The organism is Actinomadura chokoriensis (assembly GCF_041463665.1).
GTDB classification, from domain to species: Bacteria; Actinomycetota; Actinomycetes; order Streptosporangiales; family Streptosporangiaceae; genus Spirillospora; species Spirillospora chokoriensis_A.
The window spans coordinates 1-52618 of sequence record NZ_JAXCEJ010000033.1 but is presented as its reverse complement, the minus strand read 5'-3'; the positions used below and the strand labels follow the sequence as shown (position 1 = coordinate 52618).

The window sequence follows — 52618 nt, the reverse complement described above, 5'->3', positions numbered from 1 at the left end:
GGAGGCCACGACCTGCTCCTCGCCGAGGACGCGTTCGGCGGGCTCGGGCTTGTCGTCGTCCGCGAGGGCGGCGTTCTTGACCTTCGCCATCGTGTGCATGGAGTGGACGAGCGGCACGCCCCACCGCTGCTTGACCGCCCATCCGGCCTGCCCGGAGAGCCAGTAGTGCGTGTGCAGGAGGTCGTAGTGGCCGGGGTCGTGGGCGGCCTCGACGCGCAGGACCCCGGACGTGAAGCCGCACAGATGCCGGGGCAGTTCGGTCTTGTCCAGTTCCTCGAACGGCCCGGCGACGACGTTCCGGACGAGGACGCCCGGGGCGAGTTCGACGACCGGAGGCAGGGCCCGCGAGGTCGCGCGGGTGAAGATGTCTACTTCCACGCCCCTCGCGGCCAGCCGCCGGGCGACTTCGACGATGTAGACGTTCATGCCGCCCGCGTCGCCCGTACCAGGTTGGTCAAGGGGGGATGTATGAACACTGACCGTCGCAACCCGGTTGATACGACGCGACACTGCACACCACCTCCGGTTGTGCAACCTATCGACCGCGCGAGGTGTTCCCTCAACAAGGGCGGCAATCGTCATGTATCGCGACAGTGACGGACTTCACCGACATCCCGCCCGCCGGCGCCGCCGACCCACGGTCCCCCACCTGCGATCCTGGACGCATGCGTAAGACCGCGATAGTGACCGGGGCCAGCAGCGGGATCGGGGCCGCCACGGCGAAGCGCCTGGCGGCGGAGGGGTTCAACGTCGTGCTCGCCGCGCGGCGGCGCGACCGCCTCGACGCCCTCGCCGAGGAGATCGCCGAGGCCGTGCCGGGCGCCGGGAAGGTGGCGCCCGTGACGCTGGACGTGACGTCGCAGGAGTCGGTGGACGCGCTCGCGGCGGCGGTGGACACCTGCCATGTCCTGGTCAACAACGCGGGCGGAGCCGTCGGCCTGGACAGCGTCGCGACCGCCGACCTCGCCGACTGGCAGACCATGTACGACACGAACGTCCTCGGGCTCGTCCGGGTCACGAAGGCCCTGCTGCCGAAGCTGATCGGGAGCGGCGCGGGTCACGTGGTGAACATCACCTCGCTCGCCGCGCACGTCCCGTACGAGGGCGGCGGCGGGTACAACGCGGCCAAGCACGCCGCGTACGCGGTCAACGACGTGATGCGTCTCGAACTGGTCGCCGAGCCGGTCCGCATCACCGAGATCGCGCCGGGGATGGTGCACACGGAGGAGTTCTCGCTGGTCCGGTTCCGCGGGGACGCGGAGCAGGCCGCCAAGCCGTACGAGGGCGTCGCGGAGCCGCTGGTCGCCGAGGACGTCGCCGACTGCGTCGCGTGGGCCGTGACCCGTCCGCCGCACGTGAACATCGACCGGATCGACGTCCAGCCGCGCGTGCAGGCCGCTCCCTACAAGCTTCACCGGGAGTAGCACTCACCCGTGGGCGGGCGCGACTGCCGTCCAGGGGAGAGTGACCTCACCGAGACGCCACCGGTTTCGTCCCCCATAGGGAGGACGTGTCAGGACCGGATGGGTCTGCGCCAACAGCGACACCGCCTCGACCCAGCGGGCGCGGGGGCCGAACGCGGACAGCGGCGCGGCCGTCGCCCAGCAGCGGTCGAACGCGGTCAGCAAAGCGTGGACGGGCTCGCCCGGCACGTTCCGGTGGATCAGCGTCTTCGGGAGCCGTTCGGCAAGCACGGACGGACGTTCGAGCGAGCGCAGATGGGCCGCGAACGTGATGGACTGGGGCCCGTCTTTGGTCAGGGTCACCCATACTGCGCGCCGTCCGATCTCGTCGCACGTGCCTTCCACGAGGACGCCCGAGGGCGCCAGACGCGCGCGCAGATCGTCCCATGCGTGCCAGGCCGCCTGCTCGTCGTACTGCCGCAGGACGTTGAACGCCCTGACCAGCGCGGGCGGGCGCGGAACCGGCAACTCGAACCCGCCGCGCCGGAACGACAGCCCCTCGTACCCCCGGCCGGGTTCGTTCAGTGCCGCGAGGAGGGCGTGCCCGGCGGCGACCCGTTCCGGCTCTATCTCGATGCCGACGACCTCCAGGCGCGGCGCGACGGCGCGCAGCCGGGTGTAGAGCTCGAACGTGGTGACCGGGGAGGCGCCGTAGCCGAGGTCGACGGCGAGCGGGCGTCCGCCGGTGCGCAGCGGGCCGGTCTGGGTGGCGGTGATCCAGCGGTCGACGCGGCGCAGCCGGTTGGGGGCGGTGGTGCCGCGAGTCACCTCGCCTCGCGGCTTCATGGCTGGGGGCACTCGGCAATTGTTCCTTGTGACCTCCTATGCCCTGTACGTCCAGCGCCCTGTACGTCCAGCTGGGCCGGTCCGTCCGCTGCGGCACCTGGCGGCCGACCCGCCGAACGTGATTCGGTAAGTTATCGGTTACGGTGCTGCCGACGCCGTCCCCCCGAGGAGAGTGCCGATGCTCGACCTGGCGACCCTGCACGAGGCCATCGCCGCCGCGATCCCCGACCGCGAGTGCCTGGTGTGGCGCGACCACCGGGTCACCTGGCGGGAGACCGCCGACCGGACGCGGCGGCTGGCGAACGTCCTGCACGGGCACGGCCTCGGCCTGCGCGGCACGGCGGCCGAGCCGTGGGAGTCGCCGCACGACCATCTCGCGCTCTACCTGCACAACGGCCCGGAGTACCTGGAGGGCCTGGTCGCCGCCCACAAGGCGCGGGTCGCGCCGTTCAACGTCAACTACCGGTACGTGGACGACGAGCTCGCCCACCTGTTCGGCGACGCCCGCCCCGCGGCCGTGATCTACCACGCGCGGTTCGCCGGCGCCATCGGACGGGTCGTCGAGCGGCTCGGCGAGCGCCCGCTGCTCCTCCAGGTCGCCGACGAGTCCGCCGCCCCGCTCCTGCCCGGCGCGCTCGACTACGAGGAAGCCCTCGTCAAGGCGTCCTCGGACCCGCTGCCCGTGCGGCCCGACGCGCACGACCTGCACATCCTCTACACCGGCGGCACGACGGGCATGCCGAAGGGCGTCCTGTGGCGGATCGGCGACCTGATGCTCGGCCCGCTCGGCCTGCGGCGCCGCGACGGGGCGCCGGTCACCGATCTCGACGAGGCCGTCGCGCGGGCCGTCCGCAGCGACGTGCGGGTACTGGTCGGCCCGCCGCTGATGCACGGCGCGGGCACGTGGTCCTCGCTCGGCGCGTGGTGCGGCGGCGGGTGCGTGGTGTTCCCCGACCGGGTCGACGGCCTGGACGCCGCCGACCTGATGGCGACCGCCGAGCGCGAGCGCGTCACCCGGATGCCGCTGGTCGGGGACGCCTTCGCCCGCCCGATCGTCGAGGCGCTGGAGGCCCGCCCGCACGACCTCGGCGCCCTGCGCTCGTTCGTGAACTCGGCCGCCGCGATCAGCCCCGGCGTGAAGGCGCGGATGCTCGAACTCCTCCCCCACTCCCGGATCGTGGACGTCCTCGGGTCGTCGGAGTCCGGTTTCCAGGTGACCCGGAGCGGCTCGTCGGCGCGGTCCTTCGCGGCGCAGCCGGGGACGGCCGTGCTGTCGGCCGACCGGTCCCGGCGCCTCGCGCCCGGCGAGGACGAGACGGGCTGGCTGGCCAAGGGCGGGGACTCGATCCCGCTCGGCTACCTCGGCGACCCGGTGAAGACCGCGTCCACGTTCCTCACCCTGGACGGCGAGCGGCTGGTCGTCGCGGGCGACCGGGCGCGGCTGCTCGCGGACGGCACCGTGGAGGTCCACGGGCGGGAGGCCACGACGATCAACACCGGCGGCGAGAAGGTGTTCGCGGAGGAGGTCGAGGCCGTGCTGCGCGGGCTCCCCGGCGTCGCGGACGCGCTGGTCGTCGGCCGGCCGAGCGAGCGCTGGGGGACGGAGATCGTCGCGGTGCTCGCCCCCGCCGGCGCCCCGTCCGACGAGGAGCTGCGCGAGGGCTGCGCCGCCCACCTGGCCCGCTACAAGATCCCGAAGGCGTTCGTCCGCACGGACGGGAGCCTGCGCCTGCCGAACGGCAAGGCCGACTACGCCGCCGCCCGAGCCCTCCTCCACTAAAGAATCCCGTTCGGCTTGTAGGTCCCCGTCCTGTACCGGCGGCGCCGCGGCGGGCGATCCTGGCGGAATGCCGGATCTGCACTCCCTGCTCGCCGACCTCACCACCGAGGGCGACACCGTGGACGCCCTGGTCGCGCCGCTGCCGGCCGCCCGCTGGGCGGACCCGACCCCGGCCGAGGGCTGGACGGTCGCGCACCAGATCGCCCACCTCGCCTGGACGGACGACCAGGCGATCGTCGCCGCCACCGACGCCGGCGCGTTCGCCGAACTCGTCCGGCAGGCTTCCGCCGACCCCGGCTACGTGGAATCGGGCGCGCGGGAGGGCGCGAAGGAGGACCCCGCCGACCTGCTCGCCCGCTGGCGCGACGGGCGCCGCCGGGTCGTGGACGCGCTCGCCGCCGTCCCGTCCGGCGCGCGCCTCCCCTGGTTCGGCCCGCCGATGGGCGCCGCGACGCTCGCCACCGCGCGGCTGATGGAGACGTGGGCGCACGGCGAGGACGTCGCCGACGCGCTCGGCGTCCGGCGCGAGCCGACCCGCCGGCTCCGGCACGTCGCCCACATCGGCGTCCGGACCCGCGACTTCGCCTACCGCAACCGGGGCCTGGAGCCGCCCGCCGAGGAGTTCCGCGTCGTCCTCGAAGGGCCGGGCGGCGAGGAGTGGACGTGGGGCCCGCCGGACGCCCGCCAGTCCGTGACCGGCCCCGCGCTCGACTTCTGCCACGCCGTCACCCAGCGCCGCCACCCCGCCGACCTGGCCCTCGTCGCGACCGGCCCGGACGCCGGCCGCTGGCTGGACGTCGCGCAGGCGTTCGCCGGTCCGCCCGGCTCCGGCCGCGCCCCGGCGTCCGGCTGAGAGATCGGCCACTGACCGGCGGAAACGGGTTCGGCTGCAAGTGATCTTGGACATGCTTGTCCTATGACAGTTCTGATTGCATTTGACGGTTCTGACGACGCACAGGCCGCGGTCGAGTACGCCGCGCGCCACCTCAAGGACGAGCCGACCGTGATCATGACGGTGTGGGAGCCGCTGCTGACGCAGGTCGTCTGGGCGCCGATCGCCGCCGTGGCGCCGGTCGCCCCCGAGGCCCCGGGTGACAAGTACGAGGAGGAGAAGCAGGCCGAGCAGCTCGCCGAGAAGGGCGCCGAGCTCGCCCGGTCCGGCGGGCTGACCAAGGTCACGACGCGCGCCGAGCGCGGCGGCGGGCCGGTGTGGGCCGCCATCGTGGACGTCGCGGACGAGCTGAACGCGTCCCTGATCATCACGGGCTCGCGCGGCCTCGCGGGCGCCCGGTCGGTGATCCTCGGCAGCGTCTCGACCCGCGTCCTGCACCACGCGCACCGCCCGGTCCTGGTGGTGCCGCCGCCGAAGAAGGACTGACCGGCGCCCGAGCCGGAAGGCGACGGCATGCCGTCCTGCCGGGGGACGTGGGGGGCGCCCCCCCGGCAACGAGCGCGGCTAGGGCAGGCCGGCCACGCGTTCGAAGGCCGCGTAGGCGTCGTCCGCGAAGAGGACGAAGCGGGCTTCGACGACCTGGGTCGAGGTGGCGCGGACGGTGCCGACGGCGATGCGGGCGGCGTCGTCCATGGGCCACCCGTAGATGCCCGCCGACACGGCCGGGAAGGCGATCGTGCCGACGCCCAGCTCGTCGGCGACGCGGAGGGACTCGCGGTAGCAGGAGATCAGCTGGCCGGAGCGGTCCTCGGACGGGGAGTACACGGGGCCGACGGTGTGGATCACCCAGCGGGCGGGCAGCCGCCCGGCCGTCGTCGCGACCGCCTGGCCGGTCGGCAGGCCGCCGCCGTAGTGGGACGCGCGCAGCTTGCGGCACTCGTCCAGGATCTCCGGGCCGCCTCTGCGGTGGATCGCGCCGTCCACCCCGCCGCCCCCGAGCAGCGACGAGTTGGCCGCGTTCACGACCGCGTCGACCGCCTGCTCGGTGATGTCTCCCCGGACGAGACTGATCTTCATGTGTACTTCCTCCGCTTTGGCCGGACCCGTCAGATGACATGAATTCTCATCCGCGCCGCACGTGAAACGCGGTCGGGCGGTTCCCGGCGGTACGCTCATGGCGGACGATGCTCCGGGGTGGTGCGGCTCGTCCGAGTTCGTCCGGCCGGACGCAGGGGATCCCATGCCGAACGCCAGGCGCGATACAGAAGACGATCTTTCAAAAGACGATCTCACAAAGGCGTGACAGTCGCGGAGGTACCCCCTTGAAGATTCTCCTCGCCGGAGCGACCGGAGTGGTCGGTCGCCGGCTGATCCCGCTGCTCGTCCAGGCGGGCCACGAGGTGACCGGCACGACCCGCCGGTCCGAACGGGCCGGCCTGCTCCGCGATCTCGGCGCCGCGCCGGTCGTCGTGGACGTGCTCGACGGCCCGGCGGTGCGCGACGCCGTCGCGGCCGAGCGCCCGGACGCCGTGATCCACCAGCTCACCGATCTCAGCGCGGAGGACTTCCCAGCCAACTCGCAGCTGCGGATCACCGGCACCCGCAACCTGGTCGACGCCGCGAAGGACGCCGGCGTCGAGACGATGATCGCGCAGAGCATCGCGTGGCTGTACGTCCCGGGCGACGCGCCGGCCGTCGAGACCGACCCGCTCGACCCGTCGCTGCCCCCGTACGGGGGCGTCGCGGCGCTGGAGGAGGCGGTCGGCGAGATGCCGCGCGGCGTGGTGCTGCGGTACGGCGCGCTCTACGGGCCGGGGACGTGGTACGCCCCCGACGGCGCGATCGCCGAGCGGGTGCGGGCGGGCACGCTGCGTCCGGCGCCGTCGTGGACGTCGTTCGTGCACGCCGATGACGCGGCGTCGGCGGCGCTCACGGCCCTCGACTGGCCGGCCGGGGCCGTCAACGTCGTGGACGACGAGCCCGCGACCACCGCGGACTGGCTGCCCGTCTACGGCGCGGCCATCGGCGCCCCGCAGCCGGGCAGCGCCGGGAAGCACGCCGCGACGACGGGCCGCCCGGTGTCCAACGCGAAGGCGCTGAGCCTCGGCTGGAAGCCGCGGATCACGTCGTGGCGCACGGGTTTCGCCCAGATGGACGCCCCGGCCGACTAACCGGGCGGAACGTGACAATTCACCCGAACTGGAACGAGCGCTTCGCCAGCCCGAGCCAGTAGCCGTCGATCACGGACCGGCGGTCCGACGCGTCGTCCGCGTCCGCGCCGAGGGCCATGAACAGCGGCGCGAAATGCTCTGTCCGCGGATGCGCGATGCGGGCCGCGGGGGCCTTGGCACGGAAGTCGAGCAGTGCGTCGACGTCGCCCGCCTTGACGGCGCGGTCCGTCCACTCGTCGAACTCCGCCGACCAGGCGGGCGGCGCGGCGCCCGGCTCCGGACGCAGCTCCCGCAGGTTGTGCGTGGTGAAACCGCTTCCGACGATCAGGACGCCCTGGTCGCGCAGGGGCGCGAGGCTCCGGCCGATCTCGAACAGCCGTACCGGCTCCAGGGTGGGCATCGACATCTGCAGCACGGGGACGTCGGCGTCCGGGTACATCTCCACGAGCGGGACGTACGCGCCCGTGGTCGAGGCCGCGCTCCTCGTCCTGGCGCACGCCGGCGATCAGTTTCCGCACGTCGGCGGCCAGCTCGGGGGCGCCGGGCGCGTCGTAGCGGACGCGGTAGTAGGTGATTGAACATTCAAGGCTTGAAGGTTCAACCTTCGGGTACACTCGGGGCATGACCGAGACGCAGTGGCTGGACGACGAGGAGCAGCGGACCTGGCGCGCCTTCCTGTGGACGTCGCGGCTGCTCAACGAGGCCCTCGACCGGCAGTTGCAGCACGACTCCGGCCTGCCGCACGCCTACTACATGATCCTGGCGATGCTGTCGGAGGCGCCCGGCCGCGCGCTGACGATGACCGAGCTCGCCGAGATCGTCCACTCGTCCCCGAGCCGCCTCTCGCACGCCGTGAACCGGCTGGAGGAGGCCGGCTGGGTGAGCCGCTGCAAGCACGAGACCGACCGCCGCACCACCATCGCGCGGCTGACCGACGAGGGTCACACCGTCCTCGTGAAGGCGGCCCCCGGCCACGTCGCCGAGGTCAGGCGCCACCTGTTCGACCCGCTGACCCGCGACCAGATGCTCGAATTCCGGGAGATCCTCCACACCCTCCTGAACTCCCTGGACCCGGCGCACGAGGCCCCCTGCGCACGCGGCCGCGGCTAGCCGAACTCGACCGCGTGCGCCCCGGCCTCGGGGTGGGCGGCGGCGAGAAGGCGCAGGCCCTCCTCTTCGAGGGCGGCGCGCTCCCGTCGCGGCACCGGGTCGAACGGGGCGATGAGCAGCCTCGCCTCGCCCCGCTTCTTCTCGATCTTCCACATGCCGTGCACGAAGCCGTCCACGAGGAACGTCGCGCGGATGATGCCGTTGACGGTGAAGACGCGCTTGCGGTGCTCCTCGCTGATGATCCGGGCACGGTCGGCGTGGGAGAGCAGCAGGTTGTCGAAGTCGGGGACGAACCGGACGGGCGCCGGGGCGCCCGCGTCGGGACGCGGCGCGTCCGGGACGTCGTAGAGCGTGCGGCCGTTCTCGTCCCGGAACTCCAGCAGCCCGGGCCGCAGCCGCCGGACGACCTCGCCGAGGCCCGCCAGGCCCGACCAGTGCCGGACGTCCTGGACGCTCGCCGGCCCGAACGCGGCCAGGTAGCGCAGCACCACGTCGTCCAGCGTGGTCTCCACCGCCGGCCGCCCGTCCAGCCACGTGTCGAGCGTCGTGTGCCGCGCCGTCCCCGACGCGCCCCAGATGCCGCGCGGCGGGACCTGGACCAGCGGCAACCGCAGGCGGACGGCCCAGCCGAGCAGCGCGACGTCGTGTTCCGGCCACCGCTCGGCCAGCAGCGTCCGGAGTTCCTTGTCGGTGCGCGGCTCCTGTTCCAGCAGCGCGCGGGCGTGGGCGGTGATCGCGTCGAGATCGATGCCGTCGAGGTCGGCGGCGCGCGTCTTCAGGTGGTTGTCGAGGATCACCTGGGTGAACGGCCGCAGCGCGCGGGCGTCGCGGGCGCTGACCAGGTGGAGCGTCCCGCGCATCAGCACGATCCGCAGCGCGCGGCGGTCGGTCATCAGCGCGCCGACCTCGTCGAACGCGAAGTCCGCGAGCCGGCTCCACAGCCCGACGTGCGGCGGGTTCGGCGCCTGCGACTGCATGCCGACCAGATGCTCGATGGCGTCCAGCACCGGCAGGTCGTGCCGCTCCAGCAGCATCTGCCGTGCCAGCAGCGCCCGGTTCAGCGCCCTCCGGCTCAGGACGGCGGGCTGACCGCCGGCGCTCCGCTCCGCTCGCGGGTCAGTCGTCACAGCGTCTCCCCGGCTTCCGCCGAGTGGGAGGAGTGTCCGAGATAGCGGTGTCGCAGCCGGTTCATCCGCTCATCTTCCCCGATCTCGGCACCGTGCAGGTATTCGAGCGGCACCTTGACGGGACCGAGGCATGAACGTATGTTCATGAACGAATGTTCATAGCGAAGGAGGAACCATGGCCGACGTCGTCAACACCCACCAGGCCGAGGCGTGGAACGGGTACGAGGGCGAGCACTGGGCCGGGCACCACGGCCGGTACGACGCGGTCAACGGCGGCTTCAACGACGCCCTGCTGGACGCGGCGGCGATCGGGCCGCGCGACCGCGTCCTCGACATCGGCTGCGGGAACGGGCAGGTCACCCGGCTCGCGGCGCGGCGGGCGCGGCTCGGCGGCGCGACCGGCGTGGACCTGTCCGGGCCGATGCTCGACCGCGCCCGCTCGCTCGCGAAGGAGGAGGACGTCGCGAACGTGACGTTCGAGCAGGGCGACGCGCAGATCCACCCGTTCCCGGACGGCGCCTTCGACGTGGCGATGAGCCGGTTCGGGGCCATGTTCTTCGCCGATCCGGTCGCCGCGTTCGGCAACGTCCGGCGGGCGCTGCGCGAGGGCGGACGGCTGGCGCTCCTCGTGATGACGCCGCCGGGGCAGTCCGACCTCGGGACGGTGTTCGAGGCGCTGCCGAAGCTGGCGGAGCCGCCGATCGGGCATCGGGGCCCGCTGTCGCTGGCCGACCCCGACCGCGTCCGCGAGGTCCTGGAGGGCGCCGGTTTCCGGGACGTCAACACGCACCTGGTGGACGCCGAGCAGATCTGGGGACGGGACGGCCGCGACGCCGCGGAGTTCTTCGCCGGCTGGGGCCCGATCCGCTTCAACTACGGCGCGAGCGGCGAACTGGTCGACACGCTCACCGAGGCCCTGGGCCGGTTCGAGCGGGACGGCGCCGTCCGGCTGCGCAGCACCGCCCGGCTGGTGCGGGCCCGGCGATGAACCGGGCCGCGATCCCCGGCCCGCTCCCCGGCTTCCCGCCGCACGGATTCGATCTCGACCAATACGATTCGGCGTGATGTCACCTCGAAAAGCAGCCGCGCTGCGCGCCGGGGACCGGAGCCTGCGCGAGCACCTGATCGCCACCGCGGAGCGGATGATGGCCGAGCGCGGAGCGGCGGGGCTGACCGTCCGGGCGATCGCGCGGGAGGCCGGGGTCGCCGACGGCGTCCTCTACAACCACTTCGCCGACAAGGAGGAACTGCTCGCGCACGCGCTGCGCGCACGCGCGGAGTCGGTGGCGAGCGGCCTCGGCCCGCTCCCCGAGCCGGGCACGGCGACGATCGAGGAGAACCTGCGGGCGTACGTCGCGCACGGCCTGGCCGCGCACAACGCCCTCCTCCCCGCGCTGGCCGGGCTGGTCGCGCAACCGGAGGTCCTCGCCCGGTTCTCGGCGATGAGCGGCGGGGCGGAGGACTGGCGGTCGCGGCTCGCCCGGTACCTGCGCGCGGAGCGCGACCTCGGCCGGCTCGCTCCGGGCGCGCCGGTCGACGCCGCCACCTCCATGATCGTCGGCGCGTGCCACGAACCGGTGCTGTCGGTGCTGTTCCAGGGCGGGGAACTCGCGCACCGCGTTCCCTCGGACGCCGTGGACGGCCTGGTCGCCGTCGTCCTACGGGGCATCGCTCGCCACGAGCCCCACCAGGAGACCCGCCAGGAGTCCCGCCAGGAGCCCGGCTAGGAGTCCATCGCCTCCCTGACCTCCTCCAGGGTGCCGTCGGCGACGGCGTTGGCGCGGGCGTTGCCCTCGGCCAGGACGCGGCGCAGGTACGCCCGGTCGGCGATGAGCTCGGCGCGGCGGGTGCGGATCGGGCGGAGGAACTCGTTGACCGAGTCCGTGACGACCTTCTTCAGTGCCGCCGCCCCGCCGGACCCGATCTCGGCGGCGACGGCGTGCGGGTCGCGGTCCTGGCACAGCGCGGCGATGAGCACGAGATTCGACACTTGGGGACGGGTCTGCGGCTCGTAGGTGATGTGCCGCTTGGTATCGGTGACGGCGCGCCTGATCAGCCGGGCGGTCTCGTCCGGCCCGGCGGACAGGGCGAGGGCGTTCCCGCGGCTCTTGCTCATCTTCTGGCCGTCCGTTCCGAGGAGGCTCGGCGCGGCGGACAGCAGGGCGTCCGGCACCGGGAAGACCGGCGCGTAGCGTTCGTTGAAGCGGCGCGCGATCGTCCGGGTGATCTCCTGGTGCGGAAGCTGGTCCTTGCCGACGGGTACGAGGTTGGCCTTGCAGAAGAGGATGTCGGCCGCCTGGTGCACGGGATAGGTGAACATCAGCCCGCTGACCGACGCCTGCCTCGACGCCGCGATCTCGTCCTTCACGGTCGGGTTCCGGTTCAGCTCGGCGACCGACACCAGCGACAGGAACGGCAGCATGAGCTGGTTCAGGGCGGGGACGGCGCTGTGCCGGAAGACCGTCGCCTCGGAAGGGTCGATCCCGGCGGCCAGGTAGTCGGCGACCAGCCCTTCGACGTGCTCGGACAGCTGTTCGGCGATGTCCCGGTCGGTGAGCACCTGGTAGTCGGCGACGATGACGAACAGTTCGACGCCCGCCCGTTGCAGCCTCACGCGGTTGGCGAGCGTGCCGAAGTAGTGGCCGAGGTGCAGCGGCCCGGTGGGCCGGTCGCCGGTCAGGATCCGGAACGCACCGGGCTCGGTCTCGATGCGTTCTTCGAGTTCACGGCTTCGTGCTTCGGGGGTGGCGGTCTCCATGCTTCCCTCTCCTCGATTCGATCCGGGCGGCCCCCGCCGGACGGGCCGCGTCATCGGGAAAGAGAAAGGGCCGTCCGAGGGGACGGCCCGATGGCGTGCGCGAGTCGGCCGTCCTAGGACGGCCACCAGTTCGGGCACGTGGTGCGATGCATGCCCCCAGCATAGACGAGGGGAAGCAGGTGCTCGCAGATAATCTCGAACGGAACCGGTTGGGTAGGCTGGACGCATGACCTCGATGGCCCCGGTCCGGACGACACCGGACCTGTCGTTCCTGCTGGACCGCACCAGCCACGCCCTGCGCACCCGGATGACGGCGGCGCTCGCCGAGATCGGGCTGACACCGCGCATGCACTGCGTCCTCGTGCACGCCCTGGAGGAGGAGCGCACCCAGATCCAGCTCGCCGAGATCGGCGACATGGACAAGACGACGATGGTCGTCACGGTGGACGCCTTGGAGAAGGCCGGGCTCGCCGAGCGCAGGCCGTCGTCAACGGACCGGCGGGCCCGGATCATCGCGGTCACCGAGGAGGGCGCGCGGGTCGCCGCCCGGAGCCAGGAGCTCGTGGACGGCGTCCACGAGGCCGCTCTCGGCTCACTCCCCTCCGACGAGCGCGAGGTACTGCTGCGCGCCCTGAACACGCTGGTCAACGGGCACCTGAGCACCCCGGTCGAGTGCCCGCAGCCGGCCCGCCGCGCCCGGCAGCGCACGAAGTAAGTCCGTTAAGCATCGTCTCTAACAAAACTATCTGCTACGGTCTCTCTCATGAACGAAGAGACGACCCTTCCCTCCCTGCTCCGCTCCCGCTGGGCGGCGCTCGGCGTGCTGTCCGCGACGATGCTGATGACGATCCTGGACGGCAGCATCGTGACCGTCGCGGCCCCCGCCATCCAGGACGACCTCGGCTTCTCCCCCGCCGGGCTCAGCTGGATCATGAACGCCTACCTGATCCCGCTCGGCGGCCTGCTGCTCCTCGCCGGACGGCTCGGCGACCTCGTCGGCCGCAAGGCGCTGTTCCTCGCCGGCAACGCGGTCTTCACGGCGGCGTCGCTGCTGGCGGGCGCGGCCACCACGTCCAGCGTGCTGATCGCGGCCCGCTTCCTGCAGGGCGTCGGCAGCGCGCTGGCCTCGGCCGTCGTGCTCGGCATCCTCGTGACGCTGTTCACCGACGCCCGCGAGCGCACCAAGGCCATCGGGATCTTCAGCTTCACCGGCGCGGCGGGCGCGACCATCGGGCAGGTGCTCGGCGGCGTCCTCACCGACGCGCTGAGCTGGCACTGGATCTTCCTGATCAACCTGCCGATCGGCCTCGCCACCATCCTGCTGGCCCTCCCGGCGCTGCCGCGCGACCGCGGCATCGGCCTCGCGGCCGGAGCGGACGTCGCGGGCGCGCTGCTCGTCACCTCCGGGCTGATGCTCGGCATCTACACGGTCGTCAAGGTCGAGGGCCACGGCTGGGTCTCGCCGCACACGCTGGGCCTCGGCGCGGTGTCGGTGCTCCTGCTCGCCGGGTTCGCCGTCCGGCAGGCGCACGCCGCGACCCCGCTGATGCCGCTGCGGATCCTGCGCTCCCGCAACGTGTCCGGCGCGTACGCCGTCCAGTTGCTCACCCTGTCGGCGATGTTCTCGTTCCAGGTGGTCGTCGCCCTCTACATGCAGCAGGTCCTCGGCTACAGCGCACTCGACACGGGGCTCGCGATGCTCCCGGCGGCCGTGGCGATCGGCGGGGTCTCGCTCTTCGCGTCGGCACGCCTGTCGAACCGGTTCGGGGAACGTTCCGTCCTGATGACGGGGCTGGTGTTCCTGGTCGGCGCGATGGTCTGGCTCACGACCGTTCCGGTGGACGCCGACTACGTCACCGATCTGTTCCCCGTCTTCGTGCTGGTCGCCGGGGCCGGGCTCGTCATCCCGTCGCTGACCGGGCTCGGCATGTCCAGCGCACGCCCGGAGGACGCCGGTCTCGCGTCGGGCCTGTTCAACACCGTCCAGCAGGTGGGCATGGCGCTCGGCGTCGCCGTCCTGACCACGCTCGCCGCGTCCCGCACCGAGACCCTGCGGGCGGACGGCCAGGACGCCGCCGCCGCGCTCACCGGCGGCTACCACCTCGCGTTCGGCATCTCCGCCGGGCTCCTCGTGGCCGCGCTCGCCGTGTCCCTGCTCGTCCTGCGCCGCCCGACGCCCCAGGTCGGCACGACCGCGCCCGCCGAGAACGTCCCCGCCGGCATCTGAAGGAGACCCGATATGACCGAGTACGGCCCCGGCCAGGGACCCGGCCCCAAGCCCGTCGGCGAGGACGACCTGTCCCGCCTGCTCGGCGAGCAGCAGTTCGCCGTGCTGGCCACGAACAAGAAGAGCGGCCACCCGCACGTCTCGACCGTCGTCTACGCGTGGGACCCGGACGAGCGCATCGTGCGGATCTCCACGACGGCCGGGCGGGCGAAGGTGAAGCAGTTCCAGCGCGACCCGCGCGCCGCGCTGCACGCGTCGAGCGCCGACCACCTGGCGTTCGCCGTCGCCGAAGGCACCGCCGAGCTGTCGGACATATCCGAGAAGCCCGGTGACGCGGCCGGGCGCGAGCTGCTCGCGATGACGCCGGGCTTCGCCGACCCCGCGGACGAGCGGGCCTTCCTGGAGCAGATGGCGACGGACCGGCGGCTGGTGATCCGCCTGCACGTCACCCGCCTGTACGGGACGGTCCTCGCGGCGTAGCGCTAGTGCGGCAGGACGAGGAGCAGCAGCGGCAGCCCGGCGATGACCGGCACGGCGGCGGACGCGGCGATGCGGCTCTTGCGGGACACCGGCTGCGGCTCCAGCAGCCGGTTCACCCGCGCCATCACCGGGATGTCGCCGTGCGCGACGCCGAGGGTCCCCGACGGCGCGGCGGCGGGCCGGGCGGCGGCGAAGCGCAGCAGTGCCGTCGCCAGCTCGCGCGGCGGGCGGCCGTGCCGGGCCCGGTCGTCGGCGGCCATCTCGATCAGCAGCTCGACCGCGTCCAGGCACCGTCCGACCAGGTGGAACTGCGGGAACACCTGGCGCAGCGACGCGAACGGCAGCAGCACCAGGTCGTGGCGCTCGCGGGCGTGGGCGCGCTCGTGCGCGAGGACCGCGGCGAGCTCGCCGCGGTCGAGCAGCTCCATCGTCCCCGCGCTGACGACGACCTTGGACGAGCGGACGCCCGGCACGCAGTACGCGGCGGCGCCGGGATGGTCGAGGACGAGCGTGCCGGGCACGGACGAGTCGCGGCGCGACACGAGCGCGAGCAGCGCCCGGTGCCGCCGCCGGGCCCGCACGACCCGGACCACCGCGAACATCAGCATGACCAGCAGCACGGCCGTCAGGCCGATCGCGGCGAGCAGCGCCGCGACCTGGGCGGCGTTGAGGCGGGCGGCCTGGTCGTCGTACAGGCCGGGCAGCCCGCCGAGGACGCCCTTGCGGTAGGGGAGGAGAGCGAGACCGAGGAGGGCGCCGATCGTGGCGACGCCCCAGCACAGCCCGAGGGCCTGCCAGAGCGCGATCCCGATGCGCGGCGTCCGCCACGTCCACCGGGCGCGGGACAGGAAGTGCGCCCCGCCGACGGTCCCGAGTGAGATCAATGCGAGCAGGGCGGTGCCGGTCATGCGGGCGGTTCCTTGCTCATGAGGCCCGCGAGGGTCTGCCGGATGACGTCGATCTCGTCCCGCGAGACGGACCGGACGAAGTGGGCGAGCGCCGCGTCCCGGTCTCCGGTCTCGTTGAGGGCGCCCAGCATCAGCTCGGTCACGTACATCTCGCGGCTCGCGACCGGGTGGTAGCGCCAGGCGCGGCCGTCGCGCTCACGTTCGAGGAAGCCCTTCTTGGCGAGCCTGTCGAGCACGGTCATGACCGTGGTGTGGGCGAGGTCGCGGTCGCCGGCGAGCGCACGGCTCACGTCACGGGCGGTGGCGGCCTCGTGGCCGGCGTCCTCCCGCGCCCACAGAACCTCCATGACCGTGCGTTCAAGCTCTCCCAGACCCTTCACGCCCCCAAGGTTATCCGACCGATACCAAGGTCACCACGTCAGGTAGTACTACCGCCTGTAGGGGGCGCGACGAGGCCCAGCTCGTAGGCGATGATGACCAGCTGGACGCGGTCGCGGGCGTCCAGCTTTGCGAGCAGCCGGGCCACGTGGGACTTGGCCGTCGCGACGCTGATGTAGAGGTCGTCGGCGATCTCCTGGTTGGACAGGCCGCGCCCGACCAGGGTCAGGACCTCGCGCTCGCGGTCGGTGACGCCGACCGCGGACCGCGGTTCCGGGACCGGTTCGGGACGGGCGGCGAACTCCTCGATCAGGCGTTTCGTGACGCTCGGGGCGATGAGGGCGTCGCCGTTCGCGACGACGCGGATCGCGGTGAGGATCTCCTCCAGCGGCATGTCCTTGACGAGGAAGCCGCTGGCGCCCGCTTTGAGCGAGCCGTACACGTACTCGTCGTCGTCGAACGTCGTCAGCATCAGCACGTGCGCGGTGGTGATGCGGCGGGTGGCCTCGATGCCGTCCATACCGGGCATGCGGATGTCCATGACGACCACGTCGGGCCGGACGTCCTCGACCAGGTCGACCGCCTCCCGGCCCGCCCCGGCCTCCCCGACGATCTCCAGGTCGGGGGTGTCGGCCATCAGCACGCGCAGCCCGGCGCGGATCAGCGGCTGGTCGTCGGCGAGGACGACGCGGATCGTCATCGGTCCGCCAGCGGGATGCGCACCGCCACCCGGAACCCGCCCTCGGGACGCGGCCCGGCGGCGAACTCGCCGCGCAGGAGGGTGACGCGCTCGCGCATCCCGACGAGGCCGTACCCGGTGCCGACCACGCCGCCGCGCCCGTCGTCCTCGATCTCTATGGCCAGCTCGTCGCCGCGGTAGTCGATCGTCACACGGCAATCGTCCGTGCCCGCGTGGCGGACGACGTTCGTGACCGCCTCCTGGACGATCCGGTACGCGGAGAGATCGACGTCCGGCGGCAGCGGACGGCGCTCGCCCTCCGTGCGGACGTCGACCCGGACGCCGGCGTCCATCGTGGCGGCGGTCAGGCCCGGCAGATCGTCCAGGCCGGGGGCCGGGCCGAGCGGCGCCGCGCCCGGGTCGTCCTTGCGGAGCGCGGTCAGCATGCGCCGCAGCCCGGACAGGGTCTCGCGGCTGGTCGTCTCGATGGCGTCCAGCGCGTTCCTGGCCTCGGCCGGCTGCGTGTCGATCACCCGTCCGCCGACGCCCGCCTGGATCGCGATGATCCCGATGCTGTGGGCGACCATGTCGTGCAGCTCCCGCGCGATCCGCAGCCGTTCCGCCGCGACGGCCTGCGCGGTGGCCTGCGCGTGCATCGCCTCCGCGTGCGTCCGCCGGACCCGGACCGAGTTGCCCGCCATCCAGGCGATGCCCATCGCCAGCACGGTCGTCATGAGGAGCTGCTCGTTCGCGGCCCCGAACGCGAGGACGGCCATCACCTGCACGGCGAACGTCACCACGGCGACGGGGACCGAGATCTTCCGCGGGCGGATGCTCGCGATGTAGGCGGCGGAGAGGTCGGTGATCAGGATCAGCGCGCCGACGACCGTCCCGTTCTGCCTTTCCAGGGCGGCGAGGGTCCAGGCGATGACCAGGATCGCGTGGGCGGGCAGCGGGCGCCGCCGCAGCAGGGCCGCGACCAGCACGGTGAGAAGGACCAGGAGGAGGACGTCGGGCTCCCGGAAGCCCGTCCGCCCGCTGGACATCGTCACGTACAGCAGGCCGGGATAAAGGACGGCGCCGCACCAGGCCAGCACCATCCCCGTGACGCGACCTGCTCGGCTCAACTGCAAGGCGGACATGCGGCGATCGTAACCGCGGGCCTTCCCCGGCACATTGGCCCGGAGGCTTAATCCCACGGGCTACAAACGCCCTTTCCTAATGTGTCCGGCGGCCCGATGACCGCCGGGTGGGGTCGCCTGCACCTTTGTCAGCATGAAACGCTGGGCGTCTCTGCTCCTGATTCTCGAAATCCTGGCCGTTGTGGTCTTCTCCATCGCCTACGACTCACTCGACTTCCGCATCTACTGGCTGGGAGGGCGTGCGATAACGGACGGCGCCGACCTCTACCAGGAACAGCTCGCCGCCCACTGGTTCACCAACACGCCCTTTATGGCGGCCCTGGTCACCCCTCTTGCCGAGATGCCACTCGTTCTCGCGCGCCTGCTGTGGCAGTCGGCCTCGCTGGCGGCCTTCATCTGGGCATGCCGGACGGCGTTTCAACTGACCGGCCGCAGCATTCCTTTCGTGGTCGTGCTCGCGGGCGGTCTTCTTCTCGAACCGGTCTGGCACACGTTCTTCCTGGGGCAGGTCAACCTTTTCCTTCTGGCTCTCGTCCTGGCCGACATGCACCGGGTCGCGCAGGGCCGTCCCGCCGGGATCGGGATCGGCATCGCGACCGCGATCAAGCTGACCCCGGCCATGTTCGTCGTCCTGCTCTTGCTGACGAGGCGAACCAGGGACGCCGCCACGGCCACCGCGACCTTCGCCGTCTGCACGCTGCTCGCCTACGCCATCGCGCCGGACGCGTCCCGCCTCTACTGGCTGCACACCTTCTACGACACGTCCCGGGTGGGCGTCCCGTACATCAGCAACCAATCGCCGCTGGGCGCGCTGACCCGCATACTGCGCGGAACGGCAGAGGTCGGCGACTGGTACGCCGCCATTCCGCTGACCATCGGCATTCTCGGTCTCGCGCTCGCGGCGGCCTGGGCACGCCGGGGCGACTGGCCTGTGGCAATAGCGGTCACGGGCGTGACCGGGCTCCTGGTCTCCCCCGTCTCCTGGGCGCACCACTGGGTGTGGATCGTCCCCGCGCTGGCGGTTCTGCTCCGCAACGGCAGCCGGAGAACAGCCCTCGCCGCCTACGCCTTGTTCGTGCTCTCGCCGCTCTGGTGGACGCCCCACAACGGCCACCCGCTCCAATACGGCTTCCACCTCTTCCTGACGCCCATCGCCAATTGCTACCTGCTGGCGGGGGTGGGCTTTCTCGTCCACATGGCCGTCCGGCTTCGCGGTCAGGACGACGCGTCCACGACCACGAAGGAGCCGAGCATCCGCCGCAGCCAGCCGCCCCGGGGCCGCCTTTCGATGCGCCTGGCCCGCGCGGGCGGACGGCGCGCCGGGGGCCTGGAATGCACGGCCGGACGGGGCGCCCTGGGGGGCGTGGGCGCGGCCCGTCCAGCCGTGCGGTTCTGGAGGGCCGCCCGCGAATAGCGGCCGTGCAGCTCGTACAGCAGGCGGCCGAGCGTGTGCGGGTCGGGCGCTTCCACCAGGCGGTTTCCGGCCAGCGCCCACCAGCTTCCGGTGAACTCGCCGCGCCACACGCAGCAGCCGGGGAACCGGCGCGCCATCTCGTCCGCGACCCGCTCGGGGTCGAGCTCGGCCGCCGCCCAGGGGGTCACCGCTCCTCCCCGGCCAGGTGGCCGAGGACGAACACGGCCGCGTCCGTCACCCGGTCGGCGGGCGCGATCGGCTCGCCGGACGCCGTGAAGTACCAGAGCCGGCCGCCGTCCTCGTCCCGGACGCGGCAGAAGATCGTGTCGCTCTCCCGCCGCCCGCAGCAGTCCTTGACCTGCGGGCTCGTGACCTGGAGCCCGCGCGAGTCGAGCCGGACCTCGAACCTCCGCGCGGCCAGATGTGCGCCAAGCGCCGCGAGGCGCGCCAAGGGAGCCGTACCATCGTCCACAGCCAGGACTCCTTTTCCTGGTCAGGCCCCGACCCACATGGTGTTGCTGCACCGGGTCGGGGCCGCTTTCGTTTTCGGGGAAGGGACGGGTCCCAACCCGTCCCGCGACTCTGAGTAAACAGGCGTCACAGCCCGCGAGAAAAGATGAGAATGCGGAGACAGACCCGGAGACAACCCGGAGACTCGAAGTCTCCGGGTCCACAAAAGGGGGCACATGCCAATGACTGCCCAAAACCCCCCGATATGGGCAATCCGCTTGCGCGCCGAACGTGACGCGCGAGGCTGGAGTAAACACGAGATGGCCAGGCGACTCCTCGAAGCCGACGGCCTGGAGCAGGGCAACGTGATCAATCTCGCCCGTCAGATCTACGACTGGGAGAGAGGCAAGCACTTCCCTCGAAACTGGGCAGATACCTACGCGAAGGTGTTCAAAATAGACCCTTCAGAACTCTTCTCAACCGGGCAGGCAAGGGAGGCATCCTCTAGGCATGACCCCGCTCACGATTTCGAGGACGACGACATGAAGCGCCGAGCTCTCCTCAGCCTTTTCGCGACCACCGCCGTAGCCGCCCCGTTCGGTCACGAGGCCGAACGGCTCCGCGCCGCTCTCACCGGCACTCTCACCACCGAAGCCACCACCCGCGACGCCGACGCCTGGGCCCGTACCGCCTTCGACCACGCCCACGAGATCGACCGCGTGCCACCGGCCGAGCTCCTGCCGGACCTCCTCGCGGACTTCGCCGAACTCAATCTGCACATCACCCGAGCACACGGACACGTCCGAAGCCGCCTCGTAGACACGGCGGCGCAACTCGCCGCCCTCACGGCCTATGAACTGACCGTCGTCGGCGACCCACGCGGCGCTCGCCGCTGGTGGCGCACCGCGGCCCAGGCCGCGGACGAGTCGGGCAATCAAGACACCTCCTCGAATGTCCGAGGCAAAGCGGCGGTGCTCTCGCTCTACACGGGTGTTCCGGAGCTGGCCGCCGTGGAAGCCGCCGAGGAGACCATCGCCCTCAGCAGCCGTCCGTCCAGCGGGTTGGCCAGCGCGCACAGCGCCCAGGCGCAGGCATTCGCCCAACTCGGTCGCCTCGACGAGGCCAAGCAGGCGCTGAACGACTTGACGCGCGTCTTCCAGGGCCTGCCCGCAGCGGTGACGAAGGACAAGACCTCCGCGTGGGGATGGTCTGAGCAACGGCTTCACCACGTCGCCAGCTACGTCCACACGCACGCCGGCGACCTCGACCGCGCCCAGGCCGCCCAGGATTCCGCCACGGCGCTCTACCCGGCCGACAGCTTCCTCGCGCGTGCCCAGATCGAGCTGCACAGAGCAGGCGGACTGATCCGTATTGGAGACACCGACACCGGTGCGGGACACGTCGTGGACGTGATGACCGCCATCCCGAGTGCCCATCGCGGCGACTCCATGATCCGCCGAACGGCCTTCACCTCGCTGAACCTGGCATCCACGAAGGACGCCCGCCGCCCCGCCCTCCGCGACGCCTACGCCATGCTCGCCAACACGCCAGCCTGATTCGCTGATGGCTCTCCGCCGCGTGTGTCAAGGGTTGCGCGGATGGGGGGTGGTCGCGAAGGTCGGGGGGCGGAGTTCGTCCCGAGTGCTGGTGGGGTGCGGATCGCCTTCGAGGTCGCGGGGCGGGGCGGCCCCTGGTGTTGCTGCACGGGTTCTTCGGGGATCGCACCACCTGGCAGGACGCGGGGTACGTCGACGCCCTCGCCGATACGCATCGGCTCATCTGCATCGACGCTCGTGGGCATGGCGGGAGCGATGCGCCGCATGACGCCTCCGCGTACCGCGTCGAGCGACAGGTCGAGGACGTCATCGCCGTGCTGGACGCGCTGGACGTCGAGCGGGCCGCGTTCTGGGGTGCGTCCATGGGCGGCGCCATCGGCATGCATCTCCTGGCCCGGCATCCGGAGCGCCTCACGGGCCTGATCGCGGGTGGGATGCACGGGGAGGCCGTGCATGTGAGTCCCGCCGAGGTCGAGGAGGAGGCGGAGCTCTTCCGTACGCGGGGTGTCGCGCCGTTCGTCGCCGCGATGGAGCGCCAGGGGCACGTCCCGGGCTGGATGCGCGCCACCATGGAAGCGGCCGACCCGCATGCGCTCGCGGCGTTGACCACCGCGCTGTCCGATCGCGACGGCGTCCTGGACGTCCTCGCCGGGACACCGGTGCCGGTGCTCCTGCTCGTCGGCGAGCGCGACCCCGGGCTCGCGGCCGTGCGGCGAACCGCCGCCCGCGCTCCCAGCGCCACACTCACCGAACTGCCCGAATGCGGCCACTTGGACGCCTTCACCCGCACCGACCTAACCCTGCCGATCGCCCGCCCCTTCCTTGCCCGCCTCCGTTGACCTGCGGCGAGTTGTTGTTATGGAAGCGCTCATAACAACAACTCGCCGCAGGTCAACAGAGGAGGAGGGCCGCGCGACGGCGCGAAGGCGATCTTGGACGGGGTGGGCTGTTACGGTTTCCGGCGAGGGGGGATATTTGCCTATGACGTCCGATACGTTCCGCATCGGAAAGGCGATCGAGGTACGGCGGCTCGGGTTCGGGGCCATGAAGTTGCCGACCGACGCCGGGTCCCGCGAAAGCTCCATCGCGGTGGCCCGGCGGGCCGTCGAGCTGGGCGTGACGCTCATCGACACCGCCTACCTGTACGGGTGGGGCGCCAACGAGGAACTGCTCGTCGAGGCGCTGCACCCGTTCCCGAAAGACGTGCTCGTCACGACGAAGGTGGGCGTCGTCCCGCCGGACCCGCCGCGTGACGCGACCCTGTGCGGACGCCCGGAGGTCCTGCGGGATCAGGTCGAGCGGGCGCTGCGCAGGCTCCGTGTCGAGCGGCTGGACCTGCTGCAACTGCACCGCGTAGATCCAGAGGTGCCGCTCGCCGACCAGGTGGGGACGCTGCGCGACCTCCGGGACGAGGGCAAGATCGGCCACATCGGCCTGTCCGAGGTCACCGTCGCCGAACTCGACGAGGCGCGGGAGATCGTCGCCATCGCGAGCGTGCAGAACCGCTACAACCTGCTCGACCGCGAGCACGAGGCGGTGCTCGACGCCTGCACGGCGGCGGGGATCGCCTTCCTGCCGTGGCGGCCCGTCCTGCCCGCGACGACGGCGGGCGAGGTCGCCGCCGTGGCCGCCGAACTCGGCGCCACCCCGGCCCAGGTGGCCCTCGCGTGGCTGCTCGGCCGGTCGCCGGTCGTCCTGCCCATCCCGGGAACCGCGTCGATCGTGCACCTGGAGGAGAACGTCGCCGCCGCCGGACTGCGGCTCGCAGACCGCCATCGGGCCCGCCTGGACGCCCTGCGAGCCGAGTAGGGCGAAACGGACGTCACGGCCATCCGGCACCTGGAACGTCCACCTCGGTGGCGAGGATCCGGCCGGAGCCGGGCGTGACCATCTCGGGCTCGGTCATGCCGCGCCATTCGGCGGCGGCGATGAAGAGCGTCCTGCAGGCCGGGCCGCCCAGCGCGCACGCGAAACCGCCGCGGTCCAGATGGACGGTCTGCAGAACCTCGCCTCCCTCGGCGACGCGCACGCAGCGCTCGTTGGGGACGTCCGCGTACCAGACGGCGTGCTCCGCGTCGACGCAGATGCCGTCCGGGGCTGCGGCCTCGCCCAGGTCGGCCCACTGGCGGCGGTTCGAGAGCGCGCCGTCCGCGCCGATGTCGAGCGCCACGAGGGCGTGGCCGTAGGAGTCCGCGACGATCAGCGTGGCGTTGTCGGGCGTGACCGCCATCCCGTTGGGGAACGCGATGCCGTCCGCGACCCGGCGCGGCGAGCCGTCCGCCGCGACCAGGGAGACGGACCCGGGCTTGGACGCCTCCCCCGAGATCGGGTCGAAGCCGACCTCGTTGACGTAGATGTTGCCGCGTCCATCGGCGACGACGTCGTTCCAGGCCGCCCGGCCGAGGTCGGCGTGGGTGACCAGTGCGCCGCCGGGCTCCCGGCGCAGCAGCAGCCCGTCCGCCGAGGAGACGACCACGAGCCGGCCGTCGGGGAGCCAGGCGGTGCAGAGCGGCAGCGACTTCACGCGCGCGACCACCTCGGTGGACCCCGTCGCGTCGACGGCGACGACCTCGCCCGCGGACCAGTCGGAGAAGTACAGCCGGTCGCCGTGCCAGCGCGGCGACTCGACCAGCCCGCGGCCTTCCAGCAGCGTCCTGACTTCGGTCATCGGTACCGCCCCCGTTCCCGGACGCCGGCCGGGCGCCGGCCGTCCTCACCCTCTACACGAACGGGCGGCGGCCGGATCGACACATCAGAGCGGTTTTCCGTTGACCACCAGTGCCACGTCGATGTTGCCGCGCGTGGCCCGGGAGTAGGGGCAGGCCTGGTGCGCGGCCCTGACCAGGTCGGCCGCCTCGGCGTCGGTGAGCGACGGCAGCGAGATCCGCAACTCGGCGCCCAGTTCGAAGCCGCCGGCGCCGTTCGGGATCAGCGAGACGGCCGCGTCGATCTCCGCGTCGCCCGCCGTGCGGCCGGCGCTCCGCCCGAGAAGGTCGAGCGTGGTGCCGAAGCAGGCCGCGTAGCCGATCGCGAAGAGCTGCTCTGGATTGATCCCCTCCCCGTCCCCGCCCATCTCCTTGGGCAGCCGCAGGTCCAGGTCGAGCGCTCCGTCGGACGTGCGCGCGTGGCCGTTCCTGCCCCCGGCGACGTGCGCCTCCGCGGTGTACTGCGCCTCGGTCATCGTCGAACTCCCTCTCCTCGTAACTACCGGTATAAGAATCTTGCACTTCAAAAACAGGAAGTCAATGGTTAAGATCACTCCGAACGAGGAGGCGGGATGGACATCGGCTACCTGTTGCCCACGCGCGACCAGAGCGCCGCGGGCGAACACGATCTCGGGCGGCTCGTCGCCCGGGCGCGGCGGGCGGAGGAACTCGGGCTGGACTCGGTCTGGGCGGGCGACAGCCCCGTGACCAGGCCCCGCGCCGATCCGCTGCTGCTGCTCGCCGCCGTGGCGGAGGCCACCGAGCGGGTCGCGGTCGGCACGGCGGTGCTGCTGCCGGCGCTGCGCCACCCGATCCTGCTGGCGCACCAGCTCGCCACCCTGGACCGGCTGTCGGACGGACGGCTCATCGCCGGCATGGGCGCCGGATACCCGATGCCCGCCACCGAAGCGCAGTTCGCGGCGGTCGGCGTCGGGTTCGCCCGCCGCGGCAGCCGGATGGAGGAGTCGATCGAGATCATGCGACGGCTCTGGTCGGGCGAGGAGGTCTCCCACCGGGGCGAGCACTTCGCGTTCGAGGACGTCCGGATCGCGCCGCCGCCGTCTCGTCCGGGCGGGCCGCCGATCTGGCTGGCGGGCGGCGGGCCTGCCCTGCGCCGCGTGGCCCGCCTCGCCGACGGCTGGCTCCCCTACCCGCCCGAGGCGGCCGCCTACGCGGCGGAGCGCGCGGCCGTCGAGCGGGCCGCGTCCCGTCCGGTCACGCCCGCCCTGTACGCGACGCTCTGCCTTGACGACGACCCCGAGAAGGCGCACCACCGCATGCGCGGCAGCATCGAGCGGTACTACAACGCGCCGCTGGAGTTCGTCGCGTCCGTCCAGGCCCTGTTCGCCGGCACCGCCGAAGACGCCGCCGCCTGGCTGGACGGCTACGTCGCGGCCGGTGCCCGCCACCTCGTGATCCGGCTGGCGACCGAAGACCACGACACGGGCCTGGAGGAGTTCGCCGACCGGGTCCTGCCCCTCACACGCGAGGAGAACGACCGATGACCACTTTCATGCTCGTCCACGGCGCCTGGCACGGCCCCTGGGCCTGGGACCGGGTCGTCCCACTGCTGGAAGCCGCCGGAGCCCGGACGCTGACCGTCGACCTGACCGGCGACCACGGGCTGCACGATCACGCCGCGCTGGTGATCGCCGCCCTCGACGGCGTTCAGGAGGAGGTCGTCCTGGTCGGGCACAGTTACGGGGGCCTGGTGGTCCGGGAGGCCGCCGACGCGCGGCCCGGCTCCGTCCGCCACATCGTCCTGGTGGACGGGTGGGCGGGCCCCGACGGCGCCAGCATGTTCAGCCTCGCCCCCGCCACCTTCGTCAAGGCGGTCAGCACGCTGGCCGAGGCGAGCGAGGACGGGCGGTGGATCCCGGCGCCGCCCCCGGCGGCCTACGGCATCACCGACGCCGGCGACGCGGAGTGGCTGGCCCCGCGCCTGGTCCCCCAGCCGCTGCGCACGTTCGCCGAGTCCACCCGGCTGACCGGGGCCGTCGACCTGATCCCCGGAACGGCCGTCTACTGCACGCCGCCGAGCTACCCGTACGACCGGCTCGGCGCGTCCGCCGGATACCGGACGCTCCCAGTGCCCGGCCCGCACGACGTGATGCTGACCGACCCTGAGCCGCTCGCCCGGATGCTGCTGGACGCCGCCCAGGAACAGCAGGAGACGGTTCAATAACAGGAAGCGCGAAGCCTACAGTGATGAAGTGGAACAGCGAACCTACAACCAGTACTGCGCGACCGCGCGCACCCTCGACCTCGTCGGCGAGCGCTGGACGCTGCTGCTGGTCCGCGAGCTGCTCACCGGGCCGAAACGGTTCGGCGACCTGCAGGCCAGCCTGCGCGGCCTCGGCACCGGCCTGCTGGCCTCCCGCCTGAAGCACCTGGAGCGGGAGGGCCTCGCCCGCAAGACGACGCTCCCGCCGCCCGCCCGCACCCCCGTCTACGCGCTCACCGAGGCCGGCGAGGAACTCGGCCCGGCGGTCCTGGAGCTGGCCCGGTGGGGATTGAAGTGGGCGATGGGCGAGCGGCGCCCGGCCGAGACGTTCCATCCGGGCTGGACGGTTCTCGGTCTGCGCGCCTGCTTCGATACCGAGGCCGCCGCCGGGCTGCGCGCCGTGTACGAGTTCCGCGTCGGCGACGAGGTGTTCCACGCCCGCGTCGACGACGGGACGATCGAGGCGCTGCACGGCCCGGCCCAGCACCCGGACGCGACCATCACGATCAGCGAGGACGCCTTCGTCGCATTGACCGGCCAGGGCGGGACGTTCGCCGAGGCGATCGAGAGCGGCGCCGCGTCGGCGTCCGGGGACATGGAGGCGCTGCGCAGGCTGAAGGGCCTGTTCCGGCTGCCGCCCGCGCGGGCCCGGACGTCGCCCTGACCGTCGCGGGCCCGTCCCCGAGATGCGGCCAGTACACACTGGAAGGCCGTGGAGTGTGTATCGTGTGCGCCATGGCGAGACTCAACATCACACTCCCTGATGAGCTTGCCGCCACGTTGCAGGGCCTCGCCGAGGACAAGAAGATCGCCTCGGTGTCCGGCTTCCTCGCGGACGGGGCGCGCCTGAAGCTGGCCTTCCTGCGGGACTCCTCGACCATCGACGACCTGTTCGGCCCGCCGGGTCCGGACGAGCAGGCCATGGTGGACCGGCTCGTCGAACGCGGCGCGCCGGACCGCCGGGACGTCGCGTGATCACCGGTCACGTCTTCGACGCGACCGCACTCCTGGACCTCGCCACCGGCAAGACGATCTACGTCCGCGCCCGGCTCCGCGCGTCCATCGCCCAGCACGCGACCATCGTGATCCCCGCCACCGCGCTCGCCCGCGCCTGGCAGATCGTCCCCGACCACGGCCGCACCGTCCTGGAGCGGCTGCCCGGCATGCAGGTCGTGCACGTCGACGACCTCGACGACGTGATCGCCCAGCAGACCGGGCTGCTGGTGACCACGATCCCCAGCCTCGGGATGGACGCCGCGCAGGCCGCGTGGTCCGCCCGCTGGCGGCGCTGGCCGCTGATCACCGCCGACCCGGAGGTCTACGAGGCCGTCCCGGGCGTCCGGGTCGAGCAGATCCCGTAACCGAGGGCCTCGTTCTCGATCCTGAGACGGGTCCTGAGCAGCCAGAGGTTGGCCCCCGTGAACAGCAGCGCCGTGCGCCACGCCGTGTGGACGAGCGGCAGCGCGACGCCCTCCGCGACGACGGCCACGTAGTTCGGGTGCCGCAGGCGGCGGTAAGGCCCGCGCTCAACGAGCGGCATGCCGGGCACCACGATCACCCGGGTGTTCCAGCGTTTCCCCAGGCTGGCGATGCACCACCAGCGCAGCGCCTGGGACGAGACCGCCAGCGCCAGCATCGGCCAGCCGAGCGGCGGCACGAACCGGGTCTTGCGCGCTTCCAGCAGCGCCCCGCCCAGCAGCCCGGCGTGCGCGGCGGCGATCAGCGGGTAGTGCCGGTTGCCGTGCTCGACCCCGCCGTGCCGCCTCGCCCAGGCGCGGTTGCGGCGCGCCACGGCCAGCTCGGCGAGCCGTTCGGCCGCGACGAGCGCGATCAGCGCCGGGTACCGGTTCACCAGCGCAGCAGGACGAGTTCGGCGGAGAACCCCGGGCCGAGCGCCATGAGCACCCCCGGCTCGCCGTCGGGCGGGCGGCGCCGCGCGATCGTCTCCTCCAGCACGTTCAGCACCGACGCCGAGGAGATGTTCCCCATCGTGCGCAGGGAGTTCCAGGTGATGTCCAGGGCGCCCGGCTCCAGGTCGAGCCCCCGCTGGATGCTCTCGATCACCTTCGGGCCGCCGGGGTGGCAGACCCACGAGCCGACCCGGCTCGGGGAGAGCCCGTGGTCGGCGAGGAAGGCCGTCACGTCGCGGGCGAGGGTCGCGTCGACGTGGTCGACCAGGTCGGCCGCCAGGACGACGCGGAACCCGTGGTCGCCGACCTCCCAGCCCATGAGGCGCTCGGTGCCGGGGTAGAGCCTGCTGCGGGTCGCGACCACCCGCGGCCCCTGGTGGACGCCGGTGTCCCGCCGGTCCCCGAGCGCGACCACCGCGGCGGCCCCGTCGCCGAACAGGCCGGCGGCGACCAGGTTGGCCACCGACGTGTCGTCGCGCTGGACGGTCAGCGAGCACAGTTCGACGCAGACGAGCACCGCCACCCGTTCGGGCCAGCCGCGCAGGAAGTCGTGCAACCGGGACAGCCCGGCCGCCCCCGCCGCGCACCCGAGGCCGAACATCGGCACGCGCGTGACGTCCTCCCGCAGCCCGGCGCGCTGGGCCACGCGGGCGTCCAGCGAGGGCGTCGCCAGCCCCGTCGAGGAGCAGAAGATCAGGTGGTCCACGTCGTGCGGGGCGAATCCGGCCCCGTCGAGCGCGTCCCGCACCGCGCGCGTCGCCAGCTCGACGGCCGTCTCGATGTAGACGTCGTTGGCGCCCGTGAAGCCGTCGAGCTTCACGTACTCGTCGATCGGCAGCGTCAGGTTGCGGCCGGTGACCTGGGTCGCGGCGTGGAAGCGGCGGACGAGTTCCTCTTTGGCGTCCGTGCGTTCCACGACGGCCCGCGTGATCTGGTCCTGGTCGTAGTGATGGTCTGGCACGACCGTCCGTACTGCGGCGACGCGCATGGCTCCCCCAAGTGTCCCCTTCGGCACTTACCCAGCACGTCGCGTAACACTCGGTGTCAGGGAGTCAGCTCCAGTTCCAACTGCTCGACGGCCGGTTCGGGGTCCGGGGGCGGGGGCGCCGCGGGCGGCCGGGACCGGCCCGGCCACCACCAGTTCGCGTGGCCGAGCAGACTCATCAGCGCCGGGACGAGGACGAGCCGGACGATCGTGGCGTCCATCGCGACGGCGACCGCGAGGCCGAGCGCCATCATCTTGATCGTCGGATCGGGCTGCGGGACGAAGCTGGCGAACACGAAGATCATGATGAGCGCGGCCGAGGTGATGAGCCGGGCGGTCGCCCCGATGCCGATCACCACGGACTCGTGCGGGTCGCCCGTCCGCTCGTACTCCTCCTTGATCCGCGACAGCAGGAAGACCTCGTAGTCCATGGACAGCCCGAAGATCAGGGCGAACATGAACAGCGGGATGAACGACATGATCGGGATGGCCTGGTCGACGCCGAGCAGCCGCACCCCCCAGCCCCATTGGAAGACGGCGGTGACGACGCCGAACGAGGCGCCGATCGACAGCAGGTTCATGAGCGCGGCCTTCAGCGGGACGATCACCGAGCGGAAGGCGACGACGAGCAGCAGCAGCGCGACGCCGACCACCGCGACGACGACGGTCACCATGCGGTCCCCGACGGTGGCGGCGATGTCGATGATCGCCGGGTTCTCGCCGCCCAGGTAGATCTCGGTGCCGGGATGGGCGTCCCGCACGGCGCTGATCTCCACGTCCCGCAGATGGTGGACGAGATCGGTGGTCGACTCCGCGTGCGGGGCGTCCCGGGGAACGACCCGGACGATCGCCGTCTTCCCGGTCACGATGGGCTCGCCGACGGAGACGACGCCGGGCACCTCGGAAAGCCGGGTCTGGAGTTCCTGGGCGACGAGGATCGCGTCCTTGTCGGGCTTCTTGCCCGGGTCCGGCGCGCCCTTGGGAACGGCGGGACGCGGGGACGGGCTCGACTCCGTCACGGCGGGCCCCGTCAGGCCCCCCAGCCCTTCCTGTGCGTCAACCGTGGGCACCACGCGCTTCGGCTTGGCGTGCTTCTCCTCTCCGGGCACTTTCGCGACGACGACGAACGGGCTGTAGTGGCCGGCGCCGAACTCTCGGGCGACGATGTCGTAGGCCTGCCGCGCCTCCATCTTCGGGGACGACATGCTGTCCGCCATCACGCCGAACCGCAGGCTGAGCGTCGGCACGGAGAGCGCCAGCAGGACGAGCGTCGCGGCGATGGCGTAGGGCCAGGCGTGCCGGTCGACGTGCCGTCCCCAGGCCGTCCAGCGGCGCGAACTCCGGTCCGGGCGGACGCGCGGCAGCCGGTACCGGTCGATGCGATGCCCGAGGACGCCGAGCACCGCGGGCAGCAGCGTCAGCGCGGCGACGACCATGACGGCGACGGCGAGCGCGGCCGCGATCCCGATGCGTCCGATGAACTCGATCCCGGACAGGAACAGCCCGCAGATCGCGAACACGACGGTGCCGCCGGCGAAGACCACGGCGTGCCCCGAATGCGCCATGGCCCGCCCGACCGCGGTCTCGACGTCGTCGCCCTCGGCGAGCTGCTGCCGGTACCGGGTGACGACGAACAGCGCGTAGTCGATTCCCGCGCCGATGCCGAGCATCGCCGCGACCATCGGGGCGGTCGGCGCGATCTGGAACAGCGACGCCGAGAAATGGATCAGCGAATAGGCGACGGCCATCCCGCACAGCGACACCAGGATCGGGATGCCCGCCGCGAGGTAGGACCCGAACGCCAGCAGCAGCACGACCAGCGCCAGGCCGATCCCGACGACCTCCTGCGGCCCGCTCTTCGGCTGGTTGACGATCATCGCGACGATGCCGCCGAACTTCACGTCCAGCCCGGCCATCCGCGCGGGCTCGACGGCCCGGTTCAGCGCGTCGAGGTCGGCGTGGCCGACCTCGCTCATCGTCCCGGCGAAGTTGAGCCGCACGACGACCGCGTTGTCGTCCTTCAGCCCGCCCATGCCCTGGGCGTAGGGGTTCTCGACGAACGCGACCCGCTTCAGCCTGCCGATGTTCTCGATCGACTGGCCGATGGTGAGCGCGACCCGCCAGTCCGCGGGGCCGGCCTGCGGGGTCTCGTGGAAGACGACGGTCGCGGTCGGCCCGGTCATCGCCGGGAAGTCCTGACCGAGCGTGTCGATGGCGCGCTGGGTCTCGGTGCCCGGCAGCGTGCTCTGCTGGACGAACATGCCCCCGTGCATGATGCCGAGGACGCCGGCGCCGAGCATGGCGACGACCCACAGCTCGAAGACCGTCCGCCGCCGCCGCACGCAGAGACGCCCGAGTGCGTCCAGGAATCGGCCCATGGTGGCAGAGAACACCGACCGCTGCCGTTTTGCAACAGATGCAACTTTGCAGTCATGGTAATGTTCGTCACATGGACGACGAGCCGGCCCGGCCGAGCCTGCGGGAGCGCAAGAAGCTGCGCACCCGGCAGGCCATCGCGACCGCCGCGCTGCGCCTGTTCGCCGAGCGCGGCTACGAGGAGACGACGATCGCCGACATCGCCGCCGCCGCCGACATCGCGCCCCGCACGTTCTTCGGCTACTTCCCGTCCAAGGAGGACGTCGTCTTCGCCGAGGTCGACGACCGGCTGGCCGAGGTCTCCGAGCGGCTGCGCCGCACCCCCGGCGAGGCGCCGATGGAGACGATCCGGCGCAGCATCGTCGACGTCCTCAACGCGGTCGTCGCGGAACACGCCGACTACGGGGCGGTCCAGGTGGCCCTCGTCCTCGAACGCCCCGCCCTGCGCGCCCGCGCCCTCCAGCGCCTGACCGACGCCCAGGAGGTGATCGAGGCCCTGCTACGCGACCTCTGCCCCGGCATCTCCGAGGTAGACGCGGTGGCCGCGTCCGGCGTGGCGATCGGCGGCATGCAGGCCGTCGTCGCCCACTGCCGCCGCGAAGGCTACGACCCGCGCTCGATGCGCACCGCCCTCGACCGCGCCGTCGAGATCGTCGAACACGGCCTGGTCTCGGTCGAGGCGCTCTCCCGCCCCTCCCCCTGAACCCGCTTCTCAGTCGTTGACGATGACCTGTTGGACGATGATCGTTCCCGTGCCGTAGGCGTTGTAGTAGATCGTCACTTCGTCGAGCTCCAGCCAGTACATGTCCGCGACGCCTTCGTAGGGCATGCTGCCGGATGGATGAGGCTGTTCCAGCAGCAGAAGGATGACGTCGAAGACCAGCTTCCGAAGGCCCTCCGGAAGCGCTGCCATCTGCCGCCGAGTGGCCGGGGGGATCATCAGGTGGTCAGGCATCGAGCTTGCCTGCCGCCCATTCTTCCGGGGTGGCGTTGCGCCAGCGATCGAGGTCGTCGCGATGGATGACGAGGGTGCCGTCGGGAACGCTTCCCTCGTCCAGCGCCTTGCGGAACTGCTCGGCCTGCCAACGCAGATGGTCGGTGAACATGACGTCGTACATGGTCTTGGAGACCACGACGACGGGTGCGGAGCCGTGGCGAGTGATCTCGACCGGCTGTCCGTGCGCTGCTGCGGAGTGAATCTTGCCCAGTCGGCTACGAGCATCCTTCAGAGGGACACTTTCCATGGCAAGAAGTATACACTTCTACCGCAGATGTGTGCACTTTCCGCCAACGCCAAGAGCCTCGATCATGACCGTACGGCGCGGGTCACCAGGGGCCGTAGGGGCCCGAGCGGGAACCGCCGCGGCCGCCGTTCTTCTTCCGGTAGGGGGCCACGGCGGGACGGACGTCCGCCAGGTAGACCGCCGCCGCGATGAACGCGGCGACGGGGAGGATGCCGATCAGCAGCGCGATGGGGCTGGCGTTCAGCGCGGCGGGCGCGACCGCGTACGCGGCGCCGACGACCGCCGCGACGATCAGGACGATCATCCAGAGCTTCTTGCGCCACTTGCCCGCCGCCTCGTACGCGCCCTCGGGCACGGTCAGCGAGTCGATCAGCGCCCATGCCTCCATGACGAACGCGATGATCAACAGCAGCCAGAAGAAGTAGTCCACCACGTTGAAGTGCGACATCAGCGCTCCTGCTCGTCTCCGACGGCGACTCCCCTTGCCGCGCACAGGGCGTCCGCCTGCCCCAACCCTATGCGCACCGTCCAGCGGGACAGCCCGTTGGAACAGACGAAGGAGCCCGGCCGCGTGTTCCCGGCCGGGCCCCCTCCTGCGGCGCCGTTACTTCTTCGTGGTGGAGCGGGTCTGCCGGGCGGCCCCGTTGCTGCGCTGCGCGCGGGCCTTCGGGACCGGCTTCGCGTCGGTCTCGGTGATCTCGGCGACCTCGACGGCCTGGCGGTTGACGACCTTCTTGCCCCGCTCGGCGAGCTCGTCGATGAACTCGACGGCGCGGGTGCCGAAGTGCGTGGCGTAGGCGACCGCCGCGCCCGGCAGGTCCTTGGCGTCCACCCGCTGCTGGTACCGGGAGACCTCGCCGCGGTAGCGGTCCACGGTGCCGCGGACCTGCTCGCGGTAGCGGTCCACCTGGCCGGGGACCTCACGGATCTTCTCCACCGCGAAGTCGCCGGCGCCGGCCACGGCGTAGACGGCCTTGCTCTCTCGAAGGTTGCTGGCCAGCGTCATCCGACCTCTTCCTTTCCGTTGCGTTCGTGTGCCTGTGCTGGTTCACGTGCTGGTTCACGCGCCGGCTCCGGTACCGCTCGGCCCGGTGCAGCCGCGTCGGCGAACTCGGTGCCGAGCACGCCCGTGGCCTCGTTCTCCTTGAGGAACGACGCGTAGATGTCGAGCAGGACCTGCTTCTGCCTTTCGGTGAGCAGGAGGTCGGCCCGGACGGCGGCCTGGACGTCGGTGTCGGCCTCGCGGTCTTCAAGGATGCCCGCCTGCACGTACAGCGCCTCGGCGGAGATCCGCAGCCCCTTGGCGATCTGCTGCAGGATCTCGGCGCTCGGCTTGCGCAGGCCGCGCTCGATCTGGCTCAGGTACGGGTTGGAGATGCCGGAGACGTCCGCGAGCTGGCGCAGCGAGATCTTCGCCCGCGTGCGCTGTTCCCGGATGTACTCCCCGATGGAGCCGACCTTCGAACTTGCCATGACTCCACAGTGCGCCATGACTGCTTGCAATTGCAAGCGGCCCAGCTAGCACTTTGTGGTGAATCGCCTCACATGCTCGAAAGGTCGGAAATGACGGAGCCCGGCGCCGTCGGGACGACGACGCCGGGCCTGGTCGCGCGGCTCGGCCGGACTCAGCTCACCTGCGAGGACGGGGCCGTCCAGGTGTTGCAGACGGTCAGGTCGCGGCCGTCGAAACCGGTGATCACCCAGCCCGCGTAGTGGCGGCCCAGGCCGTGGTCGCGCTCGTCCGGCGGCTTGCGGTCCTCGCCCCGGCCCCGGACGTCCACGATCATCGCGACGTACTGCTCGCGCGTCATCGGCAGCGTGGCCCGCTCGGACCCGAGGAACGCGCCCGCGAAGCACTGCGCCTGCAGTTCGATGCGGCGGCTGGCCTCGTTGCCGGTCGCCCGGTCGCCGGTCTCGATCTGCCGGTCCCCGTAGAGGAGGATTCCGGCGCGGTCCTGGACGTGGTGGCCGTACTCGTGCGCGATCACTCGGGCGTACACCGCGTAGTGGGACAGGGGCTCCCCTCCCGACGTCTCCACGACGTGCTTGAGCCCGACGTACATCGTGTTGTTCGCCGGGCAGTAGAACGCGGACGCGCCGGGAGCCGGATAGCTGCCGCACGGGCTGCGGCCCGGCTCCACCCAGAACACGCGCTTCGGCCTGTCGAACGTGATCCCGGCCTTTTGGAACTGCCGCGCCCACGAGGCGTCCAGGCAGTCGCTCAGCGTCTCCATGAACTGGCGCATCGACTCGGCGGACGGCTGGATCTCCGGCAGCCGGCAGCTCACCGGCGTCAGCGAGCCGGTCCTGTACAGCTTGCTGCCGGTGGCCTTCTCCTTCGCCGACGCCGGACCGGTGCCGCCGCCGGGCGAGGCGGTCGTCCCCGTGCCGCCCGCGGCGTCCCGCGTCCCGCCGAACGCGGCGAGGCCCAGGATCGCGACGACGACAAGGGCCGTCAGCCCGCCGAAGATGCCCGCGATCGTCCCGCCGGCGCTGCGCCGCGGGGGCGGCCGCATCCGGACGTAGTGGTACTGCGGCTGCCCGTAGGCGGGCGGCCCGTAACCCGGCCCGTGCGGGGGCGGCGCGCCGTAGGGCGGCCCCCCGTACGGGGGCCCGCCGTACGGGGGCCGGCCATAGGGCGGCGCCGGCGGCCGGGGCGGAGGTGGCGGCGGGGGGTAATGACCTGCCATAGCGCAGAATCATCGCACGCGTTCCCGATACTATTTGCGGCCATGTCTGCTCTTGCGGCGTTGTTCCGGTTCCGGCCAGTCGTCCTGACGCTGACGGCCGCGACCCTGATCCCTGTGCTGACCTCCTCGCCCGCGTCGGCCGGGTCCGCGACGCCCCCGTCCGGGGCGATGGCCGCGAACGAGCGGGTGCTCAAGGACGAGGTCGTCCTCACCCCCGGCAAGGGCGGCACCACCAGGGTGAAGGAGACGATCGTCTACCGGTTCGCGGGCGGCGAGGGCTTCGAGCGGACGTTCCCCACCCGCAGCCACGAGAGCCTCAGCGAGGACCGCGTCCACAAGCTCGACAACCTGCGGGCGAGCAGTCCGGACGGCGGCCCGGCGAAGGTCGTCGCGTCCAGCGCGGGCACGAGGACGACCGTCAAGGTGACCGGCGCCAAGGCGCTGACCGGGGACCGCACGGTCGTGCTGGAGTACGACCTGCGCGGCGCGATCATCCCGATGGGCGCGGCGGAGGAGCTGCGCTGGCCGGTGGTCGGCGGCTGGAAGGTCCCGCTGGACGAGGCGAAGGCGACCGTCGACGGCGGCGCGGTGATCCGCAGCGTCAACTGCTTCACCGGGCCGGTCGGCAGCACGATCGGCTGCACGCAGTACTACACGAACCACGCCCACACGCAGGGCGTCTACGCGCAGCAGGGGATGCTGCCCGGCGAGTACATGACGGTCGTCGCCGGCCTGCCCGCCGGGACGACCGGGGGCCGCGCCATCTACGAGCGCCGGCACACGGTCGCGACCGCGTTCTCCGTCAACGCCGTGACCGGCGGGGCGCTCGCCGGCCTGCTGGTGCTGCTGGTCGGCGGCGTGGTGGCCCTCTACCTGCTGCGCGGGCGGGACGCGCGGATCGTCGGCAGGAAGGCCGCCGAGGGCGACCAGGCGCCGCTCGCCGGGTCGGAGTTCGAGCCGCCGGACGGGGTGCGCCCCGGCCAGATCGGGACGCTGATCGACGAGCAGGCCGACGTGATCGACGTGACCGCGACGATCGTCGACCTCGCCGTGCGCGGCTACCTGCTGATCGAGGAGGAGGACCGGGCCCGGACCGGCCGCCTCGACTGGACGCTGCGCCGCCTCGACCGCCCCGAGGTCGGCCTCCTCCCCTACGAGCGGATCCTGCTGGACGCGCTGCTGACCGCCCCGGACGGGTCCGGCCGCGACGCCGTCAAGCTGTCGGAGCTCGGCGGGACGTTCGCGACGAAGCTGGCGCAGGTCAGGTCCGCGATGTACGACGACGTGGTGAAGCAGGGCTGGTTCGCGCGGCGTCCCGACACCGTCCGGTCGCGCTGGACGGTCGCGGGCATCCTCGTGACGCTGCTCGGCGTCGCCGCGACGGTCGCGCTGGCCCTCACCACCGAGTGGGCGCTGGCCGGGCTCGCACTGATCATCGCGGGCGCGGCGCTGGCCTATGGCGGCCAGTACATGCCGGCGAAGACGGCGCGCGGCGCGACGGTGCTCGCGCACACGATCGGTTTCCGGGCGTTCCTGGAGCGGGGCGCCGTCCCGGACGGCGACGCGGCCGCGTCCCGGCAGCGCATCGCGCTGTTCTCCCGCTTCCTGCCTTACGCGGTCGTGTTCGGCACCGTCGGGAAGTGGGCGGAGACGGTCAAGGACGCGGGCGAGCGGGCCGAGGGCGCCGACAACCTCTACTGGTACGAGGGCCCGGCCGAGTGGGACCTGTCGAAGTTCGCCGAGTCGATGCGCACGTTCACGCTGGCCACGTCGGGGTCGATCTCGCAGTCGCGCGGCATGTGACCGGCACCGTTCGGTTACCGGGCGGTTAACCGCCCGAGGCCGGGTAAGGGCGGGGGCGAGGAGGTGTCGCCTCATGCTCGCCGATCGTGCCCCCGGTAGCGTCGGAAACGCCTGGTTCCTCTACATCGGGCCGGCCGTCATCTTCCTGGCGGTCGTCGCGTGGGTCCTGGTCACGCTGACGGCTTCGCGCGTGGGGCCGCGCAGGCGGACTCCGGGGGGCGGCCTGCCGAATCGCGGTCCCGTCCAGGGCGGCATCATCCAGGGCAGCCCGTCCCAGCGGTCGCGCCGCGACCCGGCGCCTTCGGTCACGCACCGCGAGGTGATGGCGGACGTTGAGGCGGACGTGGAGTACGAGCGCGCCCGCGAGGAGGCGGAACGGGCCGCTGCGCCCGCGGGCGCGAGACGCAAGAGACGGCGTGGCCTGTTCGGCTCGCATAGGGGCCGCTGACCCGCGCCGCTCGCCCGGACACGACGTCCGCCGGAAGCTCCCTCATCCCACCCCCCGGCGGACGTCGTCCGCGCCCGCGGTGGCCGCCGTGACCCCTTCCGGCGGTCACCGCGGGTCGCCTTGATCGCCTCTCGTAAGATGTCTGACGTCTTACTTTGGGAGGATTCGTGGGGTTGAGTCCCGTTTCTACCGGGTCGCGGTGAGCGCGCGGCGGGCCGGAACGGCCGGCGCCCTGCTGATGATCGTCATCGTGGCGGTCAACCTGCGGCCGGCGCTCGCGGCGGTCGGGCCGCTGCTGACCGAGATCAGGGACGAGTTCGCGCTGTCCGGGACGGCGGCGGGCGCCCTCACCACGCTCCCCCTCGCCTTCTTCGGCTCCTACGGGCTGGTCGCCGCGTTCCTGCCGCGCGCCCCGCGCGGCGAGACCCTGCTGGTCGGCGCGATGGCGCTGCTGGTCGCCGGGCTGCTGCTGCGGCTACTGGACGCCCGGGCCGCGCTGTTCGCCGGGGCGCTGGTCGCCGGGATCGCGATCAGCATCGGCAACATCGCGATGCCGGGGATCATCAAGCGGGACCATCCCGCCAGGATCACCACCGTGACGGCCGTCTACACGGTGGCGGTGACGACCGGGGCCGCGGTGACGGCCGGGCTGGCGGTGCCGGCCCGGCACCTCTTCGACGCGACATGGCGGCTGCCGCTCGGCCTGCTCGCGATCCCGGCGGCGCTCGCCGGGATGCTGTGGGTGCCGCGGGCGCGGCGGGCGGCGCACGCGGCGCGGACGGCGCGGCCCGCGGCGGCCCCGCGCGGCGTCGCGGCGCTGGTGTGGCGGTCGGGGCTGGCCTGGAACGTCACGATGTTCATGGGCATGCAGTCGCTGCTCGCCTACGTCGTGCTCGGCTGGCTGCCGACGATCTGCCAGGACCGAGGGATGGACGAGACGTCCGCGGGCTACGTCCTGGCCCTGTCGGCGGCGATGCAGGCGGCCGGGTCGCTGGCCGTCCCGGTGCTGGCGCGCCGGGCCCGCGACCAGCGCCCGCTGGTGGTCGCCACGGTGGTGCTGACCCTGGCGGGTTTCGTCGGGGTCACCTGGGCGCCGATCGAGTCGGTGTGGGGCTGGACGATGGTCATGGGCTTCGGCCAGGGCCTCGGGTTCGCCGTCGCGCTGTCGTTCATCGGGCTCCGCGCCCACGACGCGCAGATCGCGGCGCAACTGTCCGGGATGGCGCAGGGCGTCGGCTATGTCATCGCGGCGACCGGCCCGCTCGCGCTCGGCGCGCTGCACGACGCGACCGGCGGTTGGAGCGTTCCGATGATCGGCGTGCTCGCCGTGTGCGCCGCCATGACGGTGCCCGGGGTGGCGGCGGGACGCATCCGCACGGTCGGCGCACCCGCCGCTCCGGACTCCGATGGGGTTAATTCGGAAACTAGCGGACACATCCCTAATTGACCCTCATATGGGCCGATATCCCATCGGGAGGTGGACCGATGCACGCCGCGATCCTTGCCGGCCCGACCCAGACAGCGGCCCTCATGTGGGCGTGGCTCATCATGGTGGTGGCCGTGGTCGGGTTGCTGAGCTGGCTCTTCCTGACCATCGAGGCCTCGGCCAGGAAGGTCCACCCCGACCGGCGGAACGACCAGGACAACCACCGCGGCATGGAACAGGGCGGCCTGTACACCTACCGGCCGGGGATGTTCTCCCACAGCTACCCGCCCGCGCGGGACGGCCAGTGGCGGGAGTTCCGCAAGGACAACCCCCAGCCGGGCCGCGAGCCGCGCAAGCCGTGGCCGGACGGCGTCCTGTACGAGCAGACGGTGTTCAAGGAGGAGTTCGAGGGGCTCAAGCAGCGGAGCCGGAGCCGCTAGCCCGCGCGTCGACCTGCGGCGAGTCGTTGTTATGAGCGCGCCGGAAGCAACAACATGCCGCAACTCAACGGGGTGAGCTAGAACACTCCGGCCGCGGGACGGATGGCGCCGACGACGGCGTTCCCTCCCCGCACCTCGACGATCGCGAGCTCGTCCAGCCCGGACTCGTCGAAGCCGAGCGCCCGCAGCAGCGCCACGGTGACCGGCGTCCGTGCCCGCATCGCCCCGTCGTCGATCTTGACGGCGCCGGCCCGCCCGTCGTCGAACGCGAACGCGTCCACGCCCTCGGCACCGCACTTCACGAGCAGGCCCGGGACCGCGTCCATCAGCTGCCGCTCCTCGCGCCGGGTGCCCGACGTCCACTGCGGGTGGGTCCGCATCGCGTCCGCGACGCGCCGCTCGGGCGTGCCGGGACCGGCCAGGACGAGCGCCCGGAACGCCCGCGCGACCCCGGCCGTCGACACCGCGAACAGCGGCGCTCCGCACCCGTCGACGCCCACCGCGGTCACCGGCTCGCCGGCCATCTTCTCGATGACCTCCCGGACGGCGATCTGCAGCGGGTGCCCGGAGTCCAGGTAGGTGTCGGTGGGCCACCCGGCCGCGACGCACGTCGCCAGCATCGCCGCGTGCTTGCCCGAGCAGTTCATCCGCACCCGCGACGGCCCGCCGCCCGACCGCGCGACCGCCTGCTGCGTCTGCGGGTCGAGCGGCCAGCTCTGCGGGCAGCGCAGGTCACTCGCAACCAGCCCGGCCCCCGCGAGGATCTTCTCCGCCCCCTCGACGTGGAAGTCCTCCCCCGAGTGGCTGCCGGACGCGAGCGCGAGCAGCTCGTCGTCCAGGTCGAGCCCGCACCGCAGCATCGCGACCGCCTGCATCGGCTTGTTCGCCGACCGGGGGAAGATCGGCGCCTCGGCGTCCCCCACCCGCACCGCGACCGTCCCGGCGGCGGCGATCCCGACCGCCGCGCCCCGGTGCCGCGACTCCACGAACCCGGACCGCTCGACCTCGACCAGCACAGGATTGATCTCCACCGTGTCCTCCGTCCCGCCCGCGGGTCTCCCCACCCGGTCGACTACCCCGCCCACCGCGCCGAACCGGCCCGCACGCGCGCATGATCGCGATTATGCGACCCCTTGACCCCGCCTCAGACCGCACGTCCCCCGCCCGGGGTCACTTCAGGATGAGCAGGATGAAGATCAGGCAGCAGATGATGTTGATCAGCCAGCTGTGCGAGTTCATCCACTCCCGCACCCCGGGCATGACGCGCTCCGCACGCTGCCGGAACACCAGCAGCATCAGCAGCGGCAGCGCCGCGACGAGGACCGTCGCCGCGATGAACACCGCCGCCGAGCCGAAGCCCGCGTGGTTCTGTTCGAGGTTCGCGCCCACCGTCAGCATCACCACGATGTCGGACGGCATCAGCAGGATCAGGAGCAGGCCGGTCTTGAACGCCCTGCCGGGCCCGGCCTCCATCAGCGACCCGAGCCACTTGGGCGGCTCGATCGTCGCCCGCTTCACGTAGTTCCGCACGATCGCGGCCAGCAGCAGAGCCACCAGCACGTACTGGACGATGTGCCCGACCGACGAATTGTCCGACGACTTGCCCAGCGAGACGCCGTGGCCCAGCAGCGAGAAGACGCCCCGCGCGATCGCCACCCCGACGGACGCCGATATCGCCACGCCCGCCAGGAACGCCAGCGAGGACCGCACCGCCTTCGGCGTCGTCACCAGGACGATCGCGGTCATGATCTGCGGCCCCGCCATCATCGTGATGGCCAGCGGGAGCACCTGAAGGTTCATGCCCTCTCCGTCCCCCGGGGGAAGCCGTCCTCACCTGGTCACGGTAAGTGAACGGCCGGCGCCACCACTCCGCCCGGTGATCGTTTCCCCTGGATGACCCCGAGATCAGCGAGCCTTGGTCTTCAGGAGTGCGCGGGCGTCCGCTGGGGACATGGGCGGACGTTGCGCCAGGGTCGCGGCCTGGGCGGCGCGCACCACCAGCTTGACGTTCGCCGTCACCGGCTGGCCCTTCGCGAAGGTGACCGTGTCCTCCATGCCCACCCGCAGGTGGCCGCCCGCCGACAGGGCCGCGAACATGACGGGGAGGGACGTCCGGCCGATGCCGGTGGCCGCCCATGTGGCGCCGGACGGGAGCGCTTCGACCGCCGCGACGAGGGAGCGGGCATCGCCCGGCATGCCGCCCGGCACGCCCATCACCAGGTCGCAGTGGACGTGGCCGCCGTACGGGAGGCCGTGCTTGTCCAGCAGCCTGTGCAGCGCCGCCACGTGACCCAAGTCGAACAGTTCGAACTCTGGGACGACCTCGAGTTCCTGGGTGCGCTTGTACAACTCCACCATGAACGGCCAGGGGTTCATGAAGACGTCGTCGCCGAAGTTGACCGTCCCGCAGGTGAGCGAGCACATGTCGGGCTCGGCGTCCAGGACGCGGAGCCGGTCCTCGTACGGGTCCGTGACCGCGCCGCCCGTGGACAGTTGGACGATCAGCCCCGTGCTCTCCCGCAGTGCCGTCACCGTGTCCCGCAGCCGGGACGGGTCGAGCGTCGGCCGCGCGTCGTCGTCGCGGATGTGCACGTGGATCACGGCCGCGCCGGCCGCCTCGCACTCCTTGGCCGTCTGGACCAGTTCATCCAGGGTGACGGGCAGGGCCGGGACGTCCGCCTTGGCGGACTCCGCGCCCGTGGGCGCCACCGTGATGAGCGTCGTTGCTCCCATAGGCGGCAGAATGCATGGTCATGCGTGCCGTAGTCCAGAGGGTGAGCCGGGCCAGCGTGTCCGTGGCGGGTCGTGTCGTCGGCGAGATCGAGGGGCCGGGGCTCCTGGTCCTCGTCGGCGTGACGCATGAGGACGGCCCGGAAAAGGCCCGCAGGCTGGCCGCGAAGCTCTGGGGGCTGCGCGTCCTCCAGGACGAGAAGTCGTGCTCGGACGTGAACGCGCCGCTCCTCGTCGTGAGCCAATTCACCCTCTACGGGGACGCGCGGAAGGGCCGCCGCCCATCCTGGACGGCCGCCGCCCCCGGCGAGGTCGCCGAGCCGCTGGTGGACGCCGTCGTCCACGAACTGCGGCACCTGGGCGCCAAGGTCGAGACGGGCGAGTTCGGCGCGGACATGCAGGTCGCGCTCGTCAACGACGGCCCGATCACGCTGATCGTCGAGGTCTAGCGGAAGCCGTAGACCATCCCGACCAGGGCGGTGATCGTGCCCGCGGCGGCGAGGAGGATGAGGGCGCGGTCGGGCAGGGTGAGGCGTCCGCGGACGTCCGGGGAGACGACGACCACGCCGGTCTCGCCCTCGTCCCGGGGCGCCTCCCGCTGGAACGGGTTGCGGAGGCCGGCGAGCCGCCACAGGGCGTCGTTGCGGAGCCGCTGGTGGTCCGGGCCGCAGGCGAACAGCCGTCCCCGGGTGCGTTCGGTGCAGGCGGCGCCCTGCTGGCTCAGGATCCGGCACAGGGTCGGGACGAGCAGGAACTCGTACAGGCACCAGGCCAGCAGGCCGAGCAGCGCGACCCGCCACGAGTGCAGCCACCACGCGGCGGCGGCGAGCACCGCGAACAGGGCCCACCACACGAGCGCGGACTCCCGGCGCGGGCGGCGCCGGGTGCCCCGTCTGGCCGCCGGCGGCTCCCGCTTCCCAAGGTTCGCGACCATCGGTAGGAATCCACCTTCCCCGGGCGGCGGCCGGTTAGAAATCGTCTATATCTGACGATATTCGCCCAGAGTGCAGGGTGCTACCCGTGTCTCGCCGACCGGCGGCGCAGAGCGATCTGCGCGTTCGACCCGGTGTCCGGCGAGACGACGACCTCCTGCGCCGCCGCGACCCCGCCGGCCAGCAGTTCCGCGTCCACCGGGACGTTCCGCTTGACCATCGCCAGCGCGATCGGGCCCAGCTCGTGGTGCCGCGCCGCCGACCCGACGAACCCGACGGCGCGGCCGCCCGGGATCTCCACCGGGTCGCCGTGCGCGGGCAGCCGGTCGACGCTGCCGTCCAGGTGCAGGAACACCAGGCGGCGCGGCGGCCGCCCGAGGTTGTGGACGCGCGCCACCGTCTCCTGCCCCCGGTAGCAGCCCTTGTTCAGGTGGACGGCCGTCTCCACGTAGCCGGCCTCGTGCGGGATCGTCCGCTCGTCGGTGTCGAGCCCGAACCGGGGCCGGTGCTCGGCGATGCGCAGCGCCTCGTACGCCCAGACGCCGGCCGGGTCGAGCCCCTCCGGGAACTCGCCCCGCGGGACGATCCGCGTCGTCGTCCCGGCGACGTCCGGCCAGGCCGGGTGCTCGGAGCCGGACGGCGGCCCGGTGACGACCATGTACTCGTCCGACACGTCGGCGACCTCGACGCGGAGCATGAACCGCATCCGGTCGAGGAACTCCACCAGGGAGGGGGCCGAACCCGGCTCCACGTGCGCCCAGACGGCCTCGCCGTCATCGACGACGAAGAGATGATGTTCGACGTGGCCCTTGGGGCCGAGCAGCAGCGCCTCGGTCGGCTCGAACGGCTTCAGCGCGTCCAGGTGCTGGCTGAGGAGGCTGTGCAGCCAGCTCAGCCGGTCCGGGCCGGAGACCTTCACGACGCCCCGGTTGCTGCGGTCGACGAACGCGGCCCCCCGTTCGAGCGCGCGTTGCTCCCGCGCCGGGTCCCCGTAGTGCCCGGCGACCTCCTGGTCGGGCGGGTCGGCGGCGACGGCTCCGGGCGACTTCAGCAGCGGGCTCTCCATGCCGTCCAGACTATGTCGCGCGGCACTCCTTGCACCGCCCGTAGACGGTGAGGTGGTGCACGTCCGTCTCGAAGCCGAAATCGCGCGCCAGGACGTCGGCGAGACCCGCCGCCGCGCGCGGATCGACGTCCTCCACCGTGTGGCAGCCGCGGCAGACGAGGTGGATGTGCTCGGCCTCGGCGGCCAGGTGGTAGTTCGGCGGGCCGTGCCCGAGGTGGGCGTGCTTGACGAACCCGAGCTCTTCGAGGAGTTCGAGCGTCCGGTACACCGTGGAGATGTTCACCCCGCGGGCGGTGCGCTGGACCTCGGTGCAGATCTCCTCGGGGGTCGCGTGCTCCAGGTTGGTGACCGCTTCCAGGACCAGCTGGCGCTGCGGGGTGACCCGGTACCCCTTGGCCCGCAGATCCTCCTGCCACGACTCGACCATGTCCCGAGTCTAGATCCCGGCGTCCGGGGCTCGCCCCCGCCCGGGATCCTGCCCTCGGAAAATCTGTTTGCCTCGCCGCGCGGGCTCACATAACGTGCGAGATACGCGCGAAAGGAGGTGGTCCAAGCAATGGTTGATTGTAGGACTCGCGAGGTGACTGTCCGCTAGTCGCCGTTCCGCCTCGGAGCCGCCGCCCTCGGGCGGTGGTCGCCGGTCGCGACGGTGACCGGCGAATACCAGGCAGTTACCCGGTCCCCGGACCGATGGACCCGTCCTGTCCATCGCCCCGCCACCCGGCGGGAGGTCCGGGGATCGTTCATTTCCGGGGGTCGGCCGAAGGCCGTCAGGACACCTTCTTGAGCTGCGCCGACAGGTGCGACTGCAGCGGCTGGCCGACGGCCGCCATGTCGTACGCCCAGCCGAGGTCCTCGCCGATCAGCCCGTACAGGCGGTGCCCGCCGGTGACCTCCTTGGCCGACTCCGTCCGCGCGACGACGTCGGTCTGGAGCTCCACCCGGTTGAACGCCACGGTGCCGACGTAGATCTCGATGATGCCGGTGGGGTGGGCCAGCGTCACCTCGACCCGGTGGTCGGGACGCGGCCGCCAGTAGCCGGTCTCCACGGCCAGCGGGCGCCCGAGCGCGCCGTCCGGCTCGATCATCCAGGTGCGGCTCGAGTAGATCAGGAAGGGCTTCCCGTTGTGGGTGAAGGACAGCTCCTGACCGAAGTTGAACGACTCGATCGTCGGGTAGCCGCCCACGCCGGCGCCCTCCCAGGTGCCGAGCAGGAACTTCAAAGGCTCAAGGTCCGGGTGCAGCTCAGGATCCATGGACACCGAGCGTAGCGGCGCGCGCGGACCCCCGCGTCCCTCCCGGGGACAGGACCGCCGCCCCTGCCCGGCGCCGCCTCCCGCGGTGGACCGGCGCGCGGCTACTTCAGCCGCCCCAGGCGGATCACGAGGAGAACGGCGGCGACCGCCATGAGCCCGAGTGCGAGGACGAGGATCCCCGCGTTCACCATGCCACCCACACCGCAGGATGTTACGGGCGCGGCCGGGCTAGAGTGCGGTTATGGCGAGACCACTGGTGATCAAGGTGACGGCGGGGGCGGACGCCCCCGAGCGCTGCAACCAGGCGTTCACGGTGGCGGCGGCCGCCGCGGCGAGCGGCGTCCCGATCTCGCTGTGGCTGACCGGTGAGTCGGCCTGGTTCGCACTGCCGGGACGGGCCGCCGGGTTCTCACTGCCGCACGCCACCCCCCTGGACGACCTTCTCGCCGTGGTCCTGTCCGCCGGACGCGTCACTCTCTGCACCCAGTGCGCGGCCCGCCGCGAGATCGGCCCGGACGACGTCCTGCCCGGCATCCGCATCGCGGGCGCCCCGACGTTCGTCGAGGAGATCACCATGAACGACGTCCAGGCCCTCGTCTACTGACCCGTCCCACGCGAGGTGGACGGTCGTGTCCAGGCTCAGCCTCCGCATGGCGGCCGGACGGGCGGCCGGACGGGCCCCCGCGACCCGCCGTCCGGCAACACAGCGGTCGGACATGGGCTGACCTGTGCCGCCAGTGCTTCCGGCGCGGCGAGCCAGGAGGGCGGCGAGGAGGCCGGCGGTGGTGGAGCCGGCGAGGCCGAGCATCAGGTCGCCGATGGTGTCGCGGTAGATCGTGACGCTTTCGGGGGTGTCGAGGATGAAGACGCCGTACTCGAAGAACTCCCAGCCGATGGCCGCGATGGCGCCGGTTCCGGCGCAGGTCAGCGCCAGTGTCCAAGGTTCGAGGCCGCCCCGGCGGCGGAGGGCGACGCCGGCGGCGGCGCTCAGCAGGGCCCAGTTCCCGAAGTGGCAGGCGTCGTCGAACCAGGAGACCGTGTCATAGAGGTCGGCGGCGTTCCCCGCGACGTCCACGACGAACGGGAGGGTCAGCAGGAGATCCACGTCCCACGGGAAGGGCCTGCGCCGGCCGCGCAGCGCCCAGACGAGCGTGACGAGCATGACGGCGGCGGGGTACGCCGCGACGCGGGCGCCCATCGCCTTGTCCGCGAACCGGTCCCATTCGGGGAACGCGACGGCGAGGCCCAGCAGGACGGCGAGGGCCGCCTTGGCGGCGAGCGCGAACGGGCGCCAGCGAGAAGTGTCCATGCCAGGAAGCCTGGCCTTTCGCCCCATCGGGCCGCATCGGCGCTACTACTCAGATGCGCCTGAGTGCGAGCACACCCCCGGCCCGTGTGCGCGGCCGGGGGTGCGCGATCGGAACCCGGGTCAGGGCAGGACGACCCCGCCCAGGGAGGCGCTGCGCCCCTGGATGCCGAGGGACGCGGTGCTGAACACCTTGATGCCGGACACGGTCACGCCCGACGCGGTGCCGCCGAGCATGTAGAGCGACCCCTCGGAGCCGTTCTCGCCCGCGACGCCCACGGTCAGTTCGGCCTTGCCGTCACCGTTGAGGTCCGCGAGCGCCACCTGCGAGCCGAAGTGGTCGTTCTGCTCGGACCCGCCCGGCACGCCGTCGGTGTCCTGGGAGAACATCTGCGCTCCCGCGCCGGTCACGCCGTCCGGCCCGCCGTACAGGACGGTCGCCGCGCCGGCCCGCGCCGTGGTGCCGATCGCCTCGTCCGGCGCGCCCACCGCGACGTCGGCCCGGCCGTCGCCGTTGACGTCCCCGACGGCGACGGACTTGCCGAACGCGTCGTTCGGCTCCTGCGTGTCGGGAACGCCCTCGGTGTCCTGATCGATCACCGTGGGGTCGCCGAGGCCGGACGCGGCGCCCGGATACACCCTGACCTCGCCGCCTGGACGGTCCGCCGCGCCCACGACCAGGTCGGCCTTGCCGTCACCGTTGACGTCGCCCGCGGCCAGCGACTCCACCGTCACGCCGGTCGTGGTGAACGCCGGGGTGCCCGCGACGCCGGACGCCGAGCCCGGGTAGACGTTCAGCCGGAGCCAGTGGTCGTCGCCGGCGATCGGCGGCCACTCGATGCCGATCGCGAGGTCGGCGTACCCGTCGCCGGTGAAGTCCGCGGCGGTGGTGGCCACCGTCGGCGCTTCGCCCTCGCCCTGCCCGATGCCGGTGACGGCCCCGTTGACGTCACCGGCGGCGAGGTTGCGGTAGACGGCGAACGCCCCGGCGTGTCCGGCGGCGAGATCGGGCTTGCCGTCGTGGTCGAAGTCGGCGGCGCTGACGGTGACCGCGCCCTCGCCGAACCCGACGGCGCGGGACGACAGGCCGTTCGCGCTGCCGTAGATGATCGTGATCCATCCGCCGGGGATCGGGCTCTGGTTGTTCTCGCCCTCCGCGACGACGGCCAGGTCGGCGTACCCGTCCATGTCGAAGTCGGCGGACGCGAGCGAACTGCCGAACCGGTCGTAGCTCTCCGGAACGCCCGGCATGCCGGCGCTGTCCTGCGTGATCACCTGGCGTTTCGCGGCGTCCGGACCGGACGAGCCGCCGTAGACGACCGTCACGAACCCGGCCGCGGTGAGGCCGGACACGGTACCGGACGGGCTGCCGAGCGCCAGGTCGCGCCGCCCGTCGCCGTTGAAGTCGCCGGGCATCGCCGGGACGCGTGGCGCGGCCTGCGCCGGAAGCGCGGTGAGCCAGGCCGTCCCGGCGGCCACCGCCGTGAACGCGGCGAGCGCCGCGGTGCGCCGGCGCCGGTCTTGTCGAGTCATCTGCATCCTTCGGCGGGGAGGTGGACCAAAGCACGAGATCTCCTAGACAGGACGCCTGGAGATCATCTGCGGTTTACCGGACGTTCCCTCCGCACCGCGCGCGATAGAAAAGACGCAGAACGGATATAGGTCAGCGGACACCCCGTCCAGGAGGAGCCTGCCGGATGCTCGACGTACCCCTATGGGCCTGGGGCGCGACGATCGGACTGATCGCCGCGCTGTTCGTTCTCGACTTCCTCGTGGCCGTCCGGCGGCCGCACGCGGTGCACATCAAGGAGGCCACCTTCTGGTCGGTGTTCTACATCGGCATGGCGGTCCTGTTCGGCCTCGCCGTGTGGGGCCTCGGCGGGTCGACGGCGGGCACCGAGTACTTCTCCGGCTGGCTCGTCGAGAAGAGCCTGTCGGTCGACAACCTGTTCGTGTTCGTGATCATCATGGGCCGTTTCGCGGTGCCGGCCGAGTACCAGCAGAAGGCGCTGCTGTTCGGCATCGCCGCCGCCCTGCTCCTGCGCGCCGTCCTCATCGCGATCGGCGCCGCCGCGATCAGCCTGTTCTCCTTCACGTTCCTGATCTTCGGGCTGATCCTGATCTGGACGGCGGTGCAGCTCGTCCGGCACCGCAACGAGGAACCCGACGTGGAGGACACCTTCCTCGTCCGCAGCGCCCGCAAGATCCTGCCGGTCAGCGAGAGCTTCCACGGCGGGCGGATGCTCGCCCACGAGGACGGACGGCGCGTCATGACGCCGCTGCTCCTGGTCTTCGTCGCCATCGGCAGCACGGACGTCCTGTTCGCGCTGGACTCCATTCCCGCCGTGTTCGGCGTCACCAAGGACCCGTTCCTCGTCTTCTCCGCCAACGCGTTCGCGCTGCTCGGCCTGCGCGCCCTCTACTTCCTCATCGAGGGACTGCTGGAACGGCTCGTCTACCTGTCGATCGGCCTTTCGGTGATCCTCGCGTTCATCGGCGCCAAGCTGATCCTGCAGTTCCTGCACGAGGACGTCAGCCACTCCATCCCCAAGGTTCCGACCACGCTCTCGCTGGGCGTGATCCTGGCCATCCTCCTTTTCACGACCGGCGCCAGCCTCGTCCGCGTCCACGCGCATCCGGAGGAGAAGGCCAAGGCCGGTTCCCTCCGCAAATCCCGCGAGAAGAAGCCCCGCGAGCGGGAACCGGCCGACCACTGACGGCACCGCCGCCCGCCTTGTCGGTCCTCGCGGCTCAGCCCATGCTCTTCGCGCCGTCCAGGCTCTCGCGGATGATGTCGGCGTGCCCGGCGTGCTGGGCCGTCTCGGCGACGATGTGGATGAGGGCGCGGCGCACCGACCAGTGCGTCTCGGTGTTCCACGGCGCCTTCGGCAGTTCGTGGACGGTGTCCAGGTCGGGCAGGGTGGCGACCAGCTCGTCGGTCCGGCGGGCGACCTCCGCGTAGGCGTCGAGGACCCCGGCCAGCGTGTCGCCGGGCAGCATGCGGAACTCGTCCGCCCGCCGCGCGAAGTCCTCCTCGGTCATCTCGTTGAAGTCCTTCATCACGGGTGAGCCGTCCACGATGAAGCTCGCCCAGTTCCGCTCGACGGCGGTGACGTGCTTGATGAGGCCGCCCAGGCACAGTTCGCTCGCCGTGGGCCGCATCGCGGCCTGCTCGTCGGTGAGTTCGCGCGTGGTGAAACGCAGGAAGTGCCGGGCTTCGGCCAGGGTCGCCAGCAGGTCGGCGCGCTCCCCGGTGACCTGGTCAGTGCTCTGCTCGCCCATGTCTTCCACCTTTCCCGTTCTCCTCGGTCAGTCACCAGGCTAGGAACCATTGCGGCCACTTCCTGACCTGAATCACGGGAGAATCGGGGACATGGCGAACACCAGTTCCCGAACGCTGCGGCTCCTGTCGCTGTTGCAGACCCATCGGTACTGGCCGGGCCCCGAACTGGCGGAGCGGCTCGAGGTCTCCGTCCGCACGCTGCGCCGGGACGTCGACCGGCTGCGCGAGCTGGGCTATCCGGTCGAGGCGTCGCGCGGCGTCGACGGCGGCTACCAGCTGGCGGCCGGGGCGGCGCTGCCGCCGCTGGTGATCGACGACGAGGAGGCCGTCGCGCTGGCCGTGGGCCTGCAGGCCGCGACGCAGATGGAGGGCATCGCCGAGGCGTCGGTGCGGGTCCTGGCCAAGGTCGCGCAGGTGATGCCGGCCCGGCTGCGCCGCCAGGTGGACGCGCTGCGCTCGATGACCGTCCCGGCCGGGTGGGGAGGCCCCGCCGCGACGGGCATCGACCCGGCCGTCCTCACCGTGATCGCGCTCGCCTGCCGGGACGGCGAACGGCTCCGCTTCTCCTACACCGCCGCGGGCGGCGACCGGACCGACCGGCAGGTCGAGCCGCACCGCCTCGTCCGCCTCGGCGCCCGCTGGTACCTGGTCGCCTACGACCTCGACCGGCACGACTGGCGCACCTTCCGTCTCGACCGGCTGGCCGCTCCCGCCGCCACCGGCGCCCGGTTCCGTCCGCGCGAGCTGCCCGCCGCCGACGCCGCCGAGTTCGTCCGCAGCGGCCTGAAGGAGATGCCGCGCCCGTACCGGGTGGAGGTGCTGTTCGACGCTCCGGCGGCGACGATCCGCGACCGGATCGGCCGCTGGTACACCGTCGAAGAGGTCGACGCCGAACGCTGCCGCGTCCGCATGACCACCGACGACCTGGACTGGACCGCCCTGGCCCTGGGCATGGCGGCAGCGGAGTTCCACGTCGTGGAACCGCCCGAGCTGCGCGCCCGGCTCCACACCTGGGCCGCCCGCTTCGCCCGCGCCTGACCCCGCGCCGGGGCGCTCGCAGGCCGGCGACGGGCGCGATCCACTGCTCACCGACCCGAAGATCTCCCACAGGTCTTGCGGCCCACCCAGATCTGTTCTACAACTTGTAGTACTACACGCTGTCGTTGATAGGAGCGGGATGCGGGTACTCATCGTGGGCGCCGGGATCAGCGGGCTCTCGGCCGCGCGGGGGCTCCATGCCGCCGGGCACCAGGTCACAGTGCTGGAGAGGGCGGACGCCCTGCGTGACGCGGGCGGAGCGATCACAGTGTGGCCCAACGGCGCGACCGTGCTGCGCGATCTCGGCCTGGACGTCACCGAACTCGGCGCACGGCTGTCGGGGATCGAGATGTTCAGCGCCCGGGGAAGGCGCGTCCTGGCCGTGCCAGGGAAGGAGTTGGAGGCACGACTGGGCGCCCCCTCCCTGGGCGTCGCGCGGCGCGACCTGCTGACCAGCCTCTACCAGGGGCTGCCCGCGGAGACCGTGCGGTTCGGGGAACGCTTCGCGCGGTACGGTCAGCACGGCCGGCTGGTGCACGTCGAGACCGGATCGGGGACGTCCTACACCGCGGACCTCCTGATCGGCGCGGACGGTATGTGGTCCCGGGTGCGCACCGCACTGTTCGGCGCCGGCCACCCCAAGCCGACCGGCTGGGCGACCTGGCAGGGGCTCACGCCGTCCGCGCTGGACCTCGGTGGGCGCTCGCTGATGCTCGCGGGCCGGGAGGGCGTGGCGGGGTTCGGACCCGCGGGCGATGGCCGGCTGTGGTGGTTCTTCGACGTCCCGCGCACGCCGGACGGTCCGAGCGGCAGCCCACTCGATCACCTGCGCCGCCGTTTCGGCGCCTGGACGTGGCCCGTGCCCGAACTCCTGGCCGAGATAACCGATGACGACGTGCAGATCTTCCCGAACCACCGGCACGCCTTCCCGCGCCACTGGGGCAGGGGACGCGTCGTGCTGATCGGCGACGCCATGCACGGAATGCCGCCCTTCCTGGCGCAGGGTGCCAACCAGGCATTGGAGGACGTGTCCCTCCTCCTGCGGCTCCTCGCCCAAGGAGAGGGACGGCTCGCTCACTACGGTCCGCTACGGCATCGCCGCGCCCGTCTCGCCTCGTCACTCGCCATGCGCGGCCGTCTCGGCGAGGGACCGTTCACCCTGCTCCAATCCGACCCCGCACTGCGTCCCCTGGCCGCGGTGTCCGATTCCCGGGCGACGGCCGCCGTCGCGGCCCTCATCCGGGCCACCAGCAACCGCCTCCAGACCCCGGCCGCCTAGCGCCTCGTCGACTTGCGGCGTGTCATTGCTTCTGGCGCGGCGATGTCAAGCGGCTGTTGCAACGAGGTACTCGTTGAGTGTTTGGGCTGGGGTTTTCCAGTTCAGGGTGTGGCGGGGGCGTCCGTTGAGCTGGCGGGCGATCTCGTCGAGGTCGTG

Annotated in this window: 62 protein-coding genes and 1 pseudogene (1 of these 63 cut by a window edge); 30 read left to right on the top strand and 33 right to left on the bottom strand. The window is 72.1% G+C overall.

Annotated elements, in window-relative coordinates:
- Positions 1–510, bottom strand: partial view of a D-inositol-3-phosphate glycosyltransferase gene (gene mshA / locus SM418_RS34300; RefSeq protein ID WP_371945716.1) — the 5' portion only. Its footprint begins 807 nt before the window's first position; only the first 510 of its 1317 coding nucleotides appear in the window; it begins with the start codon at positions 508–510; its stop codon lies beyond the left edge, outside the window.
- Positions 511–665: 155 nt separating this feature from the next.
- Between mshA and SM418_RS34295 the strand changes: the two genes are divergently transcribed.
- Positions 666–1424 (top strand): SDR family NAD(P)-dependent oxidoreductase, encoded by a 759-nt coding sequence (locus SM418_RS34295; protein WP_371945717.1) that lies wholly within the window; start codon positions 666–668, stop codon positions 1422–1424.
- 3 nt (positions 1425–1427) lie between these two features.
- Here the strand turns inward: SM418_RS34295 and SM418_RS34290 are convergent, their stop codons facing one another.
- Complete coding sequence (locus SM418_RS34290; RefSeq protein ID WP_371945718.1) at positions 1428–2261, bottom strand: class I SAM-dependent methyltransferase; 834 nt, start codon at positions 2259–2261, stop codon at positions 1428–1430.
- Positions 2262–2427: 166 nt separating this feature from the next.
- Between SM418_RS34290 and SM418_RS34285 the strand changes: the two genes are divergently transcribed.
- The 3 genes from SM418_RS34285 to SM418_RS34275 all read left to right on the top strand — a co-directional run bounded on the left by SM418_RS34285 (position 2428) and on the right by SM418_RS34275 (position 5407).
- Positions 2428–4029, top strand: coding sequence for an AMP-binding protein (locus SM418_RS34285; protein WP_371945719.1), 1602 nt, complete (start codon positions 2428–2430; stop codon positions 4027–4029).
- A 67-nt stretch (positions 4030–4096) separates the two neighbouring features.
- Positions 4097–4882: a TIGR03084 family metal-binding protein gene (locus SM418_RS34280; protein WP_371945720.1), complete on the top strand. Its 786-nt coding sequence runs from the start codon at positions 4097–4099 to the stop codon at positions 4880–4882.
- 63 nt (positions 4883–4945) lie between these two features.
- Positions 4946–5407, top strand: coding sequence for a universal stress protein (locus tag SM418_RS34275; protein ID WP_371945721.1), 462 nt, complete (start codon positions 4946–4948; stop codon positions 5405–5407).
- A 78-nt stretch (positions 5408–5485) separates the two neighbouring features.
- On the opposite strand, the gene SM418_RS34270 is transcribed toward SM418_RS34275, so the two are convergent.
- A complete protein-coding gene (locus tag SM418_RS34270; protein ID WP_371945722.1) occupies positions 5486–5998 on the bottom strand; it encodes an O-acetyl-ADP-ribose deacetylase in 513 nt (170 codons plus the stop codon).
- A gap of 245 nt (positions 5999–6243) precedes the next feature.
- On the opposite strand from SM418_RS34270, the gene SM418_RS34265 reads away from it, so the two are divergent.
- Positions 6244–7092, top strand: coding sequence for an NAD-dependent epimerase/dehydratase family protein (locus tag SM418_RS34265; protein WP_371945723.1), 849 nt, complete (start codon positions 6244–6246; stop codon positions 7090–7092).
- 19 nt (positions 7093–7111) lie between these two features.
- Here SM418_RS34265 and SM418_RS34260 read toward each other — a convergent pair whose 3' ends face one another.
- A complete protein-coding gene (locus tag SM418_RS34260) occupies positions 7112–7531 on the bottom strand; it encodes a DODA-type extradiol aromatic ring-opening family dioxygenase (protein WP_371945777.1) in 420 nt (139 codons plus the stop codon).
- Between the two features lie 182 nt (positions 7532–7713).
- Between SM418_RS34260 and SM418_RS34255 the strand changes: the two genes are divergently transcribed.
- Complete coding sequence (locus tag SM418_RS34255; protein WP_371945724.1) at positions 7714–8202, top strand: MarR family winged helix-turn-helix transcriptional regulator; 489 nt, start codon at positions 7714–7716, stop codon at positions 8200–8202.
- Here SM418_RS34255 and SM418_RS34250 read toward each other — a convergent pair.
- A complete protein-coding gene (locus SM418_RS34250; RefSeq protein ID WP_371945725.1) occupies positions 8199–9329 on the bottom strand; it encodes a winged helix DNA-binding domain-containing protein in 1131 nt (376 codons plus the stop codon). The two genes, SM418_RS34255 and SM418_RS34250, sit on opposite strands and share 4 nt — an antisense overlap.
- Positions 9326–9475 carry a hypothetical protein gene (locus tag SM418_RS34245; protein WP_371945726.1) on the bottom strand — a complete coding sequence of 50 codons (150 nt, stop codon included), beginning with the start codon at positions 9473–9475 and terminating at the stop codon, positions 9326–9328. The genes SM418_RS34250 and SM418_RS34245 overlap by 4 nt, the downstream gene beginning before the upstream one ends.
- A 29-nt stretch (positions 9476–9504) precedes the next feature.
- Here SM418_RS34245 and SM418_RS34240 point away from each other — a divergent pair, with 29 nt between their 5' ends.
- The gene (locus SM418_RS34240; protein ID WP_371945727.1) at positions 9505–10317 is read left to right on the top strand and encodes a class I SAM-dependent methyltransferase; all 813 of its coding nucleotides are present in this window, start codon (positions 9505–9507) and stop codon (positions 10315–10317) included.
- Positions 10318–10393: 76 nt separating this feature from the next.
- The gene (locus SM418_RS34235; RefSeq protein ID WP_371945728.1) at positions 10394–11056 is read left to right on the top strand and encodes a TetR/AcrR family transcriptional regulator; all 663 of its coding nucleotides are present in this window, start codon (positions 10394–10396) and stop codon (positions 11054–11056) included.
- On the opposite strand, the gene trpS is transcribed toward SM418_RS34235, so the two are convergent.
- The gene (trpS, locus tag SM418_RS34230; RefSeq protein WP_371945729.1) at positions 11053–12087 is read right to left on the bottom strand and encodes a tryptophan--tRNA ligase; all 1035 of its coding nucleotides are present in this window, start codon (positions 12085–12087) and stop codon (positions 11053–11055) included. The two genes, SM418_RS34235 and trpS, sit on opposite strands and share 4 nt — an antisense overlap.
- A gap of 226 nt (positions 12088–12313) precedes the next feature.
- Between trpS and SM418_RS34225 the strand changes: the two genes are divergently transcribed.
- Genes SM418_RS34225 through SM418_RS34215 form a run of 3 tightly spaced genes read left to right on the top strand, consistent with a single transcriptional unit; the run spans position 12314 to position 14794 of the window.
- Positions 12314–12802, top strand: a complete 489-nt coding sequence (locus SM418_RS34225; RefSeq protein ID WP_371945730.1) for a MarR family winged helix-turn-helix transcriptional regulator — start codon at positions 12314–12316, stop codon at positions 12800–12802.
- Between the two features lie 48 nt (positions 12803–12850).
- Positions 12851–14314: an MFS transporter gene (locus SM418_RS34220; protein ID WP_371945731.1), complete on the top strand. Its 1464-nt coding sequence runs from the start codon at positions 12851–12853 to the stop codon at positions 14312–14314.
- Between the two features lie 12 nt (positions 14315–14326).
- Entirely contained in the window at positions 14327–14794 is a 468-nt protein-coding gene (locus SM418_RS34215) for a pyridoxamine 5'-phosphate oxidase family protein (protein WP_371945732.1), read from the top strand.
- Positions 14795–14796: 2 nt separating this feature from the next.
- Here the strand turns inward: SM418_RS34215 and SM418_RS34210 are convergent, their stop codons facing one another.
- The 4 genes from SM418_RS34210 to SM418_RS34195 are packed head-to-tail and all read right to left on the bottom strand — an operon-like array spanning position 14797 to position 17901.
- On the bottom strand, positions 14797–15702 hold the full coding sequence (locus SM418_RS34210; protein ID WP_371945733.1) for a M56 family metallopeptidase: 906 nt from the start codon (positions 15700–15702) through the stop codon (positions 14797–14799).
- On the bottom strand, positions 15699–16082 hold the full coding sequence (locus SM418_RS34205) for a BlaI/MecI/CopY family transcriptional regulator (RefSeq protein ID WP_371945734.1): 384 nt from the start codon (positions 16080–16082) through the stop codon (positions 15699–15701). Before SM418_RS34205 ends, SM418_RS34210 begins: the two co-directional genes overlap by 4 nt.
- 38 nt (positions 16083–16120) lie before the next feature.
- Positions 16121–16780 carry a response regulator gene (locus SM418_RS34200; RefSeq protein ID WP_371945735.1) on the bottom strand — a complete coding sequence of 220 codons (660 nt, stop codon included), beginning with the start codon at positions 16778–16780 and terminating at the stop codon, positions 16121–16123.
- Positions 16777–17901: a sensor histidine kinase gene (locus SM418_RS34195; RefSeq protein ID WP_371945736.1), complete on the bottom strand. Its 1125-nt coding sequence runs from the start codon at positions 17899–17901 to the stop codon at positions 16777–16779. Before SM418_RS34195 ends, SM418_RS34200 begins: the two co-directional genes overlap by 4 nt.
- 133 nt (positions 17902–18034) lie before the next feature.
- On the opposite strand from SM418_RS34195, the gene SM418_RS34190 reads away from it, so the two are divergent.
- Positions 18035–19315, top strand: a complete 1281-nt coding sequence (locus SM418_RS34190) for a glycosyltransferase 87 family protein (protein ID WP_371945737.1) — start codon at positions 18035–18037, stop codon at positions 19313–19315.
- A gap of 184 nt (positions 19316–19499) precedes the next feature.
- On the opposite strand, the gene SM418_RS34185 is transcribed toward SM418_RS34190, so the two are convergent.
- Entirely contained in the window at positions 19500–19787 is a 288-nt protein-coding gene (locus tag SM418_RS34185) for a hypothetical protein (RefSeq protein ID WP_371945738.1), read from the bottom strand.
- Positions 19788–20001: 214 nt separating this feature from the next.
- Between SM418_RS34185 and SM418_RS34180 the strand changes: the two genes are divergently transcribed.
- From SM418_RS34180 to SM418_RS34170, 3 genes are all read left to right on the top strand, one after another.
- Entirely contained in the window at positions 20002–21321 is a 1320-nt protein-coding gene (locus tag SM418_RS34180; protein WP_504230352.1) for a helix-turn-helix transcriptional regulator, read from the top strand.
- 137 nt (positions 21322–21458) lie between these two features.
- The gene (locus tag SM418_RS34175; RefSeq protein ID WP_371945740.1) at positions 21459–22160 is read left to right on the top strand and encodes an alpha/beta fold hydrolase; all 702 of its coding nucleotides are present in this window, start codon (positions 21459–21461) and stop codon (positions 22158–22160) included.
- A gap of 142 nt (positions 22161–22302) precedes the next feature.
- Positions 22303–23130, top strand: coding sequence for an aldo/keto reductase (locus tag SM418_RS34170; protein ID WP_371945741.1), 828 nt, complete (start codon positions 22303–22305; stop codon positions 23128–23130).
- A gap of 13 nt (positions 23131–23143) precedes the next feature.
- Here the strand turns inward: SM418_RS34170 and SM418_RS34165 are convergent, their stop codons facing one another.
- Both SM418_RS34165 and SM418_RS34160 read right to left on the bottom strand, forming a co-directional pair.
- Complete coding sequence (locus SM418_RS34165) at positions 23144–23989, bottom strand: SMP-30/gluconolactonase/LRE family protein (protein ID WP_371945742.1); 846 nt, start codon at positions 23987–23989, stop codon at positions 23144–23146.
- Positions 23990–24073: 84 nt separating this feature from the next.
- Complete coding sequence (locus tag SM418_RS34160; protein WP_371945743.1) at positions 24074–24502, bottom strand: organic hydroperoxide resistance protein; 429 nt, start codon at positions 24500–24502, stop codon at positions 24074–24076.
- Between the two features lie 96 nt (positions 24503–24598).
- Here SM418_RS34160 and SM418_RS34155 point away from each other — a divergent pair, with 96 nt between their 5' ends.
- The 5 genes from SM418_RS34155 (at position 24599) to SM418_RS34135 (ending at position 27611) form a co-directional block, all read left to right on the top strand.
- Positions 24599–25531, top strand: a complete 933-nt coding sequence (locus tag SM418_RS34155) for an LLM class flavin-dependent oxidoreductase (RefSeq protein ID WP_371945744.1) — start codon at positions 24599–24601, stop codon at positions 25529–25531.
- Positions 25528–26211, top strand: a complete 684-nt coding sequence (locus SM418_RS34150; protein ID WP_371945745.1) for an alpha/beta fold hydrolase — start codon at positions 25528–25530, stop codon at positions 26209–26211. Before SM418_RS34155 ends, SM418_RS34150 begins: the two co-directional genes overlap by 4 nt.
- A 28-nt stretch (positions 26212–26239) precedes the next feature.
- Positions 26240–26914 (top strand): winged helix-turn-helix transcriptional regulator, encoded by a 675-nt coding sequence (locus tag SM418_RS34145; protein ID WP_371945746.1) that lies wholly within the window; start codon positions 26240–26242, stop codon positions 26912–26914.
- Between the two features lie 71 nt (positions 26915–26985).
- Positions 26986–27225 carry a ribbon-helix-helix domain-containing protein gene (locus tag SM418_RS34140; RefSeq protein WP_131944559.1) on the top strand — a complete coding sequence of 80 codons (240 nt, stop codon included), beginning with the start codon at positions 26986–26988 and terminating at the stop codon, positions 27223–27225.
- Positions 27222–27611: a hypothetical protein gene (locus SM418_RS34135; RefSeq protein ID WP_371945747.1), complete on the top strand. Its 390-nt coding sequence runs from the start codon at positions 27222–27224 to the stop codon at positions 27609–27611. The genes SM418_RS34140 and SM418_RS34135 overlap by 4 nt, the downstream gene beginning before the upstream one ends.
- Here the strand turns inward: SM418_RS34135 and SM418_RS34130 are convergent.
- From SM418_RS34130 to SM418_RS34120, 3 genes are read right to left on the bottom strand one after another with little or no spacing between them, the layout of a single operon-like run.
- Entirely contained in the window at positions 27569–28102 is a 534-nt protein-coding gene (locus SM418_RS34130) for an isoprenylcysteine carboxyl methyltransferase family protein (protein WP_371945748.1), read from the bottom strand. The two genes, SM418_RS34135 and SM418_RS34130, sit on opposite strands and share 43 nt — an antisense overlap.
- Positions 28099–29148, bottom strand: a complete 1050-nt coding sequence (locus tag SM418_RS34125; protein ID WP_371945749.1) for a type III polyketide synthase — start codon at positions 29146–29148, stop codon at positions 28099–28101. Before SM418_RS34125 ends, SM418_RS34130 begins: the two co-directional genes overlap by 4 nt.
- Positions 29149–29204: 56 nt before the next feature.
- Positions 29205–31523 (bottom strand): MMPL family transporter, encoded by a 2319-nt coding sequence (locus tag SM418_RS34120; RefSeq protein WP_371945750.1) that lies wholly within the window; start codon positions 31521–31523, stop codon positions 29205–29207.
- Positions 31524–31594: 71 nt separating this feature from the next.
- Between SM418_RS34120 and SM418_RS34115 the strand changes: the two genes are divergently transcribed.
- On the top strand, positions 31595–32224 hold the full coding sequence (locus SM418_RS34115) for a TetR family transcriptional regulator (protein WP_371945751.1): 630 nt from the start codon (positions 31595–31597) through the stop codon (positions 32222–32224).
- Between the two features lie 9 nt (positions 32225–32233).
- On the opposite strand, the gene SM418_RS34110 is transcribed toward SM418_RS34115, so the two are convergent.
- The 6 genes from SM418_RS34110 to SM418_RS34085 form a co-directional block, all read right to left on the bottom strand.
- Positions 32234–32476: a hypothetical protein gene (locus SM418_RS34110; protein WP_371945752.1), complete on the bottom strand. Its 243-nt coding sequence runs from the start codon at positions 32474–32476 to the stop codon at positions 32234–32236.
- The gene (locus tag SM418_RS34105) at positions 32469–32765 is read right to left on the bottom strand and encodes a type II toxin-antitoxin system prevent-host-death family antitoxin (RefSeq protein ID WP_371945753.1); all 297 of its coding nucleotides are present in this window, start codon (positions 32763–32765) and stop codon (positions 32469–32471) included. Before SM418_RS34105 ends, SM418_RS34110 begins: the two co-directional genes overlap by 8 nt.
- A gap of 82 nt (positions 32766–32847) precedes the next feature.
- Positions 32848–33213, bottom strand: coding sequence for a DUF2516 family protein (locus SM418_RS34100; RefSeq protein WP_371945754.1), 366 nt, complete (start codon positions 33211–33213; stop codon positions 32848–32850).
- A 156-nt stretch (positions 33214–33369) separates the two neighbouring features.
- Positions 33370–33771: a hypothetical protein gene (locus SM418_RS34095; RefSeq protein ID WP_371945755.1), complete on the bottom strand. Its 402-nt coding sequence runs from the start codon at positions 33769–33771 to the stop codon at positions 33370–33372.
- Entirely contained in the window at positions 33768–34238 is a 471-nt protein-coding gene (locus SM418_RS34090; RefSeq protein ID WP_371945756.1) for a helix-turn-helix domain-containing protein, read from the bottom strand. The genes SM418_RS34095 and SM418_RS34090 overlap by 4 nt, the downstream gene beginning before the upstream one ends.
- A 152-nt stretch (positions 34239–34390) precedes the next feature.
- Positions 34391–35455, bottom strand: a complete 1065-nt coding sequence (locus SM418_RS34085; protein ID WP_371945757.1) for a neutral zinc metallopeptidase — start codon at positions 35453–35455, stop codon at positions 34391–34393.
- A gap of 42 nt (positions 35456–35497) precedes the next feature.
- Between SM418_RS34085 and SM418_RS34080 the strand changes: the two genes are divergently transcribed.
- The 4 genes from SM418_RS34080 to SM418_RS34065 all read left to right on the top strand — a co-directional run bounded on the left by SM418_RS34080 (position 35498) and on the right by SM418_RS34065 (position 39572).
- On the top strand, positions 35498–37258 hold the full coding sequence (locus SM418_RS34080) for a DUF2207 domain-containing protein (RefSeq protein ID WP_371945758.1): 1761 nt from the start codon (positions 35498–35500) through the stop codon (positions 37256–37258).
- 73 nt (positions 37259–37331) lie between these two features.
- Positions 37332–37706 (top strand): hypothetical protein, encoded by a 375-nt coding sequence (locus tag SM418_RS34075; protein WP_371945759.1) that lies wholly within the window; start codon positions 37332–37334, stop codon positions 37704–37706.
- 199 nt (positions 37707–37905) lie between these two features.
- Positions 37906–39153 (top strand): CynX/NimT family MFS transporter, encoded by a 1248-nt coding sequence (locus tag SM418_RS34070; RefSeq protein WP_371945760.1) that lies wholly within the window; start codon positions 37906–37908, stop codon positions 39151–39153.
- Between the two features lie 38 nt (positions 39154–39191).
- Positions 39192–39572 (top strand): hypothetical protein, encoded by a 381-nt coding sequence (locus SM418_RS34065; protein WP_371945761.1) that lies wholly within the window; start codon positions 39192–39194, stop codon positions 39570–39572.
- Between the two features lie 77 nt (positions 39573–39649).
- Here SM418_RS34065 and SM418_RS34060 read toward each other — a convergent pair whose 3' ends face one another.
- The 3 genes from SM418_RS34060 to SM418_RS34050 all read right to left on the bottom strand — a co-directional run bounded on the left by SM418_RS34060 (position 39650) and on the right by SM418_RS34050 (position 42305).
- Complete coding sequence (locus tag SM418_RS34060) at positions 39650–40603, bottom strand: asparaginase (protein ID WP_371945762.1); 954 nt, start codon at positions 40601–40603, stop codon at positions 39650–39652.
- Positions 40604–40742: 139 nt separating this feature from the next.
- Entirely contained in the window at positions 40743–41372 is a 630-nt protein-coding gene (locus tag SM418_RS34055) for a GAP family protein (protein WP_371945763.1), read from the bottom strand.
- A gap of 105 nt (positions 41373–41477) precedes the next feature.
- A complete protein-coding gene (locus SM418_RS34050; RefSeq protein ID WP_371945764.1) occupies positions 41478–42305 on the bottom strand; it encodes a beta-keto acid cleavage family enzyme in 828 nt (275 codons plus the stop codon).
- Positions 42306–42325: 20 nt separating this feature from the next.
- On the opposite strand from SM418_RS34050, the gene dtd reads away from it, so the two are divergent.
- Positions 42326–42751 carry a D-aminoacyl-tRNA deacylase gene (gene dtd / locus SM418_RS34045; RefSeq protein ID WP_371945765.1) on the top strand — a complete coding sequence of 142 codons (426 nt, stop codon included), beginning with the start codon at positions 42326–42328 and terminating at the stop codon, positions 42749–42751.
- On the opposite strand, the gene SM418_RS34040 is transcribed toward dtd, so the two are convergent.
- The 4 genes from SM418_RS34040 to SM418_RS34025 all read right to left on the bottom strand — a co-directional run bounded on the left by SM418_RS34040 (position 42748) and on the right by SM418_RS34025 (position 45556).
- Positions 42748–43236, bottom strand: coding sequence for a hypothetical protein (locus SM418_RS34040; RefSeq protein WP_371945766.1), 489 nt, complete (start codon positions 43234–43236; stop codon positions 42748–42750). The two genes, dtd and SM418_RS34040, sit on opposite strands and share 4 nt — an antisense overlap.
- 80 nt (positions 43237–43316) lie before the next feature.
- Positions 43317–44300 carry a CAF17-like 4Fe-4S cluster assembly/insertion protein YgfZ gene (gene ygfZ / locus SM418_RS34035; RefSeq protein WP_371945767.1) on the bottom strand — a complete coding sequence of 328 codons (984 nt, stop codon included), beginning with the start codon at positions 44298–44300 and terminating at the stop codon, positions 43317–43319.
- Positions 44301–44310: 10 nt separating this feature from the next.
- Positions 44311–44727 (bottom strand): Fur family transcriptional regulator, encoded by a 417-nt coding sequence (locus tag SM418_RS34030; RefSeq protein ID WP_371945768.1) that lies wholly within the window; start codon positions 44725–44727, stop codon positions 44311–44313.
- Positions 44728–45070: 343 nt separating this feature from the next.
- Positions 45071–45556 carry a heme-binding beta-barrel domain-containing protein gene (locus SM418_RS34025; protein ID WP_371945769.1) on the bottom strand — a complete coding sequence of 162 codons (486 nt, stop codon included), beginning with the start codon at positions 45554–45556 and terminating at the stop codon, positions 45071–45073.
- A gap of 241 nt (positions 45557–45797) precedes the next feature.
- On the opposite strand from SM418_RS34025, the gene SM418_RS34020 reads away from it, so the two are divergent.
- Positions 45798–46160 (top strand): DsrE family protein, encoded by a 363-nt coding sequence (locus SM418_RS34020; RefSeq protein ID WP_371945770.1) that lies wholly within the window; start codon positions 45798–45800, stop codon positions 46158–46160.
- A gap of 162 nt (positions 46161–46322) precedes the next feature.
- Here the strand turns inward: SM418_RS34020 and SM418_RS38050 are convergent.
- Positions 46323–46865 (bottom strand): annotated as a pseudogene (locus SM418_RS38050) (DUF2238 domain-containing protein); the annotation flags it as partial.
- 120 nt (positions 46866–46985) lie between these two features.
- On the bottom strand, positions 46986–48395 hold the full coding sequence (locus tag SM418_RS34015) for a VCBS repeat-containing protein (protein WP_371945771.1): 1410 nt from the start codon (positions 48393–48395) through the stop codon (positions 46986–46988).
- A 164-nt stretch (positions 48396–48559) separates the two neighbouring features.
- On the opposite strand from SM418_RS34015, the gene SM418_RS34010 reads away from it, so the two are divergent.
- Positions 48560–49579 (top strand): TerC family protein, encoded by a 1020-nt coding sequence (locus SM418_RS34010; RefSeq protein WP_371945772.1) that lies wholly within the window; start codon positions 48560–48562, stop codon positions 49577–49579.
- A gap of 34 nt (positions 49580–49613) precedes the next feature.
- Here the strand turns inward: SM418_RS34010 and SM418_RS34005 are convergent, their stop codons facing one another.
- The gene (locus SM418_RS34005; RefSeq protein ID WP_371945773.1) at positions 49614–50144 is read right to left on the bottom strand and encodes a DinB family protein; all 531 of its coding nucleotides are present in this window, start codon (positions 50142–50144) and stop codon (positions 49614–49616) included.
- Positions 50145–50235: 91 nt separating this feature from the next.
- Between SM418_RS34005 and SM418_RS34000 the strand changes: the two genes are divergently transcribed.
- Together SM418_RS34000 and SM418_RS33995 are read left to right on the top strand one after the other, a co-directional pair.
- Positions 50236–51183: a helix-turn-helix transcriptional regulator gene (locus SM418_RS34000; RefSeq protein WP_371945774.1), complete on the top strand. Its 948-nt coding sequence runs from the start codon at positions 50236–50238 to the stop codon at positions 51181–51183.
- A 139-nt stretch (positions 51184–51322) separates the two neighbouring features.
- Complete coding sequence (locus tag SM418_RS33995) at positions 51323–52462, top strand: FAD-dependent oxidoreductase (RefSeq protein WP_371945775.1); 1140 nt, start codon at positions 51323–51325, stop codon at positions 52460–52462.
- Positions 52463–52618: the final 156 nt, after the last annotated feature.

What these genes read in the sequence shown, in the direction of transcription:
- SM418_RS34295 (WP_371945717.1), top strand. Translation starts at nt 666, where the DNA reads ATGCGTAAGACCGCGATAGTGACCGGGGCCAGCAGCGGGATCGGGGCC.
- SM418_RS34285 (WP_371945719.1), top strand. Translation starts at nt 2,428, where the DNA reads ATGCTCGACCTGGCGACCCTGCACGAGGCCATCGCCGCCGCGATCCCC.
- SM418_RS34280 (WP_371945720.1), top strand. Translation starts at nt 4,097, where the DNA reads ATGCCGGATCTGCACTCCCTGCTCGCCGACCTCACCACCGAGGGCGAC.
- SM418_RS34275 (WP_371945721.1), top strand. Translation starts at nt 4,946, where the DNA reads ATGACAGTTCTGATTGCATTTGACGGTTCTGACGACGCACAGGCCGCG.
- SM418_RS34270 (WP_371945722.1), bottom strand. Translation starts at nt 5,998, where the DNA reads ATGAAGATCAGTCTCGTCCGGGGAGACATCACCGAGCAGGCGGTCGAC.
- SM418_RS34260 (WP_371945777.1), bottom strand. Translation starts at nt 7,531, where the DNA reads ATGTACCCGGACGCCGACGTCCCCGTGCTGCAGATGTCGATGCCCACC.
- SM418_RS34255 (WP_371945724.1), top strand. Translation starts at nt 7,714, where the DNA reads ATGACCGAGACGCAGTGGCTGGACGACGAGGAGCAGCGGACCTGGCGC.
- SM418_RS34245 (WP_371945726.1), bottom strand. Translation starts at nt 9,475, where the DNA reads ATGAACATACGTTCATGCCTCGGTCCCGTCAAGGTGCCGCTCGAATAC.
- SM418_RS34240 (WP_371945727.1), top strand. Translation starts at nt 9,505, where the DNA reads ATGGCCGACGTCGTCAACACCCACCAGGCCGAGGCGTGGAACGGGTAC.
- SM418_RS34235 (WP_371945728.1), top strand. Translation starts at nt 10,394, where the DNA reads ATGTCACCTCGAAAAGCAGCCGCGCTGCGCGCCGGGGACCGGAGCCTG.
- trpS (WP_371945729.1), bottom strand. Translation starts at nt 12,087, where the DNA reads ATGGAGACCGCCACCCCCGAAGCACGAAGCCGTGAACTCGAAGAACGC.
- SM418_RS34225 (WP_371945730.1), top strand. Translation starts at nt 12,314, where the DNA reads ATGACCTCGATGGCCCCGGTCCGGACGACACCGGACCTGTCGTTCCTG.
- SM418_RS34220 (WP_371945731.1), top strand. Translation starts at nt 12,851, where the DNA reads ATGAACGAAGAGACGACCCTTCCCTCCCTGCTCCGCTCCCGCTGGGCG.
- SM418_RS34215 (WP_371945732.1), top strand. Translation starts at nt 14,327, where the DNA reads ATGACCGAGTACGGCCCCGGCCAGGGACCCGGCCCCAAGCCCGTCGGC.
- SM418_RS34210 (WP_371945733.1), bottom strand. Translation starts at nt 15,702, where the DNA reads ATGACCGGCACCGCCCTGCTCGCATTGATCTCACTCGGGACCGTCGGC.
- SM418_RS34200 (WP_371945735.1), bottom strand. Translation starts at nt 16,780, where the DNA reads ATGACGATCCGCGTCGTCCTCGCCGACGACCAGCCGCTGATCCGCGCC.
- SM418_RS34195 (WP_371945736.1), bottom strand. Translation starts at nt 17,901, where the DNA reads ATGTCCGCCTTGCAGTTGAGCCGAGCAGGTCGCGTCACGGGGATGGTG.
- SM418_RS34190 (WP_371945737.1), top strand. Translation starts at nt 18,035, where the DNA reads ATGAAACGCTGGGCGTCTCTGCTCCTGATTCTCGAAATCCTGGCCGTT.
- SM418_RS34180 (WP_504230352.1), top strand. Translation starts at nt 20,002, where the DNA reads ATGCCAATGACTGCCCAAAACCCCCCGATATGGGCAATCCGCTTGCGC.
- SM418_RS34170 (WP_371945741.1), top strand. Translation starts at nt 22,303, where the DNA reads ATGACGTCCGATACGTTCCGCATCGGAAAGGCGATCGAGGTACGGCGG.
- SM418_RS34165 (WP_371945742.1), bottom strand. Translation starts at nt 23,989, where the DNA reads ATGACCGAAGTCAGGACGCTGCTGGAAGGCCGCGGGCTGGTCGAGTCG.
- SM418_RS34160 (WP_371945743.1), bottom strand. Translation starts at nt 24,502, where the DNA reads ATGACCGAGGCGCAGTACACCGCGGAGGCGCACGTCGCCGGGGGCAGG.
- SM418_RS34155 (WP_371945744.1), top strand. Translation starts at nt 24,599, where the DNA reads ATGGACATCGGCTACCTGTTGCCCACGCGCGACCAGAGCGCCGCGGGC.
- SM418_RS34150 (WP_371945745.1), top strand. Translation starts at nt 25,528, where the DNA reads ATGACCACTTTCATGCTCGTCCACGGCGCCTGGCACGGCCCCTGGGCC.
- SM418_RS34140 (WP_131944559.1), top strand. Translation starts at nt 26,986, where the DNA reads ATGGCGAGACTCAACATCACACTCCCTGATGAGCTTGCCGCCACGTTG.
- SM418_RS34125 (WP_371945749.1), bottom strand. Translation starts at nt 29,148, where the DNA reads ATGCGCGTCGCCGCAGTACGGACGGTCGTGCCAGACCATCACTACGAC.
- SM418_RS34120 (WP_371945750.1), bottom strand. Translation starts at nt 31,523, where the DNA reads ATGGGCCGATTCCTGGACGCACTCGGGCGTCTCTGCGTGCGGCGGCGG.
- SM418_RS34115 (WP_371945751.1), top strand. Translation starts at nt 31,595, where the DNA reads ATGGACGACGAGCCGGCCCGGCCGAGCCTGCGGGAGCGCAAGAAGCTG.
- SM418_RS34110 (WP_371945752.1), bottom strand. Translation starts at nt 32,476, where the DNA reads ATGCCTGACCACCTGATGATCCCCCCGGCCACTCGGCGGCAGATGGCA.
- SM418_RS34105 (WP_371945753.1), bottom strand. Translation starts at nt 32,765, where the DNA reads ATGGAAAGTGTCCCTCTGAAGGATGCTCGTAGCCGACTGGGCAAGATT.
- SM418_RS34100 (WP_371945754.1), bottom strand. Translation starts at nt 33,213, where the DNA reads ATGTCGCACTTCAACGTGGTGGACTACTTCTTCTGGCTGCTGTTGATC.
- SM418_RS34095 (WP_371945755.1), bottom strand. Translation starts at nt 33,771, where the DNA reads ATGACGCTGGCCAGCAACCTTCGAGAGAGCAAGGCCGTCTACGCCGTG.
- SM418_RS34090 (WP_371945756.1), bottom strand. Translation starts at nt 34,238, where the DNA reads ATGGCAAGTTCGAAGGTCGGCTCCATCGGGGAGTACATCCGGGAACAG.
- SM418_RS34085 (WP_371945757.1), bottom strand. Translation starts at nt 35,455, where the DNA reads ATGGCAGGTCATTACCCCCCGCCGCCACCTCCGCCCCGGCCGCCGGCG.
- SM418_RS34080 (WP_371945758.1), top strand. Translation starts at nt 35,498, where the DNA reads ATGTCTGCTCTTGCGGCGTTGTTCCGGTTCCGGCCAGTCGTCCTGACG.
- SM418_RS34075 (WP_371945759.1), top strand. Translation starts at nt 37,332, where the DNA reads ATGCTCGCCGATCGTGCCCCCGGTAGCGTCGGAAACGCCTGGTTCCTC.
- SM418_RS34065 (WP_371945761.1), top strand. Translation starts at nt 39,192, where the DNA reads ATGCACGCCGCGATCCTTGCCGGCCCGACCCAGACAGCGGCCCTCATG.
- SM418_RS34055 (WP_371945763.1), bottom strand. Translation starts at nt 41,372, where the DNA reads ATGAACCTTCAGGTGCTCCCGCTGGCCATCACGATGATGGCGGGGCCG.
- SM418_RS34050 (WP_371945764.1), bottom strand. Translation starts at nt 42,305, where the DNA reads ATGGGAGCAACGACGCTCATCACGGTGGCGCCCACGGGCGCGGAGTCC.
- dtd (WP_371945765.1), top strand. Translation starts at nt 42,326, where the DNA reads ATGCGTGCCGTAGTCCAGAGGGTGAGCCGGGCCAGCGTGTCCGTGGCG.
- SM418_RS34040 (WP_371945766.1), bottom strand. Translation starts at nt 43,236, where the DNA reads ATGGTCGCGAACCTTGGGAAGCGGGAGCCGCCGGCGGCCAGACGGGGC.
- ygfZ (WP_371945767.1), bottom strand. Translation starts at nt 44,300, where the DNA reads ATGGAGAGCCCGCTGCTGAAGTCGCCCGGAGCCGTCGCCGCCGACCCG.
- SM418_RS34030 (WP_371945768.1), bottom strand. Translation starts at nt 44,727, where the DNA reads ATGGTCGAGTCGTGGCAGGAGGATCTGCGGGCCAAGGGGTACCGGGTC.
- SM418_RS34025 (WP_371945769.1), bottom strand. Translation starts at nt 45,556, where the DNA reads ATGGATCCTGAGCTGCACCCGGACCTTGAGCCTTTGAAGTTCCTGCTC.
- SM418_RS34020 (WP_371945770.1), top strand. Translation starts at nt 45,798, where the DNA reads ATGGCGAGACCACTGGTGATCAAGGTGACGGCGGGGGCGGACGCCCCC.
- SM418_RS34015 (WP_371945771.1), bottom strand. Translation starts at nt 48,395, where the DNA reads ATGACTCGACAAGACCGGCGCCGGCGCACCGCGGCGCTCGCCGCGTTC.
- SM418_RS34010 (WP_371945772.1), top strand. Translation starts at nt 48,560, where the DNA reads ATGCTCGACGTACCCCTATGGGCCTGGGGCGCGACGATCGGACTGATC.
- SM418_RS34005 (WP_371945773.1), bottom strand. Translation starts at nt 50,144, where the DNA reads ATGGGCGAGCAGAGCACTGACCAGGTCACCGGGGAGCGCGCCGACCTG.
- SM418_RS34000 (WP_371945774.1), top strand. Translation starts at nt 50,236, where the DNA reads ATGGCGAACACCAGTTCCCGAACGCTGCGGCTCCTGTCGCTGTTGCAG.
- SM418_RS33995 (WP_371945775.1), top strand. Translation starts at nt 51,323, where the DNA reads ATGCGGGTACTCATCGTGGGCGCCGGGATCAGCGGGCTCTCGGCCGCG.